This is a genomic window from Pseudorhodoplanes sinuspersici, assembly GCF_002119765.1.
GTDB classification, from domain to species: domain Bacteria; phylum Pseudomonadota; class Alphaproteobacteria; order Rhizobiales; family Xanthobacteraceae; genus Pseudorhodoplanes; species Pseudorhodoplanes sinuspersici.
In genome coordinates, this window is the sequence record NZ_CP021112.1 from 3,967,804 (window position 1) to 4,025,474 (window position 57,671).

At 59.9% G+C, this 57,671-nt stretch carries 40 protein-coding genes (2 of these 40 only partly in view); 28 read left to right on the plus strand and 12 right to left on the minus strand.

Annotated elements, in window-relative coordinates:
- A protein-coding gene (locus CAK95_RS19250) for an ImuA family protein (protein WP_147413456.1) crosses the window boundary here: on the minus strand, positions 1 to 397 show its 5' portion. Its footprint begins 329 nt before the window's first position; only the first 397 of its 726 coding nucleotides appear in the window; the start codon lies at positions 395 to 397; its stop codon lies beyond the left edge, outside the window.
- 387 nt (positions 398 to 784) lie between these two features.
- On the opposite strand from CAK95_RS19250, the gene CAK95_RS19255 reads away from it, so the two are divergent.
- The 5 genes from CAK95_RS19255 (at position 785) to CAK95_RS19275 (ending at position 7,730) form a co-directional block, all read left to right on the plus strand.
- Positions 785 to 1,924, plus strand: coding sequence for a hypothetical protein (locus CAK95_RS19255; RefSeq protein WP_245303457.1), 1,140 nt, complete (start codon positions 785 to 787; stop codon positions 1,922 to 1,924).
- A gap of 253 nt (positions 1,925 to 2,177) precedes the next feature.
- The gene (locus CAK95_RS19260; RefSeq protein WP_183044155.1) at positions 2,178 to 2,915 is read left to right on the plus strand and encodes an IclR family transcriptional regulator; all 738 of its coding nucleotides are present in this window, start codon (positions 2,178 to 2,180) and stop codon (positions 2,913 to 2,915) included.
- Between the two features lie 110 nt (positions 2,916 to 3,025).
- Positions 3,026 to 4,048: an amidohydrolase family protein gene (locus CAK95_RS19265; RefSeq protein ID WP_086089385.1), complete on the plus strand. Its 1,023-nt coding sequence runs from the start codon at positions 3,026 to 3,028 to the stop codon at positions 4,046 to 4,048.
- A 2-nt stretch (positions 4,049 to 4,050) separates the two neighbouring features.
- On the plus strand, positions 4,051 to 5,664 hold the full coding sequence (locus CAK95_RS19270) for an FAD-dependent monooxygenase (protein WP_086089386.1): 1,614 nt from the start codon (positions 4,051 to 4,053) through the stop codon (positions 5,662 to 5,664).
- Positions 5,665 to 5,789: 125 nt separating this feature from the next.
- Positions 5,790 to 7,730 carry a sensor domain-containing phosphodiesterase gene (locus CAK95_RS19275; protein WP_086089387.1) on the plus strand — a complete coding sequence of 647 codons (1,941 nt, stop codon included), beginning with the start codon at positions 5,790 to 5,792 and terminating at the stop codon, positions 7,728 to 7,730.
- Positions 7,731 to 7,877: 147 nt separating this feature from the next.
- Here CAK95_RS19275 and CAK95_RS30230 read toward each other — a convergent pair whose 3' ends face one another.
- From CAK95_RS30230 to CAK95_RS19295, 4 genes are all read right to left on the minus strand, one after another.
- Positions 7,878 to 8,003: a hypothetical protein gene (locus tag CAK95_RS30230; protein WP_280949826.1), complete on the minus strand. Its 126-nt coding sequence runs from the start codon at positions 8,001 to 8,003 to the stop codon at positions 7,878 to 7,880.
- A gap of 431 nt (positions 8,004 to 8,434) precedes the next feature.
- Entirely contained in the window at positions 8,435 to 8,884 is a 450-nt protein-coding gene (locus CAK95_RS19285; RefSeq protein WP_086089389.1) for a PaaI family thioesterase, read from the minus strand.
- Positions 8,885 to 8,900: 16 nt separating this feature from the next.
- The gene (locus CAK95_RS19290; RefSeq protein WP_086089390.1) at positions 8,901 to 10,706 is read right to left on the minus strand and encodes an AMP-binding protein; all 1,806 of its coding nucleotides are present in this window, start codon (positions 10,704 to 10,706) and stop codon (positions 8,901 to 8,903) included.
- 11 nt (positions 10,707 to 10,717) lie between these two features.
- A complete protein-coding gene (locus CAK95_RS19295; protein WP_086089391.1) occupies positions 10,718 to 11,725 on the minus strand; it encodes a quinone oxidoreductase family protein in 1,008 nt (335 codons plus the stop codon).
- A gap of 96 nt (positions 11,726 to 11,821) precedes the next feature.
- Between CAK95_RS19295 and CAK95_RS19300 the strand changes: the two genes are divergently transcribed.
- The 17 genes from CAK95_RS19300 to CAK95_RS19380 all read left to right on the plus strand — a co-directional run bounded on the left by CAK95_RS19300 (position 11,822) and on the right by CAK95_RS19380 (position 40,137).
- Positions 11,822 to 12,790, plus strand: coding sequence for an ABC transporter substrate-binding protein (locus CAK95_RS19300; RefSeq protein ID WP_157699681.1), 969 nt, complete (start codon positions 11,822 to 11,824; stop codon positions 12,788 to 12,790).
- 7 nt (positions 12,791 to 12,797) lie between these two features.
- Positions 12,798 to 13,577: an ABC transporter ATP-binding protein gene (locus tag CAK95_RS19305; RefSeq protein ID WP_086089393.1), complete on the plus strand. Its 780-nt coding sequence runs from the start codon at positions 12,798 to 12,800 to the stop codon at positions 13,575 to 13,577.
- Positions 13,574 to 14,464, plus strand: a complete 891-nt coding sequence (locus CAK95_RS19310; RefSeq protein WP_086089394.1) for an ABC transporter permease — start codon at positions 13,574 to 13,576, stop codon at positions 14,462 to 14,464. The genes CAK95_RS19305 and CAK95_RS19310 overlap by 4 nt, the downstream gene beginning before the upstream one ends.
- 8 nt (positions 14,465 to 14,472) lie before the next feature.
- Complete coding sequence (locus CAK95_RS19315; RefSeq protein WP_086089395.1) at positions 14,473 to 15,192, plus strand: aspartate/glutamate racemase family protein; 720 nt, start codon at positions 14,473 to 14,475, stop codon at positions 15,190 to 15,192.
- Positions 15,185 to 16,045, plus strand: a complete 861-nt coding sequence (locus CAK95_RS19320; protein WP_086089396.1) for a VOC family protein — start codon at positions 15,185 to 15,187, stop codon at positions 16,043 to 16,045. The genes CAK95_RS19315 and CAK95_RS19320 overlap by 8 nt, the downstream gene beginning before the upstream one ends.
- 1 nt (position 16,046) lies before the next feature.
- A complete protein-coding gene (locus CAK95_RS19325; RefSeq protein WP_086089397.1) occupies positions 16,047 to 16,886 on the plus strand; it encodes an IclR family transcriptional regulator in 840 nt (279 codons plus the stop codon).
- A 307-nt stretch (positions 16,887 to 17,193) separates the two neighbouring features.
- Positions 17,194 to 19,530 (plus strand): TonB-dependent receptor family protein, encoded by a 2,337-nt coding sequence (locus CAK95_RS19330; RefSeq protein ID WP_183044156.1) that lies wholly within the window; start codon positions 17,194 to 17,196, stop codon positions 19,528 to 19,530.
- Positions 19,531 to 19,683: 153 nt separating this feature from the next.
- Positions 19,684 to 23,589 (plus strand): cobaltochelatase subunit CobN, encoded by a 3,906-nt coding sequence (gene cobN / locus CAK95_RS19335; RefSeq protein WP_086089399.1) that lies wholly within the window; start codon positions 19,684 to 19,686, stop codon positions 23,587 to 23,589.
- Between the two features lie 4 nt (positions 23,590 to 23,593).
- Positions 23,594 to 24,070 (plus strand): MotA/TolQ/ExbB proton channel family protein, encoded by a 477-nt coding sequence (locus CAK95_RS19340; protein ID WP_086089400.1) that lies wholly within the window; start codon positions 23,594 to 23,596, stop codon positions 24,068 to 24,070.
- Positions 24,070 to 24,402, plus strand: coding sequence for a DUF2149 domain-containing protein (locus CAK95_RS19345; RefSeq protein ID WP_086089401.1), 333 nt, complete (start codon positions 24,070 to 24,072; stop codon positions 24,400 to 24,402). The genes CAK95_RS19340 and CAK95_RS19345 overlap by 1 nt, the downstream gene beginning before the upstream one ends.
- Before the next feature lie 991 nt (positions 24,403 to 25,393).
- A complete protein-coding gene (locus tag CAK95_RS19350) occupies positions 25,394 to 26,818 on the plus strand; it encodes a hypothetical protein (RefSeq protein ID WP_086089402.1) in 1,425 nt (474 codons plus the stop codon).
- 416 nt (positions 26,819 to 27,234) lie between these two features.
- A complete protein-coding gene (locus CAK95_RS19355) occupies positions 27,235 to 30,630 on the plus strand; it encodes a TM0106 family RecB-like putative nuclease (RefSeq protein WP_086089403.1) in 3,396 nt (1,131 codons plus the stop codon).
- 89 nt (positions 30,631 to 30,719) lie between these two features.
- Complete coding sequence (locus CAK95_RS19360) at positions 30,720 to 32,348, plus strand: hypothetical protein (RefSeq protein WP_086089404.1); 1,629 nt, start codon at positions 30,720 to 30,722, stop codon at positions 32,346 to 32,348.
- 247 nt (positions 32,349 to 32,595) lie between these two features.
- Positions 32,596 to 34,047, plus strand: coding sequence for a hypothetical protein (locus tag CAK95_RS19365; protein WP_086089405.1), 1,452 nt, complete (start codon positions 32,596 to 32,598; stop codon positions 34,045 to 34,047).
- The gene (locus tag CAK95_RS19370; protein ID WP_086089406.1) at positions 34,034 to 34,759 is read left to right on the plus strand and encodes a hypothetical protein; all 726 of its coding nucleotides are present in this window, start codon (positions 34,034 to 34,036) and stop codon (positions 34,757 to 34,759) included. The genes CAK95_RS19365 and CAK95_RS19370 overlap by 14 nt, the downstream gene beginning before the upstream one ends.
- Positions 34,752 to 39,098 (plus strand): coiled-coil domain-containing protein, encoded by a 4,347-nt coding sequence (locus CAK95_RS19375; protein ID WP_086089407.1) that lies wholly within the window; start codon positions 34,752 to 34,754, stop codon positions 39,096 to 39,098. Before CAK95_RS19370 ends, CAK95_RS19375 begins: the two co-directional genes overlap by 8 nt.
- 136 nt (positions 39,099 to 39,234) lie before the next feature.
- Positions 39,235 to 40,137, plus strand: coding sequence for a Wadjet anti-phage system protein JetD domain-containing protein (locus CAK95_RS19380; protein WP_245303881.1), 903 nt, complete (start codon positions 39,235 to 39,237; stop codon positions 40,135 to 40,137).
- Between the two features lie 130 nt (positions 40,138 to 40,267).
- On the opposite strand, the gene CAK95_RS19385 is transcribed toward CAK95_RS19380, so the two are convergent.
- Positions 40,268 to 42,544, minus strand: a complete 2,277-nt coding sequence (locus tag CAK95_RS19385) for an anti-phage 6A-MBL system cap2_3 protein (RefSeq protein ID WP_183044157.1) — start codon at positions 42,542 to 42,544, stop codon at positions 40,268 to 40,270.
- On the minus strand, positions 42,531 to 43,718 hold the full coding sequence (locus CAK95_RS19390) for an anti-phage 6A-MBL system MBL-fold protein (protein WP_245303458.1): 1,188 nt from the start codon (positions 43,716 to 43,718) through the stop codon (positions 42,531 to 42,533). Before CAK95_RS19390 ends, CAK95_RS19385 begins: the two co-directional genes overlap by 14 nt.
- Before the next feature lie 342 nt (positions 43,719 to 44,060).
- On the opposite strand from CAK95_RS19390, the gene CAK95_RS19395 reads away from it, so the two are divergent.
- The 3 genes from CAK95_RS19395 to CAK95_RS19405 are packed head-to-tail and all read left to right on the plus strand — an operon-like array spanning position 44,061 to position 46,237.
- The gene (locus CAK95_RS19395; RefSeq protein ID WP_086089410.1) at positions 44,061 to 44,402 is read left to right on the plus strand and encodes a helix-turn-helix domain-containing protein; all 342 of its coding nucleotides are present in this window, start codon (positions 44,061 to 44,063) and stop codon (positions 44,400 to 44,402) included.
- Entirely contained in the window at positions 44,392 to 45,684 is a 1,293-nt protein-coding gene (locus CAK95_RS19400) for a type II toxin-antitoxin system HipA family toxin (protein ID WP_086089411.1), read from the plus strand. Before CAK95_RS19395 ends, CAK95_RS19400 begins: the two co-directional genes overlap by 11 nt.
- A gap of 34 nt (positions 45,685 to 45,718) precedes the next feature.
- Entirely contained in the window at positions 45,719 to 46,237 is a 519-nt protein-coding gene (locus tag CAK95_RS19405) for a hypothetical protein (protein ID WP_086089412.1), read from the plus strand.
- A 93-nt stretch (positions 46,238 to 46,330) separates the two neighbouring features.
- Here the strand turns inward: CAK95_RS19405 and CAK95_RS19410 are convergent, their stop codons facing one another.
- The 5 genes from CAK95_RS19410 to CAK95_RS19430 all read right to left on the minus strand — a co-directional run bounded on the left by CAK95_RS19410 (position 46,331) and on the right by CAK95_RS19430 (position 50,948).
- Complete coding sequence (locus CAK95_RS19410; protein ID WP_147413460.1) at positions 46,331 to 47,131, minus strand: hypothetical protein; 801 nt, start codon at positions 47,129 to 47,131, stop codon at positions 46,331 to 46,333.
- A 20-nt stretch (positions 47,132 to 47,151) separates the two neighbouring features.
- Entirely contained in the window at positions 47,152 to 48,225 is a 1,074-nt protein-coding gene (locus CAK95_RS19415) for a ComEC/Rec2 family competence protein (protein WP_086089414.1), read from the minus strand.
- Between the two features lie 147 nt (positions 48,226 to 48,372).
- Positions 48,373 to 49,155, minus strand: a complete 783-nt coding sequence (locus tag CAK95_RS19420) for a GIY-YIG nuclease family protein (protein ID WP_147413462.1) — start codon at positions 49,153 to 49,155, stop codon at positions 48,373 to 48,375.
- A 161-nt stretch (positions 49,156 to 49,316) separates the two neighbouring features.
- On the minus strand, positions 49,317 to 49,952 hold the full coding sequence (locus CAK95_RS19425; RefSeq protein WP_245303459.1) for a hypothetical protein: 636 nt from the start codon (positions 49,950 to 49,952) through the stop codon (positions 49,317 to 49,319).
- A 222-nt stretch (positions 49,953 to 50,174) separates the two neighbouring features.
- Complete coding sequence (locus tag CAK95_RS19430; RefSeq protein ID WP_086089417.1) at positions 50,175 to 50,948, minus strand: hypothetical protein; 774 nt, start codon at positions 50,946 to 50,948, stop codon at positions 50,175 to 50,177.
- Between the two features lie 331 nt (positions 50,949 to 51,279).
- Between CAK95_RS19430 and CAK95_RS19435 the strand changes: the two genes are divergently transcribed.
- The 3 genes from CAK95_RS19435 to CAK95_RS19445 all read left to right on the plus strand — a co-directional run.
- A complete protein-coding gene (locus CAK95_RS19435) occupies positions 51,280 to 52,242 on the plus strand; it encodes an ArdC family protein (protein WP_086089418.1) in 963 nt (320 codons plus the stop codon).
- Positions 52,243 to 52,346: 104 nt separating this feature from the next.
- Entirely contained in the window at positions 52,347 to 54,458 is a 2,112-nt protein-coding gene (locus CAK95_RS19440; RefSeq protein WP_086089419.1) for a ParB/RepB/Spo0J family partition protein, read from the plus strand.
- A 231-nt stretch (positions 54,459 to 54,689) separates the two neighbouring features.
- On the plus strand, positions 54,690 to 57,671 hold the 5' portion of the coding sequence (locus tag CAK95_RS19445) for a strawberry notch-like NTP hydrolase domain-containing protein (RefSeq protein WP_086089420.1). 1,353 nt of this gene lie beyond the right edge of the window; only the first 2,982 of its 4,335 coding nucleotides appear in the window; its start codon is at positions 54,690 to 54,692; its stop codon lies off the right edge, out of view.

A 57,671-nucleotide genomic window follows, 5' to 3' on the forward strand; every position in this document is an offset into this window, starting at 1 on the left:
CGATTACGCCGGCGACGGCAGCGGGCGAGGCGGAGCGCAAGGCCTCTTCCAGCGCCCACTGCGTCTCCCTGTCGTCCTTGGTTGCGACAAGGAGCACGCGTGCCGGATCGAGCCCCAGTCGCTGGAGACCATGTCCGTACGGGCGGCCATAGGCGGCAACATCGTTTGGTCCTGTGACGATGAGCACAGGTCCGCGTGCGCGATCGGCCTGTGCGATGCGACCGAGGAGGGTGGTCGTAAAACCGAAGGCCGCCGGCATATCGGCTGCAACGATCGGTGCGATTTCGTGCAGCGCGCCGAAGGGCAGGCCCCTTTGCGGCAGATGCTCATCGAGAGCGGCAAGGCCGAAGGGAAGCGTGGTTGCTTCGACCGAAGTCCCGTTTGCCCTCGCCAGCATCCGGCGAAGGTCCCGAACGGTCTCTTCACGGGTTTGATAAGGGGTTTTGGCATCCAACAACGGCATGATGGTAAGGGGTTCTGCATCTCGTTTGGGATGCTAGAACAAAACAAGAACAATGCAAACAGGTTTCTGCTGTCGAAGGAATTTAGAGGAAACTTCGTCCAAACCGTCAGGTCGGGCTGACCTGGCTTTTCGCCCATCTTAACTGCAGCAGCCATCGGGCATAGTTTTCACATCACCCGGCAAAAACTGCCGACTGGCAGAACGCTGCTTTTCTTCTCTCGTTAAAGAGACGTCTCTCTTCGTTGAAAAGACAACGGTTTTCTCCTTGTCCCACGATGGCACACCCCTTGCTCATATTTTCGTAACGACCAGGAGGGGCTCGTGTCGACAGCCATTGGAACCAATCTGACATCGTTATTCAGCTCGGCGGGCCGAGGGTACACTATCCCGGCAGCGCCAAGTCTTGCCCAAATCCTCACCGACGAGGATAAAAAGAAAACCTCGTCATCGCCTTCGACCATCATCAGCCTGTCGGACGAGGCGAAGGCCTATCTGGCGCAAACATCGCAGCCGGCGAACAGCGATGCGATGCCGCTTGAGACGCTCGCCACGAATGCCCGCAACTGGTTCGATCAGCAATACGAGAAACTCGGAATCTCATCCGCCATCCTGGATGGCGCGGTCGCTGTCGATTTCTCCAGTCAAAGCCGCGCAACCCTGTCGGCGATCGTCTCCAACGCGCAAAAGCTGTTCTCGAAAGACGAGGTTAAGGCCGCTCAATCGGCCTTGCAGGGCCGTTTCGACGATGCCATGGCCCATCATGTTGTGATCGCGCGACATAGCGGCGACTATGCCAGTCTCTATGACGCTGCTCTTGCCTATATGGATGAAGCCGGTGCCGACGAGCGTAATACCGCCTCGTGGCAGGCTCAGCGCAAGGCGCTTGTTGATGGTGCCGCAGCGGCACGCAAGACTTTCGGCAAAGCGCCGAACACGGGCAACAGCGACGACCCGGTTCAGGTGTTGCTCGCCAAGACAAGCGAGATGAATTCTCCGTCTTCAGGTGCAAGCAGCGGCAGCATCGCCGCGCGCGCCCGCGCGTTGCTGGACGACCAGATCAACGCAGCGGCGGACAAGGGCAGCGAACTGGTTTTCAATGCCCGCCGGACATTCGGCCAGCAGGTCGACTTTTCGAAATTCGACAACCGGATGCTCGCGACTGTCTCCCTCAATCAGGATGCAACATTTTCCATTGATGAGGCCCGCGCGGCCAAGGCCGAACTGAATCAGCGCAACCGTCTGAGCCTTTTGAACGCCATCAATTCAGGGAATAGCAGCGATCCGAGCGCGGGCAGCCTGGCGATGATCAAGCAATATGCGGCGATGAGTGCGGAAGAAAAATCGGTCCTCGGCGTGACCGAGCAGGTGATGAACCGCCTAGTCCGGGGCTATAACAGCCTTCTCTCCGTGCAGAGCAGCTTCAGCAACAGCGGGACTACGGGGATCAGCGCGTACTTGTAGTGCCATTGCTACATGGTCGGATGAGCCGTGATTCCAGTGCTGCTTCGCGCTTGTCGGGCAGTCGATCAGCCCAGGCAAGCGGGTGACACAGACATCGCGCATTTGGACTTGTGCCCCGATACCCGTATAGAGCGGTGAGCCGTCTCACATTGCGGACCTTATATACGTCATGTCAGCCAAGAAGGTGCGTTCTCAACGCAAACCGTCATCGCGCAAAATTCCCGTGGCGGTGCCCAAGAGCAGTCTTGAACGAATGATTGGACTTCTCGATCTGTTTGATGGCGGCGCTCATTGCTGGACCGTCGAACAGATGCATGAGCGTTTTGGCTATACTCGTTCGACCCTCTATCGTTATCTGAAAGTTCTCTCGGATGCGGAACTTCTGACCTCCCTGCCGGAGGCGGGATATGTCCTTGGTCCCCGCATCGTCGAAATGGATTATGAAATTCGCCGGCATGATCCTTTGATTGTCGCCAGCGCGCCGGTAATGGCGGAACTGGTGTCGGAAATTCCCGGCATTGCTCTTCTATGCCGGCGTTATCGCGACAAGGTCCTTTGCGTGCATCAAGCGGCCAATCCGGAAGTCGTCATTCAAAGCACGTATGAGCGAGGCAAACCGCTTCCTCTATTTTCCGGCGCCGCCTCGCGCATCATTCTGGCTTATTTGCCGCCGCATCACCTGCAGCGTTTGTATGAAAAGCACACCAGGGAATTTGCCGCTGGTAAATTGGGCGCGACACTTTCGGAGGTGCGGGCGACGCTGAAAGACATGAGACAGCGCGGATGGCATTCGACGGCGGGGCAGGTGACACCGGGCATTACCGGCGTCGCAGCCCCGATCTTCGACGGTGCGAAGAACATTCTCGGGAGTTTGAGCCTGAGCATTCCCGACAGGAACATCGACCCATCCCGCCTGTCGATGATTTCCGACCGGGTATCCTTTTGTGCGCGGATCATCTCGCAAGCGATGACCGGCGGCCGGCCGCGCTGACACCTGCGTTCATTGACAAATCCCATATTATAGGATTTGTCTCGCTCTAGACCTTCGAGGCTTCGGCGTCTTTTCCGCGCTGAAATCCCTAAAACCAGTGCGAGAATCCCATGCGCTATATCGACGCCTTCAACCATTTTTTTCCGCAAAAACTCTGGGACGCGATGATGAGCGCCGAAGGCGCCGCACGCGACATTGGCAAGCGGATGCGCGGGGTGCCTGCCATCTATGATCTCGACGAGCGGCTGCGGCTCGTCGATCGGTTTGAGAATTACACTCAGGTTATTTCGCTCGGCATGCCGCCGCTCGAATCCTTGGGGGCACCCGAACAAAGCTGCGAGTTTGCCAAGTTGGGCAATGACGGCTCGGCTGACCTTGTCAAACGCTATCCGGATCAGTTTGTCGGCTTTCTGGCGTCTTTACCGATGAATGCGCCGGAAGAGGCGGCAAAGGAGGCTGAACGCGCCTTCCGCGATCTGAATGCCTGTGGTCTTCAGATTCACACCAACATCAATGGCAAGCCTCTGGATGCGCCCGAGTTCTTCCCGATCTTTGCCGTCGCAGAGAAGTACGGCAAGCCGGTGATGCTGCATCCGTCGCGGACATCGGACATGCCGGATTACAAGAGCGAGTCCAAGTCGCTCTACGAAATCTGGTGGACGTTCGGCTGGCCATACGAAACCAGCGCCGCGATGGCGCGGCTGGTCTTTTCGGGCATGATCGACAAACTGCCGAACCTGAAAGTGCTGGCGCATCATCTCGGCGCCATGGTGCCGTTCTTCGAAGGGCGTGTCGGTCCTGGCTGGGATCAGTTGGGCAAGCGAACGTCCGACGAGGATTACGGTCCGTTGCTCAAGACTCTGAAAAAGCGTCCGTTCGATTATTTCAAGGATTTCTACGCAGACACCGCCGTGTTTGGCTCGCGGCCGGCAACAATCTGCGGACTTGATTTTTATGGTGCCGATCGCGTGCTGTTCGCCTCGGATTGTCCGTTCGATCCGGAAAAGGGACCGGGATATATCCGCGACACGATCAAGGTGCTGGAATCCATCGAGATGCCGCTGGAACAGCGGGAGAAAATCAGCTTCCGCAATGCCGAGACGCTGTTCGGCCTGAAACCAGCAGTGGCCTGATCATGAATGCGACCGAGGTCCTGATCGTCGGTGGCGGCCCGACAGGTTTGACACTGGCGATCGACCTCGGCCAGCGTGGTATTCGTTGCACCTTGATCGAGCAGAAAGAGGAACCAGCCTTTCTGCCGAAGATGGAGCGCATCAATGCGCGCTCTATGGAAATTTTTCGGCGCATGGGCCTGTCGCAGAAGATCCGTGCTGCGGGCTTGCGTCCCGATGTGCCGATGGATGTTTACATCATCTTGGCGATGAACCAGCCGCCACTGTTGCGGCTGCCGTATCCCTCGGTTCAGCAAGCACTTGCGGAAAGCCGCGCAACGAATAATGGAAGCGCACCGCTTGAAGCCTATCAATTGATCTCGCAATACACGCTTGAACCCTTGCTCAAGCAGGTGGCCGAAGCGACCCCAGGCGTGACTGTTTCTTTCGGATGTGAGTTTCTGTCGCTGCAACAGGATGCGGAGGGCGTCACCGCGACCGTCAGGGATGTCGGGCGCGGGACAAGGACGATACGCTCGTCATACCTTGTCGGTTGCGACGGTGGCGCCAGTCCGGTTCGCAAGGAAATCGATATCAAGCTGCGGGGTGAAGGCAACCTGCTGCAACTGCGCCAGGCACTCTATCGCTGCGATGAATTGTTTGAACGCTTGCCATGCGGCGACGGGCCCGGACAAGGCCGTCACTACCATGTGGCTGATGATCAGGCGACATTCCTGATCATGCAGGATTCGACAAAGCACTGGACGCTGCATGCGGTCGTGGACAGCGACGAGGGAATGAAGGCCCAGTTCGAGAAAACGATCGGTTTTCCCGTCAAATACGAGATGCTGTCCTGCAATCCGTGGCGACAGAATCTCCTGCTGGCCGATCGCTACTATGTGAACCGCGTTTTCATCGCGGGAGACGCAGCGCATCTTGTCATCCCGACGGGCGGCCTTGGGATGAATTCGGGTGTCGGCGATGCGGTCGATCTGTCATGGAAACTTGCGGCCACATTGCGCGGATGGGGCGGCCCCAATCTGCTGGCCTCGTATGAGGTGGAGCGTCGTCAGGTCGGCGACCGCAACGTTGGCGCCTCGCGGTATGCATCGATCGGCCGGCGCAAATGGCGATCATTATGGCGTCCCGAAATCGGAGACGACACGCCCGATGGACGGAAGGCGCGTGATGTTCTCGTGCGCATGGCCGATATCGAGCAGCGCAAATCGAACGAGATGATCGGAGCTGAGCTCGGCTATCGCTACATCAATTCGCCGGTGATTTGCGACATCCCGGGAGGCCCGGAGCAGCTTTTCCGTGAGTACCAACCAACCACATGGCCGGGTGCACGCCTTCCGAATGTATGGCTTGATGACGGTCGGCCGGTGCAAGATCTGATCGGCGAAGGATTTACGATCCTGAAGCTGGGCCGCACCAGAGCCGACGCGAACGGTCTTGAAGCTGCATTCAAGGCACTCAATGCACCTGTGTCGGTGCTGAATATTCCCGACCCGGTCGCACGTGAGGTCTACGGATTCGACATTCTGCTTCTGCGCCCGGATATGCATATCGTCTGGCGCGGGCAGCAGGCCCCGAAAGATCCGGCGGCGATTGCTCGTATTGCAACAGGGCATTGACCAGTATTCGCAGCTTGGCTGCGATACCAGGCGGCCGTGACAACTAAAATTGTGCCGGTTTGGATACTCATTTATTCATTTAAATAAATTACGGAAAAGCTTTGTGTCACATTGCCGCGTGGACAATGCTGCTCCAGCTCCAAAACACCATTCTGGAAATGGTGGCGAGAGGTGATCCGCTTCAGGCGACGATCGATCGATTGTGCCGGGAAGTCGAATTGCTTGTGCCCGATATCATCTGTTCGGTATTGACCGTCGACCAGGCGGGATTGCTTCATCCGTTGTCGAGCCCAAGTCTGCCGGATCATTATTCGTCGGCGTTGGATGGTGTGGAGATCGGACCTTCTAGGGGTTCATGTGGAACGGCTGCCTATCGCCGCGAGCCGGTGGCCGTAGTCGATGTCGAGACAGATCCGCTCTGGGCTGACTACAAGAACCTGATCCTGCCTCTTGGCCTTGTGGCCTGCTGGTCAACACCGATTTGCAGCGGTCATGGACGCGTGCTCGGTACGTTCGCCTTTTACTATCGGGAAAGGCGCGGTCCCAGTCCGTTTGAGCAGGAAATCGTGACGACATGCGTGCATCTTTGCGTCATTGCACTCGATCGGCATGAGCGGGTCAGCGAGCGCCATCGCCTGGCCTATACCGATGCGCTGACGGGTCTCGGAAATCGAGCAAACTTCAATTCAACGGCTTTGCAGCTTTCCTCGGATCGTTGCAGCTCGTGGGGCCTTCTCCTGGTTGACATCGATAATCTCAAGGTCGTCAACGACAGCTTCGGACACGAAGCGGGTGACGATCTGATACGGTGTATTGGAGGGCGCATCGGTGCAATCGCTTCGACGGACAGGGCGTTTCGTTTGGGCGGTGATGAGTTTGCCGTCATCGTTCAGGCGCAGCAGGGCACTCCCGACATCGATGGCATGGCCGATGAGATATTGGCAGTTTTGAAAGAGCCCGCTGAATGCGGCGGCTATGCGATCGTTCCCAAGGCAACGATCGGAGGAGCGGTGGTTGCTGCCGACGATTGTGGTATTGAAACCGTTCGTCAGAACGCGGACTTTGCGCTTTATCACGCCAAGGAAACAAATCGCGGAAAATATATCGGTTACGCGCCGCGCTTCCGGACGGCGATGATGCGGCGGGTGCGCGCCGTCCGCGATGTCAGCGCTGCATTAAACGATCATCGTATTGAGGCTTATTATCAGCCTATTGTGCGGCTGGATACGAAAGACATCGTTGGCGTCGAAGCCTTGTGTCGAATGCGGTCCGAGAACGGCGATATTATCCCGGCGGCTGAATTCTACGAGGCAACTTCTGACATTCACGTCGCATCCGAGTTGACACAGCACATGCTCGCTACGGTATCACAGGATGTCCGTCGCTGGCTGGATATGGGGATTCCATTCCAACATGTGGGGGTCAATGTTTCATCTGCGGATTTCTATAGCGGGCACCTGGATGAACAGATTACCAGAGCCTTTCAGCATGCCGATGTTTCTCTGGAACATCTTGTTCTCGAGGTGACGGAAACCGTTTACCTCGGGAAGCGCGATCACGTCGTCGCGAGCGAAATCAAGTCGCTGAGATCGAAGGGCCTGCAGGTCGCGCTCGATGATTTCGGCACGGGATATGCGTCGCTCACGCATCTCCTCACCGTGCCGGCGGATCACATCAAGATTGACAAGTCGTTCGTCGACCAGCTTGTGCGGGGACATGCCAGTGCGGCAATTATCGAAGGCTTGGTCAGTATTACGCGGAAGCTGGGAATTAAGGTCGTCGCTGAGGGGATTGAAACACCGGAGCAGGCTGCCCTTTTGAAGGAATTAGGGTGCGATTTCGGTCAGGGCTACCTCTTCGCAAGGCCGGTTGACCATGCCGTGATGACGGATCTGTTTTTGCGCGAGGTGAGGGCCAGTGCACCGCGATCCCGTCACGATGAAAGCCCACTACAGCCTGCCGCCAATATGTCGTCTTCCGGAGAAGAGAAGCTCGATCCCCCCTATGGAAAGGCTGGGATCCGCCCGGCGCGGCCCTTGGTGGCCCGAGCCGCCAGATCGATATAGATCATCCGGTAGACGATAACGACGGTCAGGCTAAGTCGCCGCTATGGACCACCTCTAATGGGGCTGCGCAGGCCCATAAGTCGCCAAATCCCGGCGAGCGAGGAGGTTCGAATATTTTTTTAATGGCGACGTCGCCCTCTGCGGCGTTCAAATCTGATCCATGAATTCAACGAGGTAGGATTTCCACTGCGAGGCCTGAAGCGCCGTATAATGTCCACGCGATTGCGGTCCCGCCGGGATGACGACCAGCCGTCCGTTGCGAAGTCGTGCCATTGCTTCATCAAGGATGCCAAGCTCGGGCGGATTTAGCTCATCATCCTCGAAATTGATTGCAAGAATAGGAGTCTGCCAAGGCGGGGCGGTGTGATGTGTATTCTCGGAGCCGAAGGGCATCCGTCGCACCATACGATCTTTTCAGCCGCGATTGCGCGCTACAAGAAATACGGCAAGCTCAGCCAGGTCCGCACCTGCACGAAGTCTTCGTGCTCCCGGCCTAAGGGCAGCTTAGGCGCTGGCTTGATCAAGTATATTCACCCCGGCTGTGGTTTTTGGATAATGAAACGCGGCATTGCCGATGGGAAAATTCGGTCTCTCGTTGAGGGGCGGGACCGTTACGAGGGGCGGCAGATGCAGATAGCGGGTACCGGTTCGCGTGAAGAAACGCGTCCGACTCCAAGACTAGCTGGATTTTTACCGCAGCATTGTCAACGCTTTGCGCTTTCGGCGCCGCTTTTGATCGCCTTGAAGGCTGCCGTTGTGCTGAAAGTGCCGCGGCCGATGGCGTAGACCTCGCCATTGTCATCGGTGATTTCGACATCGGCGACGGACATGGTCTTGCCGGAGCGGACGAGACGGCCGGTGGCAATCAGATCAATCTTGGCGGGTGATTTCAGGAAATCGACGCGGAAATTCGCCGTCGGAGTCGGGCGGCCTAGTGGAAGGCCACAGGCAACTGCGCCGGCAACATCGATTAGGGACGCAATCACGCCGCCATGATAGACGCCGGCATCAGGGAAGATGCTGAGCTTGGGGTCATAAGGTTGCCGCAGGACGACGACCCCGGCTGCTGCATCCGCACTTTCCAGCTTCAGTCCGATCAGCCGATGAAAGGCGGCGGATTCGACGATCTTCTTGAACGCCTCGACATCGAGCATCGTAAGAGTCCTTCACTTAAAGAGAGGTGATGTTCGCGCGGAATGAAAAAGCCGAGAGCTTGTTACGGACGGCGTCGACGAACGGATCGGGGACGCGTACGGTGACTTCGAGGCCGTGCAGGGAGTGCGGCTCAACCGTGACGTCGATGATATTGCTATTGCCGACAATTCCGACGACGCAATCTTCCGCAGCGCGTTTTGTGATGTCTAGCTTCAGCGTTTGTTTGTGAACTTTACCGATCGCTGTAATCGGAAGTTTGGGAAGCAGGATAATCTCCTTCGGGATCGCTGCGCGCTCGGCAATATGCGCGCGTGCGTGCACGATCAGATCGTCAATGCTTGCGGTGGCGCCGGGGCGGAGCTGAATGTAAGCAACCGGAACTTCGCCTGCATAGGCGTCAGGCTTTCCGACCGCTGCGACCAATGCGACAGCCGGATGCACCGCCAGGGCGTCCTCGATCATGCCGGGATCGATACCGTGGCCGCCGCGCTTGATCAGTTCCTTTGCGCGGCCTGTTACCCAGACAAATCCATCGGCATCGATGCGACCGAGATCGCCGGTGTCCAGCCAGCCACCGTCGAAGAATGGCTGTTGCTCTGCGCTTCGATTGAGATAACCGCCGAACACCATTGGTCCGCGGATTGCGAGGATGCCAATTTCATCGGTGCGGCAGTCGCGCGTTGAGTACCCGCGATCATCCGTCTGCACGGCCTTGACCTCGCAATAGGGCAGGGGAAGTCCGACAGAGCCTTGAATAGTCTTGCCGTCGCGCGGGCCGCTGGTCACGGCCAGCGTCGCTTCAGTCAATCCCCATGGCTCGACGACAGGGACGCGGGTTGTTTTGCTAAGGCGCGTCCCCAGCACCCGCGGCAAAGCCGCCGCACCGTTGATGAAAAGCCGCAGCCTTTTTGCGTGCGCGCGATCCGGCGCGTTGGCCGCGAGCTGAGCCATGATCGTCGGTGGGCCAACCACAACGCTGACGTCGAGGGTTTCGATTGTCGATGGCAGCGCCGCGACGATTCCTTCGCCGCGATAGCCGAGCGGTCCAAGGATGGCGACTTCGCTGCCGCTGACGAGCGGGAAGAGCGAGCATGCGAACAATCCGCCGACATGAAACATCGGCATGGCGCAGAGCACGCTGTCTTGTTCGGTATAGCCATAAGCGAATTGGGAAATGATGGCACCGGCGGCGAGATTTTGCGCCGTGAGCGGAACGAATTTCGGCAATCCGGTCGTGCCGCCGGTATGAAACAATGTGACGACATCGGACAAGGTCCGGCTTGGGATATCGATATCCTCCGCTTCGGCCAGGTTGATGGTGTCGATGGTGAGAAAGACAGGACCATCGTCGCCGTCATTGTCCTGCAAGGCCGTCAGCATCCCGGCAATGGCAGCCGGGATATCGCGCGGGATCAGCACGACTTTCGCATCGCATTGTTTCAGCAGCGCCCGGATCTGATTGGGTTCAAGATAAATATTGATTGGGGCAAGACGTCCGATCGCCATGGCCGCAAGCGCTGCTGCGACGGTGCCAGGGCCATTGGTCAGGAGCGATGCGATCGTATCGGTCGACGATAGACCACATTCTGAAAGCTGCGTCGCGATCCAGGCCGCGCCAGCGATTACCTGACGGCGCGAATATGTGAAGGCCTCACCGCCGATCCCGTCCGGCAAATAACGAATAGCCACAGCATCGCCATCACAGCCCGTCTGATCGCGCAACATGGCTAGGATATCGCGGCCGCCCAGACGCGTCGCGAGCGGTACGCGTGCGAACGCCACGACGTCGTCGACATCAGAAAATTTCGGACTGCTCGACATGATCCTGGCTGCTACGGTTTGACGATGACTTTGCCGAACACCGCTCGGTCTTCGATCGCGCGCACCGCATCGATGCCATCCGAAAGAGGGCTGACGCGGTCGATCGGCGGATCAAGCCGGCCTTGCGCAGCAAGGTCGAGGCAAGCCTTCTGATCTTCGGCGGTCCAGCCGGTCGAGCCGATGATGGTCATCTCCGACATAAAGAGATAGGGGATATCGGTTGTCGCCGAATAGCCACCGGTTCCGCCGCAGCACAGCAGCCGCCCGAAACGCTTCACGCAACGCATGGATGGCGTCCAGGTATCACCAGCGGTGAAATTCACGACAACATCCACGCCGCCCCCTCGCAGCAGCGAGCCGGTGGTCTCGCGGATGTATTTGTCGATCTTCGTGGTGGCGTAATTGATCGTCTCGTCGGCGCCGATCTCACGCAGCCTCGCGCATTTCTCGTCGCTGCTGGCGGCGGCGATCACCTTGCATCCGGTCAGCTTCGCCAGCAGAACGCAGGCCGTGCCCACACCACCCGATGCGCCGAGAATGAGGATCGTTTCACCGGCCTTGATCTGCCCGCGTGTGTGCAACATGCGATGCGCGGTGCCGTAAGCGCAGGGAAGCGTGGCCGCCTTTTCATCCGACACATTGTCCGGAATTCGCATCAACTGGCTGGCGCGCACGGTGCAATACTCGGCCATCGCGCCATTGCGCGTTTCACCAAGCATCTCGAAATGGCCGGTGTTCCAGTCCACATGATGGGACACTGGCAGCACGCGTTCACCGACCTGCCAGCCTTCGACGCCTTCCCCAAGCTTGTCGATCACACCGGCGCAATCTCCGCCTGTGACGCCGGGCAGTTCGATTTTGATGCCCGGCATGCCGCGCCGGGAAAACACGTCGAGAAAATTGAGGCCACAGGCTTTGACTTTGAGCCGGACCCAACCCGGCGCCGGCTCGGGTAGCGGCAGGTCTCCATACTGCAAAACCGACAGATCTCCGTGTTCTGTGAAGAAAACTGCCTTCATTCCAGCCTCAAAACGCTCGTTATTTTCTCTTGCATATCCTGCATGACATTGCAGAATGTGCAAGTCCTTTATGGATGCACCTTGAGGGAGGGCAAAATGTTGAAGCGTTTCGCATTTGTCATGGCCATGTTGCTGGCTGCGGGTTCGGCGTCTTATGCGCAGCCCAAGCGTGTTGCGATTGCAGGCTGGGGTCCGCATCCGACGCTCGATGAAGCGATTGCCGGTTTTAAGAAGGGGCTTGCCGAAGGCGGCTTTCCCGAAGGCTCTGGTGTCGTATTCGACGAGACTAATGTGAATTTCGATCCGGCCCTCATTCCGCAGATGCTAACGCGACTTTCGGGTGCTCGGCCCGATCTCATGGCGACCATTGCAACGCCGGTGTCAGTCGCTTCGCGCAATCAATTGCGTACACGCGCATTCCCGATCGTGTTTCTGCCGATCGCCGATCCCGTTCACGCCGGGCTCGTATCGACCTGGGACAAGGGCGACAAGCTCATGACCGGCTCATCGGTCGCGCTCGATTATCAAGCCGTGCTGTCATTCTTCGAAACGCTGCTGCCTGAGATGAAGCGTCTTGGCGTTCTTTATGATACGGGCGACGATAGTTCGAAGGCGGCGGTCGATGGCATCGAAGCCGTTGCTGGCAAGAACGGCATGACGATTGTCCGCGTCGGCGTCGACAATCCGAACGAGTTGGCCCAGCGCGTACAATCAGCGGTCGGGCGCGTGGATGCATTGTTCACCGTTGCGTCTGGCCGCATCCAGCAGGGCATGGCGGCGGTGTCCGCGACGGCCGACCGCGCCAAGCTTCCCGTCATTACATCGGTCCCGCAAGCCGTTCAGCAGAATTATGCGCTGGCGGCCTTTGCCGTGTCGTTCGGTCAATCGGGCGAAGCGGCTGGAAAGATCGCCGCGCGCATTCTGAAGGGCGAGGATCCGGCGAGCATTCCGCCCTATCGCGCGACCGCGGCCGAACACAAGCCAATGATCAATGGTGCCAAGTTGAAGGCGCTTGGACTGACGCTTCCGCCGGCCCTTGCAAACTGTAACTGCGTGATCGACTGAGAACCGAATGATTCTCGCATCGCAATTGCGCAAGGCCTTTAACGCTGGCACGGCGTCCGAGAAGGTCGCCATTTCTGGTGTCGATCTTCAGGTCGGATCGGGTGAGTTTGTCGCCGTCATCGGCGGCAACGGCGCCGGCAAGAGCACGCTCCTCAATCTCTTGGCGGGCGCAATCCTGCCCGACGAGGGCAGTATCGAAATTGACACTGTGGCTGTAACGCGCGTTCCGGAATACGCGCGCGCAAAAATGGTCGCGCGCGTCTTTCAGGATCCGATGATCGGGACGGCGCCATCGCTGACCGTTCAGGAAAACATGACTCTCGCCTTGATGCGCGCGGAGGGCCGGGGATTGCGACGGGCGCTGACCATGTCACGCCGCGACACATTCCGGCAGTCGCTGGCGCATCTGCGGCTTGGCCTTGAAGATCGTCTGGACGCTTTGGCCGGCGAGCTTTCCGGCGGCCAGCGTCAAGCTCTTTCGCTGGCTATGGCGACGTTATGTCCTCTCAAGCTGCTGTTGCTCGACGAGCATACGGCGGCCCTTGATCCACGAACCTCCGAACTCGTGATGGAGGCGACAGTGTCGCTGATCTCGCGGAGCGAGCTGACCACGCTGATGGTGACCCACAACATGGAACACGCATTGGCGTATGCCTCGCGCATCATCATGATGAATGCGGGACAGATCGTTGCCGATATCGGTGCGGATGAGAAGAAGGGATTGACGGTTGCTGATCTTGTCGCGCGTTTCCGTATCAAAGACGACAGAATGGTGCTGAGCGCATGATTTCGGTCTTCATCAATCTCATTCCGGTCACGCTCGTCCAGAGCTTGATCTATTCCTTCGTTGCGCTGGCGATCATGATTCCGTTCCGGACCCTATCGCTGCCCGATCTGACGATGGAGGGAAGTTTTCCGCTCGGTGGTTGCCTGGTTGCGGCGGTTTTGACTGTGGGGCTTGATCCGTGGAGTAGCACGGCTTTGGCCATTGTGGCGGGATTTCTCGCCGGCGCCGCGACGGCGCTGGTGCACCTCTACTTCAAGATCCATTCATTGCTGGCCGGCATTCTGGTGGCGACCATGATCTGGAGCGTGGACTTGCGGGTGATGGGGATGCCGAACAAGTCGGTGCGGCCCGAGCTGTCGGTATTCGACGCGATCTCGCCCGAGATCCTGCTTAACATTTGGCTGCAGATCGCAATCTTTGGAGCGCTGGTTGCTCTGATCGTGCTCGTACTGATCGCGTTCTACAAATCCGAAATTGGACTGTCGCTTCGCTGTGTCGGTGCCAATGCAAGGCTGTCTCCGGCACTCGGGATCAATGCTCGCATTTACGTGGTGCTTGGTTTTGGAATCGCTAATGCCCTGGCGGCTTTGGGTGGCGCCATTGTGGTGCAGCAGCAGGGCTATGCTGATGTCACGATGGGCTTCGGCATTCTGGTGAATGGACTTGCCGCGCTGATTATCGGCGAAGCGATCATCGGTCGCGCAACGATCGACCGTCAGATCATCGCTCCGGTCGTCGGCTCGATCATCTACTACCAGCTTGTTTCGCTCGGCCTCGCTACAGGCTTACATCCGTCCGATCTGAAATTCCTCACCGGCGCCTTCGTGCTGATCACGCTTGGTCTGCCGCTCCTAACTGGACGATCGAGATCGGTTGTCGGGGCGTAGCAAATGCCATGACGAAAAAACAGCAGACCCGCCGCATCGGATTGATCGGAGGAATGAGCTGGCGCTCGACCGCTCTTTATTACGAGCGCCTGAACAAGGCGCTCGAAACCGAACTCGGGATGCATCGCAGCTTTTGCGGAGACATCTGCAATCTCGATTATGCGGCGCTGTTGTCCATGGCCGATGCATCCGACTGGAAGGGCGTTGAAGCCATGCTTTCGGATGCGGCAACGCGGCTCGCCCGGTCAGGCTGCGAGGTCATTGCCTTGACTGCTGTCACGGCGCATCGCTGGTATCAACCGGTCTGTTCTGCCACCACGGGCACCGTGCCGCATATTCTGACGGCCGCCGCGGATCGATTGGATTTCCTTGGAATACGGAAAGCGGGTGTTCTCGGCACATCGTTGACGTGTGGTTCGGATTTCGTTGCCGATTATCTTGGGCGCGGTGAACGCAAGCTCATCTTCCTCGACAACAACGAGCAGGATGAGCTGGACCATCAGATTCAAGCCGTCCTGACGGCCAGCGATAGGATCGATGCCGGCCGCGGAACGCTGCGCCGGGCTGTGGCGTCGCTGCAATTTCATGGCGCCGAAGTTGTGGTCCTTGCCTGCACCGAACTGCCGCTTCTTCTGCCGATCGATGCACCCGGCATCACGTTGCTCGACTGTGTCGCGCTGCATATCGACGACATCTGTAATCACATATTGAGTGAATCCCATGCCTAAGCCGATCGGGGCTATCGATCATCTGCTGACCTATGTCCACGAGCTTGAGGGCGCCGCCTCGTTGTTCCGGCGGATGGGCTTCACTTTGTCCCCCGTCAGCCATATCGCGCCGATGGGAATCTCAAATCACCTCGTCCTCATGACACCGGTCGCGAACGGGTTTGCCAATTTCATCGAATTGATGGCCGTGCAGGATCAGACAAAGCTGCCTGCTCCTATGGCAAAGATTCTGTCGGGTCCACAAGCGGTCAAGTCGATGGTGCTCGGCGCAGCCGACATCAACACTGCTCATGCAGCGATTTTGAAGCAGGGCTTCGAGGCATCGCCGCCGGTGCACGTGAAGCGGGAATGGATCATCGGGCCATCTGAATCCGTGTTTCCAGAATTTGATGTCATCCTGCCGTTCCCGGCGCCTCTGCCCTTCAATTGCTGTCGCTATTTCAATGTCGACCTTTACCTCAGACCGGAATGGCTGGTGCATGCCAACACCGCAAAAGGCATTCGGGCCGTTCTCGCTGTTGCAAAAGAACCAGTTGCGTTGCTGAAGACGTTTGCTGCGATGTTTGACGAACCATTGACGGAAGACGGAGATAGAGCGCACGTGGTTTCCGGTGGCATTGAGCTTGTTGTCCTCTCGTCCGATGCAGCTTGGAAGAAATTCGGCGTCGATCGCAAGTCGGCAGGGGAAGTCGGCTATCTCGGTTACGTGATCGAAGTTGAATCGCTCGATGCGCTTCAGTCTTCGCTTTCGGCAGGCGGAATCGCGTATCGTCGCGACGGTGCATCCATTTATATCGATCCGGCCGTTGGGTTGGGCAATCTCATGATTTTCCGCGAGAAATCTGGCTTCTGAAATGGCCAAAGCAAAAAAGTTCTCCGCACGCTCGCGCGGCAAAGCCGAGGATGAAGGCGGAGTGTCCAACCTTCTGGCTGCGTCCGAAAAACTGCAGGGCATTCAGTCGGTCGAAACCGGCATTGAGGTCCTTGACGCATTGGTGGACGGCGGCGGACCATTGACGCTGGGCGAGGTAGCACGAGCGACCGGTTTGTCGCTCAGCCAGGCACGACGCTATCTTGTCAGTCTGGTGCGTTGCGGACTTGCGGTCCAGGATCAGGCAACCGGCCGATATGATCTCGGCTCGCGGTCGCTGCGGCTCGGCCTTGCGGCACTGGCGCGTGTCGAGGCCATCGATCTCGCCACATCGGCGCTGAAGGAACTGGTCGCCAAGATCCGTGAGGGCGGCACGCTGGCTGTATGGGGAGAAGAAGGCCCCACAGTGGTAGGTTGGCTTCGTGGCGGCATTGGTGTGACATCGCTCGGATTGGGAACGATCTTTCCGCTCTTGTCGTCTGCTACTGGCCATGTGTTTCTTGCTTATCTCTCCAGCGATCTGACAGAAGCGAAGCTTCAGCGTGAGCTTGGCAGCGAAAAGATGTCGGCTGATGTTCGCAAGCGCATCGAGGCGATCAAGTGTGACGTCCGAAAAGCTGGCTATGGCTGGTTGAAGGGACATTTCATCGAGAACATCCGTGGCGCCGCGGCACCCATCTTCGATTCCCAAGGCGAACTGGTGGCGGTTCTCGCGATCGCAGGGGCCGATCGAAGGGATGCACATGGGAACGACCCTTCGGTCACGACGCTGGTCGAAACCGCATCGCAGGTTTCGCGGCAACTCTGTTTTCGGCCAATGTAACCCCCCGAGCCAGCGAACGAAGCCTCACTGAGCGATATGTGGCTGGCGCCGCAATTAACGGGCGTTCCGAATTTTAGCCCATAGCTTCGTCCAGCACCGTTACCCATGGGCGTCAGAAAGCCGCAACCGGTTGATCACCGTTGACATCGCCTGTGGTTGGCCATTATCTGTTATGTTATAACATAACATTTTCTGAGAATAAGTCTCAAAGGCTGACGCGGGGGCGTACGAATAAATGAGTGTGAGGTTCAGCAACGCTGCTGTTTGGTATTCGAGCCCTCGAGACTCTCAAGCAAAGAACGGATCGTTGAGGCTGGATTCGCGGGCGGGCCATGGCGGCTCGTTACGAGCGGCGTGGCTTTCCGGCGCGGCCGCGATCCTCGCCGTGACAGGCGCCTATGGACAGGATGCGCCACCCGATACTGGTCCCGACAACACCGTGCTGCTGGAGACCATCACCGTCACATCTCCACGCCAACGGGCTGCGGTGCCGGTCAGACCTGTGGCGGGTAGTGGGTCGCCCATCTCATCCGATTCAACCCCGTCGACCGTGGCCAGCAGCAATCCCCCGTCGTTCGAGGCGCAGCAGCAGCGGTTTGAACGACGGCCGGGCGCGGAGACGGTCGTGTCCGTCACTGAGCGTGAGCCCGGCAAGCTGACCAATCTAGGTGATATCTTTCAGGAAACGCCGGGCGTCTTCATCTCGGAAAGCGGTACGTTCATCTCGATGCGTGGCAGCGATATCGCCAACGAAGGGTCGCGCAACGGTCGCGGCATCCGTGCCTATCTCGATGGCTTTCCCCTTGGTCGAACAGAAGCGGGCTTCACCAACGCGCTGATTGATCCGCTCGCGACCGACTACGTTGAAGTTTATCGCGGCGGCAACAGCCTGCGCTATGGAGCGCTCGCCACGGGCGGCGCCCTCAACTTCGTTTCCAAAACCGGCCGGTCGGCGCCAGGCACCGGCCTCACTGTGTTCGGCGGCAGCTTCGGCACGCTTCAGACACAGATCGAGAATGGCGGGGTTAGAGGACCATTCGATTGGTACCTGCAGGGCAATCTCTTCGAGAAGGATGGCTATCAGATCCACACCAGCCAGCAAGACTACCGCTTCAGCGGTAATGTCGGTTGGAATATCACGCCCAACATTGAGAGCCGTACGTTTTTTGCCGTCGGCAAGACCAACCTGGACATGGGGGATTCAGTCCCGCTTGATCAATTGGAGACACAACGACGCGGCGCCGTCGGCTGGGCGACGCAATATAACGCCCGTCTCGATTTCGAATATCAGCGGCTCGCGAACCGGACGACGATCCACGACGGCAATACGACGTATGAACTCGGCAGCTATTTCCTGAATACGGGACTGGATCATCTGCCAGTGCCGATGGCTGGTATCATCGATTATGGCTGGCGCGATATGGGCCTGTCAGGCCGGGTCGAGCACAAGACTTCGCTTGCCGGCCTTCCGACTGAACTCGTCGCTGGTCTGCGCATCGGCTACACCGAAGGCGATTTCGATCGCTTTCAGCATCTCAATCAGGGCACGGCGAAGGGCCGCCAGATCTATGACTGGGCCTTCTCATCATGGCTCGTCGAAAGCTATGCCGAAAGCGCGATCGAGATTTTGCCGCGCGTTCGCCTGTTCACTGGCTTGCAGGGTGTCTTCACCACCCGCGATCTCGATGACCAATATCGAGGCGGCGCGGTCGCAACGGTGCCGCCGATTCCCGGTAGCATCCCGCAGCCTGGGCGCGTCAATGCCCTTCTGGGTTACGAACGCGATTTTCAGGCGCTGAATCCGAAATTCGGCGTCAACTTGGAACACACCCGCAATCACTTCGTGTTTGCGAATGTGACGCGCAGCTTTGAGGTGCCGAGCGGCGCCGACTTCGCCAATATTTTCGCCGTTGACCGCGGCCTGGGGCGAATCCCGCAACTGGATGCACAGTCGGCCTGGACGTGGGAAACCGGTGTGCGTGGTGGATGGGAGCGCTTCAAATACGACATTACATTCTACCACATGCGCCTGCATAACGAGATCCTTACCCGATGCGCAACGGAAATCGGCGCCGGTTGCACGTCCTCTAATACAGTCGCCTTCAATGCCGATCATACGATTCACAACGGCTTCGAGCTTGGCGTGAAAACTCTGCCGTTCGTCAATGTGTTCAAGGACGGAGATTCGGTCTTTGCCAACGTTGTCTGGAATTATACGGACTTCCGTTTCGATGATGATCCCGTGTTCGGCAACAACCGGCTTCCGGTCATCCCTGAACATCAGCTTTACAGCGAATTGGGTTATCGCCATCCGTCCGGATTTTTTGGTTCGGTCAATCTGCGGTATCTGAGCGATCGTTCCACCACATTCGATGGGTCGGGTGGAGATGCTTTCGTCGTGCCGGGCTATACGCTGCTTGGCGCCAAGGTGGGCTGGCAGGCACCCGACAAGTCCTGGTCGGTGTTTGTCGAGGGGCGAAACCTCTCCGACGTTGTGTATGCCGCGGACTTTGCTCCGAGCCCGACTGTGCCCGTTACACAGAATCCTGGCCGGCCGCCGTTCACCTTCACCCCGACGCGTTCGCCCATGGTGAAGCCTGGTGAGGGACGCGCCGTCTATGCAGGCTTGTCCGTGCGGTTCTGACATGATCGCGTGCGATCTGCGCCGCTCTGGCCGCGAGGCCGCGTCATGTCTCGCCTCGGAGCGATCGGCTTTCCTCCCACCGGTCGTTCCGAGGCCGTGCCTTCCATTGCGGCGTGAGTTTGCTTCAACACCATCAAAGGCAAATATCTGATCATGTTACGACGCGCGCTGCTGGGCTTTGTTATCGGCTTTACTGGATTGATATCGGCTGCAGCGCAGACGTCTGTGCCTCTGCCCGGCGCACATCGCATCCGCATCATCACCGTCGATTTCGTTCTGCCAGGCAAACTCGAGAAACTCGGCCGTTTCGCCGAAGATGCTCGTCTTGGTCTCGATCGATTGTATGTCGAGACAGTAAATGGAGAGCCAGACACGTGGCTTGAAGGTGCTGACCTCATCCTCCTCGATACGCCGCGACCGACGGATCTTACAAAAGTACAGGAACGGCTTGGCTCCGCTCTTGCCAATACTCGCACGCCTTGGGTCCGCATCGGTGGCGGTCCGCCAGCCTTCGGCAATATTCCGCCGCAACACGCGCGGCGTCTCATCGCCTATTATGCCGGCGGTGGTGAAAGAAATATCCGCGCGATGTTTGATTACATCCGGGCATGGCGCAATGGCACGGATACGGCAGCGGCAATGCCACCGTCGGCGCTGCCGGCGATTGGATTCTATCATTCTGCCGCACCCAGACTATTCGATCATCTGGATGGCTATCTGCAATGGGCGCGTGATCGCTGGAAGAGCGACGGCCCACGGGTTGCCTTCGCGATCCACTCCGGTCTGATCTCCGGAATGGAAACACAGGTGATCGATGCGCTAATCGCACAAAGCGAAGCGCGGGGCTTGTTGCCGCTTGTCTTCTGGTTCGACGCCGCTGATCCCGATGCACTACAGAAATTGCTCGGTCCGGCCAAGGCCGATGTCCTCGTCATCGCGACCCACCTTCAGAACGGTCCCGCGCGCAAGGCTGAATTCCTTAAGCTGAATATCCCCGTGTTGCAGACTGTCAGCTATCGCGAGGGCGACCCGGAGGCTTGGGCAAAGGCCGATAGCGGCATGTCACCGCGTCTGGTGGCGCCGTTTCTCGCGTTGCCAGAAAGCTGGGGCGTCAGCGATCCTATGGTCATCGACGCTGTACGCAACGGTGAGCCGGTCCCGATGATGGGCCAGGTCGATGCGTTGCTTGCGAAAGTCGAGCGCCTTGCAACGCTCCGGCATAAGCCGATCGCTGACAAGCGCCTGGCACTGATGTTCTGGAACTATCCGCCGGGTGAAAAGAATATCTCTGCATCGAATCTCAATGTCCCCCGGAGTCTGGAGAAGCTCACGGCAGCGCTCGCGACCGCGGGCTATGATGTTGCGCCGACCACGGAGCTGCGACTGATCGAGGCCATGCAGGCGATGCTCGAGGCTATCTATCACCCGGAACGTTTATCGGCGCTTCTCGCGGATGGACTGGCTGACACGATATCGGTGGCACGTTATCGCGCCTGGTTCGATACATTGCCGTCCGCGCGGCGTGATGAGATCCTCGCCCGTTGGGGTGCTCCGGAAGACCAACAAGGCCTCATTGAGATCGGCGGCGAAAAGCGGTTTGTGATCCCACGTCTCGCAATCGGCAAGCTTCTGATCATGCCGCAGCCACCACGCAGCGGCAGCCCCGGCAGTGATTATCACGATGCCAAGCAGCCTCCCGGACACGCTTATCTTGCGGCCTATCTTTATCTGCGTGAGATGGCGGGTGTGGATGCACTCATCCATTTCGGTACGCATGGCACGCAGGAATGGACGCCTGGTAAGGATCGCGGGCTTTCTGCTGGAGACTATCCGTATCTTGCTGTTGGCGATCTGCCGGTTTTCTATCCTTATATCCAGGACAACATCGCTGAAGCGATCCAGGCCAAGCGGCGAGGCCGTGCCGTTACTGTGAGCCACCAGACGCCACCTTTTGCGCCGGCTGGACTTTATGACGAGTTGCGCGATCTCCATGCCAGGATTCACGAATATATCCAACTCGATGACGGAGCCGTCCGCGATCGTACGGCGGCGGACATTCGTGCACTAGTGATCCGGGCCAATCTTCATCGCGACATGAAGTGGGACGAGACGCGGATGGAGACAGATTTTCCGGCCTTTCTCTCGGCGTTACATGATCATGTGCATGAACTCGCCCGGCATGCCATGCCGCTCGGACTGCATACATTCGGGGAGGCCGCATCGCCCGAGCACCGGCTTGTCACCGTGATGCAGCAACTCGGTGAGCCATTCTATCGTCGCCTCGGGACGGAGCCGGACGAGCTCTTTGCCAGCGACTTCAAGGCACTTCAGGACAGCGCGCCTTACCGCATGTTGCACCGGCATCTTCGCGACGATGTGCCGCTCTCCGATGTTTCTGATCGTGACCTTCGGTCGATGCTGGAGCGTGCAGTTGCTCTCGACCGGCATCTCGCAGAAACGAACGAGATCGAGGCATTGCTCGCAGGTCTCGCGGGTGGTTTTGTCGCGCCGGGGGCAGGCGGCGATCCGATCCGCGATCCGGATGTGCCGAGCGGGCGCAATTTGTTTCCGTTTGAGCCAGACAAAATACCAACCCGCGCGGCCTATGAAGCGGGTGGCAAGGTTTTGCAACAACTGATCGATGCCTATCGCGCTGAGCACAATGGTGAGACGCCGGACAAGCTCGCGTTCAGTCTGTGGTCCGGCGAGACCATGCGTCACCTCGGCGTCGTCGAAGGCCAGATTCTCCAGGCACTTGGCCTTCGGCCAGTCTGGAATGACGGCGGCCGCGTGACGGGCCTTGAGATCGTTCCCGCCACCGAGCTTGGACGTCCGCGAATCGATACCGTGTTGCAAGTCACGAGCGTCTATCGCGACCAATTTGACGGGTTCATGCGACTTCTTGCTGATGCCATTGCGCGGCTCGCCGCACTAGACGAGCCGGACAACACGATTGCCCGCAACGCGCGGGATGTCGCGCGCAAGCTCGTCGGGCAGGGAATAGCAACGTCGCGCGCAACTGAGCTTGCGGCCTTGCGCTTGTTCAGCAACGAGCCAGGCGACTACGGCACGAGCTTGCCAGGCAAGGTGCTGCAATCGACAACCTGGGACAAACAGGAGTCGCTTGCAGACGCGTTTCTTGCGCGTCTGCAATACGCCTATGGCAGCAAGGATTGGGGCGTCCGGATTGAGGGCGGCAACTTGTTTGCCGAGCAACTGAGGGGGACGCAAGCTGCGGTGCTGTCACGCTCTTCGAAACTTCATGGCATCCTCTCCACCGATCATCCGTTCGAATATCTCGGTGGTCTCTCGCTCGCCATTCGTCACCTCGATGGCCGGAGCCCCTCATTGTATATTGCCGACCTTCGCGAGCAGGCTTCGCGCGTCACCTCAGCTGCGCGGTTTCTCGCGGACGAGATGCGCACGCGCACCCTCAATCCACATTGGATCGGTGGCATGCAGCGGGATGGCTATGCCGGAACGCTGGAACTGCTGAACGCGGTCAACAATCTGTGGGGGTGGCAGGTGACAGATCCTGGCACAGTGCGCGCGGATCAATGGCAAGCCATCCATGACACCTTCATCCGCGACATGCGACAGCTCGGTCTCAAAGCTTGGTTTGAGCAACACAATCCGACTGCGCAGGCGCAAATCGTCGAGCGGATGGTCGAGGTGATCCGCAAGGGGTACTGGGATGCAACCGAAACAACGCGCCGTGAACTGGTCGAGCGATGGCGTGAATTGGCTGACCAGCATTCAGTAGATATCGGCGAGGCTGCCACACGCGCCTTTGTCGCGGAAATGGCCGCAGGATTCGGCTTGCAGCCGGCCGTTTCGGCGGGAGCGGCACCAACTCAAGCGACTTCCAACGCCGACGATGCGCAAACAGATGCAGGTGAACAGGTCCGCGGGCAGGTTCTTCAGACAGTTTCATCGTCAAGCAGCGGCAATTCGTCGTTGTGGCGGACATGGATCGGGGTCGCGCTGGTTTTGGTCTGTGTCTTTGCAGGCGCCGCGGTGCAGGTGCGATCCAACGCGCGGCTCAGAGTGACAGGATAATGATATGAATATTTTCGAATCCGGGCTTTTCGAACTATCCAAGCTCTTCCTGATGCCGGTACTCGTCCTAATCGTGTTCGCTCTCGCCTATGCCTTTATTACGGCGGGAGCTTTTGCCATGGAGGCGTGGCAACGCTTTCGGGGAACATATCAGTCTCCACTCGTTGCCTATCAGGCTACGCACACTGTCGGCAGCGAGGATCTCGAACTTTGGATCATGAAGCGGCTGGAAAGGTTGCGGATCGTATCGCGGACCGCGCCAATGCTCGGGCTCGTTGCCACCATGATCCCGATGGGGCCGGCGCTACTCGCGCTCGCCAACAATGATGCCAAGGCGATCGGCGAAAGTCTGGTGGTTGCCTTTTCGGCTGTCATTCTTGCGCTCGTTAGCGCATCGATCACCTTCGTTTTGTTGACGGTGCGTCGCCGCTGGCTGTTGCAGGAGCTGCGTGCCATCGAACGCCAGACGGAGCCAGCGTGATGCGCTTCCTTGCAGAGAACGATTCCGATGACCCGATCCTGTCCGTCGTCAACCTGATCGATATCTTTCTGGTCGTTATTGCGATCCTGATGATCATCATCGTCAAGAATCCGCTCAATCCATTCAGCAGTAAGAATGTCGTCGTAGTCGAGAATCCAGGCGAAGCGGACATGCGCATCATGGTCAAGGAAGGCCAAGAACTGACGCGATACGAAACGAACGGTGATATCGGTGAAGGGAAGGGAGCCCGCGCCGGGGTGACCTATCGGCTTTCGGATGGGCGTTTGGTTTATGTGCCGGAAAAGCAGACGGAAACTCGTCCTGGAAAATGACGTGTGGCGGTTAGTGGAAGCCGGAAGACGATCTGCCATTTGGTTCATAAATCTATTGGGCTACCTGTGCTTCGATTGTTTGTGGTTCAGCAGGCCAGCGCAGAGGCCGCCTTTCGCGATCAGCTCGACATGATGACCGTGCAATGTTGCGAGCTGAGGGCACTTCTATAAGCGACGAAGAATGATTGTGAGCCCCATTTCAATGGCGACCTGCTCAACGAATGGTTCAGGATGAAGTTTCGATGACGAGATCTCCGATCTCGTGAGCAACGAATATGAAATGGAACGATACTTCCGCGATTCTCGAAGCTCCACCGTCGCGGCTGGTACATCCGAGTGATGTCCACTTGCGGACCGACATCAGTCCGATAGTGCTCCTGGCTTGAAACCGTCCTTCCCAGCTGAATTTTATTGACCGGCTCTCCGGCAGTCGTCGGAGTCAATCTTCGCGCCAGCACATTGCCCATGCCTTGGTGATACGCGCAGCCAGTCGCGATACTTTCGATTTCGGCAGGGGCCAATATCTGGGCCCCGCGTGTGCATTCCAATCTTGCCTCGTGTGCATTATGTGTGCACTCAGGGCTCGGGGCGGTCGTTTTCGGCAAGTTTGAGCAACAAATCGGGCGAATGCGGAAGCTACGGCATGTTCAATTTCTCTGGCGGTCCAATACATAGCGGACTTATTGGAGACAAAATTAGCAAATGATATGAATGGCTTAGATCGAAAATTCGCCATTGCGCCGATGATGGATTGGACAGAGAGTTTATTGAAATCAAATAGTTAGACGTGGGTCGTGTGCAATTTCTGTGCACGCATGTTCTACGATTTTTTACTATTCGTTCTCGCAAAGTTGCCCTCTGCTGCTTTCGCTTTTGCGCCCCAGCACACTAAGCAACGTCAGCCATTTCAGATCTTACCGCGAACGCTCGCACGCGCGATGATCTCTTAGGTCGCGTTGAAGGACACTTGGCCACAATGGAGTAGCGGACGATGCTCTTCAAACGTTCCGAGGGGCTGACACCATCCGAGCGGCTTCTGGCCGAGCTTTGTGATCGTTCATTCCTGAAACTCTGGACCTATCCCAATCTTTTCAAGAAGCCGAGCAAGGAGCTCACGGACCTCTTGGTCGTCTTTGGCAACGACGTGCTTGTGTTCTCGGACAAATCCTGTGCCTTTCCCTTGACCGGCGACTCGATGCTTGATTGGTCTCGTTGGTTTCGGCGGTCCGTCGCCCACTCGGCTCATCAGGTCGACCAGGCGGAACGCTGGCTTCGCACCTATCCTGATCAGGTCTTCCTCGACACCAGATGCGCGGAGCCTCTTCCGATCCGTTTGCCGCCACTTACGGAGATGCGTGTTCACCGCATTTGCGTGGCACTGGGCGCGTTGGATCGAGCCAAGGCGGAAACCGGAGTGCGTGCGCTCAGGATCAATCCAAGAATTGTCGACGATGCCGAACCGTTCACGGTCGGCACAATAAGCCAAGCCCGCGGCTGGGTTCATGTATTCGACGAAGACAGTATCAAGGTCGTGCTGACGGAGCTCTCAACGACGTCCGACCTAATCCATTACCTGAACAGCAAGATGGCGCTCTTTGAAAACGGGAAATTTGTATACGCGGAATCTGAACTGGACATCTTGGCCTACTACCTGTGGAACGGCCGCAAGTTTCCGCAACATGACAAGGAATATCGGCTCGAACCGGATTTGTGGGCGAAAGCGCAGGCGTCTCCCGAATTCCAGGCTGGGCGAGAGCGGAACAAGATAGGGCAGTTCTGGGACGGTTTGATCGAATACGTCACCGGCCATTATTTGGCGCAGACGCTTGAGTTCGGGAACGAAATACAGATGTCCGATCACGAGCGACTGGTTAGAGCAATGGCCGGTGAGACACGTTTCTCAAGGCGCATCCTGTCAAAACTCATTCTGGAGCGCGCCGAGATTGCCCGCAATAACGCGGTAAGCACATTGCTTCCCTCCGACCAGGCAGACATCAACTACGTCCTGTTCATCGGTCGCGGCGATCAAGGGAAGGATTACGCGGCGTACCGCGCCGATCGCATGCTTCACCTGAGGTCGCGATGCATCGCTGCAAAAGCGGTAAGACCGGAAAGGCGCTTCATCGTCGGGATTGCACTCGATGCACGTGGGATACGCGGCTCGTCTGAGGATTTCATTTTCTGGGACACAGCGGATTGGACGGAGGAGTCCATCTTAAGAGCGCAAAAGCTGCGTGAGGAACTTGGATACTTCCAGCCCGGCCAGGTCATTGAAAGCCAGATGATTGAGGATGAATATCCGGCCGTGCGGACAACCAAGAATCTCGCGGCACTTGCGGACGAACTCTCCAGTCTTACGCTTGCTGAATCAGCGCAGCTTGCCGAGATGCTGCGGGACAGGTGGGCGCTGGTTTGAATTCCCTGACGTTTGACCTCGATTGAAGGCAATGGTCAGGTAGACACTGCGTGCCAGACACCTTCGTTGACTCGTCCTGCGTCAGAATAAGTAAGGCACGTAAGATTCGGCTTGAGATCCGAACAAAAATTGCTCGATCCGGTGGCCCAGCCTCGGCCAGCGAGCGTGCCATTGCAACTCCGCCCGTGTGCGATGGTAGTCGTCAAGCGTGATCGGTGTCGGACTTCCGCCGGATCGACGCGCAGGACGTCGTCTTTTCCACGAGCAAATAGGCTGACCGAGCGCGTCCAAAGATTATACGGGCATGGCGGTGGCCGCAGTGAATACGTCGCGTATTGCGACGCAGGAACATGAATTAGCCGAAAAGTTCAATGCCGTGTTGCGGAGCACGCCCCGGTTGCACTAGCGTGGCGTTCATGCGCAAGGACGGGGAAACGGTCCATCTTACGGCGAGCGACCTGGTGGGGCATCTCAACTGCCGCTACCTGACAGCGCTCGATCTCTCTACCGCGCGCGGCGAGATCGCGAAGCCGTCCGTTTGGGATCCTGTCCTGGAAGTCCTGGCAGAACGCGGTGCGCAGCATGAAAAGGCTTACATCGATCATCTCAAAGGGAAGGGAGATGAGATACGCCTGATCGGCGGAATCGGCGTCGAAAAGGATGCCGTCAATAAGACCGTCGCCGCCATGAAGGGCGGTGCATCCATCGTTGTCCAGGCCGCCCTTCAGGATGGCGTATGGAGCGGGCGGGCTGACGTGCTTCGCCGCGTCGAGAAGCCAAGCGTCTTTGGCGCCTGGTCTTATGAAGTCGTTGACACCAAGCTTGCCAAGGAGACGAAGGGCGGCACAGTCTTGCAGCTTTCATTGTATTCGGAGCTGCTCGCATCGATGCAGAAGAAACTGCCCGAATTCAGCTACGTCGTTACCCCGGAGACAGGCTTCGAGCCGGAAATCTATCGGACGACAGATTATTCGGCTTATTACCGGCGCGTGCGCCGCAGTCTTGAACAGTCGGTCGACAATGGCACGGCCGACGATCTCTATCCCGAACCGAACCCGCACTGCGACATCTGCCGATGGCGGCGACATTGCGATGAGAAGCGACGAAAGGACGATCACCTCTCGCTCGTCGCCGGAATCTCGAAAAGCCAGATTGGCGAATTGAGACGCCATGATGTCGGCACGACCGCGACGCTGGCGGAAGTTGTTCTGCCCTGGCCGTGGAAGCCGGATCGTGGCGCCGCTCAGAGCTACGAGAAAATTCGCGAGCAGGCGCGACTGCAGGTCAAGGGACGGACGGAAGGCAAGGTCATCCATGAGGCCTTGCCGATTCAGCCCGGGTTCGGGCTTTGTTGTCTGCCCGAACCGTCGCCGGGAGACATCTTCTTCGACCTCGAAGGCGATCCCTTCGTGCGGGGCGGCGGGCTCGAATTCTTGTTCGGCTATGCCTATCAGGACGAAAGCGGACAAGCGCAGCATCGCGCGGAATGGTCGTTCACCCGGGCCGATGAAAAAGCTGCTTTTGAACGCTTCGTCGATTTCGTCTTTGAGAGCCTCAAAACATATCCGGGCCTGCACATCTATCACTTCGCGCCGTACGAACCGGCCGCCTTGAAGCGCCTTATGGGCCGATACGCAGCGCGGGAAGAGGAAATCGATCGCTTGCTGCGCGGCGGCGTGCTTGTCGATCTGTTCGCCGTGATCCGCCACAGCATTCGCGCCAGCGTCGAGAGCTATTCCATCAAGAAGCTGGAGCCGCTTTACGAATACAAGCGCGCGCAAGATTTGTCCGACGCCGGAAAGATACTTGCCAAGGTCCAGGCCTGCCTTGAGCTCGGCGATGTGCAGGGCATAGAAGATGCCGATCGCAAGGTCGTCGACGCTTACAACAAGGATGATTGTTTATCGGCATGGGCATTGCGTGATTGGCTCGAAGGATTGCGCGCCGAGCTCCTCACGGGAGGCGCGACAATAGACCGTCCCGAGCCCAAGAGCGGAGACGCAAGCGAAAAGCTCACCGCATGGCAGCAGCGTATTGCTCCGCTCGTCCAAAGCCTGACGCAAGTGGCTCCGGTCGATGTGACGGACCGGACACCGGATGAACATGCACGCTGGCTTCTGGGCAATGTTCTGGATTTCCACGGCCGCGAGATAAAGGCGACCTGGTGGGAGTATTTCCGCTTGTCGGCTCTGTCCGCAGAGGAGTTGCTCGACGAGCGTGCTGCGATCTCCGGCCTGACGTTCGCCGGCAATGTTGGAGGAACAGCAAAAGCGCCTATTCACCGCTACAGCTTCCCGGCGCAGGAAACGGAGCTGCGCGGCGATGAAGATCTGCGTGCGGTCGGAGGGAAGCCGTTTGGCAAAGTTAACGCGATCTCTCTTGACGACCGTACGGTGGACATCAAGAAGCGGCAGGATTCGGCTTCACTGCACCCGGAGGCAATTTTCTCGCATAAGGTGATTGGAACAGAGGAGCAGGCAGAAGCCCTCGTGCGTATCGCCGAATATGTCATCGCAAATGGAATGAAGGGGCCGGGACGCTATCAGGCGGCGCGCGATCTCCTTCTATTCGATGCGCCGAAGATCGGTGGGCAGCCGATCAGAAACGTGGATGAGACGACGCTCAGTGCAGCGGTTCGCATCTCGCCGGCATTCGAGCCTTGTGTGTTTCCCATTCAAGGACCTCCGGGCGCGGGTAAGACGCACACCGGCGCTCGCATGATTTGCGCCCTTGTTGCAACGGGAAAGAAGGTCGGTATCACCGCGAACAGCCATAAAGTCATCCGCAATCTGCTGGATGAGATTCAGCGCGCGTGCAAGCAGAGCGGCAAGCCAATTCAGAGCATCCAGAAGCTATCGGAAAAGGCGGACGACGTTCCCGGCATCCGGTTTACGACCGACAACGCCAAAATCTTCTCTTCGCTCGGGCCCGATTGTCCGGTGGCCGGTGGAACGTCGTGGCTATGGGCTCGCCCGGAAGCTTTCGAAGCCCTTGATGTATTGTTCGTTGATGAGGCGGCGCAGATGTCGCTCGCGAACGTCCTGGCGGTGTCGCACGCGGCAAAGACGGTCGTTCTGCTCGGCGACCCGCGCCAACTCGAACAGCCATTGCAAGGCAGTCACCCGGAAGGAACGGACGTATCGGCGCTCAAGCACATCCTGGGCGAACATGCCACCGTCACTGCCGACCGCGGGCTGTTCCTGGAAGAAACATGGCGGCTGCATCCGGAGATATGTTCGTTCACTTCTGAGCTGTTCTACGAAGACAGGCTGCGGTCGAAACCCGGCCTGCAGCAACAGGCGATCAAATCACAAAGCGGCGTGAATGGCTCTGGCTTGCGCTACCTAGCGGTCGAACATGAAGGCAATCAAAGCGCTAGCCCTGAGGAAGCGGACGTTATCAAGGCCTTGGTCGAAGAGATCCTTGCATCGAAGGCGACATGGATAGGACCGGACGGAGAAGAGGCTCCTGTTGCACTCGACAACATCCTGATTATTGCGCCGTACAACGCGCAAGTGTTCGAATTGCAAGATCGCTTGCCGGGTGCGCGGATCGGCACCGTCGACAAGTTTCAGGGGCAGGAAGCACCGATCGTCATCTATTCAATGACCACATCAAGCCACGCGGACGCGCCGCGCGGTATGGAGTTTCTTTACAGCGCCAACCGCTTGAACGTCGCCACGTCGCGGGCGCGCTGCGTTTGCATCCTTGTCGGCTCGCCGTCGCTGTTCGAAGCGGAATGCCGTACGCCGCAGCAGATGCAGCTTGCGAATGCCTTCTGCCGTTACTTGGAGATGGCGCAGGCAATATGACGCGCGGGCTAAGAATATCGGCCGTTGCTGCCTGACCATGGTACAATCGGCTATGCGACGTGATTCAATGACCAGGCGGATGTTGACCCATGCGCTTCAAGAATTTGGAGAGTTACAGGATCGGCGGGGTCGGCAGCGACATGCAGCTTGGAATTCCCCTGCCGAAAACGCCGGACGGCCGTGTCTATCGGTACTCACCGAACGAAAATGCGCATCCGCGACTTTTTCTGCTTGGCGACCGGGTGGAAGGCTTCGCTCTCCCGGAAACCATGAGCGCGCGTATGTCCCATATGCCGGGAACGCCCGGCACAATCTGTCCGTATAGCGGCACATTGGATGAAGACGATGCCTTCACACATCCGGACGACGTAGCGGCAGCGCAGGAAGTGGTCGCGCACGCCGCTGCGGCCGACGTCGCTGAGGCCTTTCATGGCATGTTCGCCGATCTTGGGCGCAAATTCGCCGGGAATAAGTTCGTCAAGATCAAGCCGGGTCCGCAGCCGCATCCGAAACCTCGACCCCGTTTCGCGCGCCGCGATTTGCTGCGCGAGTTGGTATGTGACGAATGCGGCCGCGATTACGGGGTCTTTGCGATCTCGCTGTTCTGCCCGGATTGCGGAGCGCCGAACATCCATCTGCATTTCGCCCGCGAGGCGATGCTCGTGCGGGAGCAAGTGGAGATGGCCGGCAAGCTGGGTGCAGAGCAGGGGGAACTGGCTTACCGGCTGCTCGGCAATGCGCATGAGGATGTCCTGACCGCATTCGAGGCAACTCTCAAAACCGTCTATCTCTACAAGCTCACGACGCGGCCCGCAGACGCGCCCGAGGTGAAGCCAGTCGGAAATGCTTTCCAGAACATCGAGCGGGGCCGGAAGCGTTTCGCCGAATTCGGCTTCGATCCATTCGGAAGCCTGAGTGTTGATGCGCTTGCTGTGCTCACGCTGAATATCCAGAAGCGTCATGTCATTGGGCATAATCTCGGGATTGCCGATGCGATGTTCACCGAGCACGCGGCTGATGCGCGCCTTGGCGAAACGGTGCCCTTGGTTGGCGAGGACATTCTTCAGTTCGCGGACATCTGCAAAATGACCGTCGACCACATCGATGCGTGGCTTGCGAGCGGCGCGCTGCCTCCAAGCCGCGATGTGCCGCCTGTAAAGCCGATTATCGCGCCTCCAGCGAAGGAGCCGGCGACATTGAGGGTCGGAAAATTAGGCAAGCTGGCCGTACGCATTGCACTATGGGTTGCGGAACGATCAGAAAAAGGCCTCGGTGATTTCATCGCCGAAGAGGAACTGACGAAGGCCTTTCCGGATTCCAGCATGGACGAGTTGGCGTTCGCCGTGGCCGAGCTTGCGAAGGACGGTTATCTGCGGACGAGCGCCGTAATCTCCAAACGCATTCTACGGATACGCGTCGCCGCCGAGCTGTTCATCACTTTCGATCCGCATGCGATAAAGACTGACCCGGCGTCGGATGTGGTTACGCTCGTGGACTTGGCGCTTGCCAGGAGCAACACGGTAGGCGTCGAAGAATTGCATGCAGCGACGGGATGGCCGCTTAGACGCTTCAATCCGGCCTTTGCTTATATGGTCTCGCAGATCGACGGACGGCGCGTTCTCGCCGGCGGGACCAATGATTATCCGGCTCGCGGCTTTTTTTTGATGGATGAGGATCGGGTTGATCTCAAGCGTTTTGCCGATCGCCTGAGGGGCTGAGACCCGTCCAGAGGAGGGGCGCATTGCGTCGTCCGGAGGGGAACGGCCGCCACGGCTGGCGGCCGTTGGGTTTGCATTTGTTCTCTAATTGTTCCATACTTTGGGTTCCGGGACAAGCCAGAGCTCCTGATTTGGTGCGGGTAGACCCCGCCTCAATCTTGGTGTGTGCTCACCAGGGGAAAAGCGCATCAAAAGTTGCACTCCGTAATGCCTGCAGGGGCGATCCACAGACAAATCGAATGCGTCCATGTCCGACCAGCGTTTCATTTCCGCCGATGCTGCGCCGCGCCTGACCAGCCATCTGCGAGCTCTGTCCTTGATTGCGCCCCTGCAGCGGGCCGAAGACAACAAAGGAATGCTGCACGTCTCCGCCAAGACGGCGGAGCGCGTGGACATGCGCTATCTGGCTCTTGCCGCCATCGAATTGCTGATCGACCGAATGGGCGCCGGCGGAACGGCGGGCCGCGCAGAGCTGATTGAATATCTTGCGGATTTGGCACGGCTTCAGTCGCGAAATCTCTCTGACCCGGATGCGACCGCGCTGGCAGAGCATGTGTTCGACGGCTTGACCAACGCTCGCGACCGCCGCGCGCGCTTCAAGGTCCGTCTGTTCGATCCAGATCAGCCTGAGGGGGTCTTTTTCGAATTCGCATTGCTGCGAGCGGAGCCGCTCCCGGACGGGACGGTGGGTTACCGGCTGACCCAGGAAGCGATTGAAATCCATCTCAGCTTGCTGGCGCACGATCCACTCACAGCGACGCAGGTCAGCGAGATCATCGTTGGAGAGTTTCTCAAGCGGGGACTCTACGATCATGCGGCGTCTGCGGCCGAACGGACGAGAACCAACAGTATTCGTCTTGCCGAAGCGATCCGGCTGCTTATGGCGGAAGCGCGCCGCGCCATCCTCAAGGTCATGTGGCATGAGGAGCTTGGCCCGAAGATGGAGGAGGCGCGCAGTCTGCTGGATGCGTCCATCATGCGCGAGGGCGCCATGCTGGCCCAATTGAGCGATACGGCGGCTGATGTAACGGATGAGACGGACCGCCGCCATCTCTCGCGCATCCGCACGCTGCTGCTCGATGTGCAAACGCGTCACCGCAAGCTCATCGTCGTGGTGCAGAAGACGGCAGATGAATATTTGCACCTCCAGGCTGACACCCTCAAGCTGCGGCCCTTGGCGCGATTGCCCGATCTCGAAAATGAGATTCTCGATCCTTTGTTGCGGGCTCCGGCGAACTTCTTGATTGAGAATGCATCCGGTGTTTTTGGCGCGATTTCCGGAACGCTGCCGCCGCTTGTCCTCGACATCGCAGCCGCGGTTGCCGCATTCGAGCCGGATGTTGAAGAGGCGGGCGTCTTCGATCCGATCATTGAATTCGATGATCCTACCGTGGGGCTGGAATTGCCTTTCGACGAGGCAACCATCACGCGGGCTGAACAATTTGCACGCGCGACCATCCTCGCGACGGGAGCCATCACCCTCGGTGAGCTTTTATCGCGGGCGGCCTCGGATCGACCTGATGACGCAGCCTTTCAACGCTGTCTTTTTCTTATCCTGGAACAGGCGATCGATCCGCGCACGACAGACGTTGCCGGCGGCGCGTCGATTTTGAGCACGCGTTTCGATGCGGGGTTCGTTGAGGGCACCGATGTGAGATTCTCGCGCGCCACGGGCGGAGGAGTTCATGCTTCCCAATGACGTGAAAGACGCCTCGAGACTTGTCGAATGGGGCTTGCATCCGCGTGCGCTGCCCGAAGCACATCCAGAATACCGCGATCTGGTCCGTCGTTGGATGGATGACGGAGGTTTCAAGGCCATTGTCGCTTCCGTCGCCGAAGGTCTGAAGCTGCGGGTGGTTGGTGTGAACGCGCGCACGGGCATTGTGCTGGGTACGGAAATGGAGTCCGTCTTCGCCTATACGATCTCGCGCTTCCGCCGGAACTTTTCAAATGACGACGCTGCGGTTGTGGCGCTCGTGTTGGTGGCTGCGTGCGCGACCTTTTATCCGGTACAAGATGCGCTCGACAGCGATGAGATCATGTCGCCTAGCGCGACATTGTCCGAGATCAGAGATCGTCTGACCAAGCTATGTCAGGCGTTGGAATCGCAGGATCGTACGGGCGATGCGGCAGCTGCACGCTGGCGAAAGGGCTGGCAATATATCCGGGCATTACCCGAGATCGTCGAGGATGCGCGACGGACGGCACGTAGCCACCTGCATGGCCTTGTCGGGCTGGTCCTCAATCATCTTTTTGAAACGGGTTTCGTGGCGGTCGATGAGCGTCAAGACGGAAACCATCTTTACGTTGCCACGCCGCGTTTTCGGATGATGCTCGCAGAGCATGCCTCCGTGCCGCTTCTCGATCTGGCCCGCGGCGCCAGTGAGGCGAGGGAGAATGCTCATGCTTAAGATCAGTCGCGCATATCTGGACGCCTGCGGTTATGTCGATGGCGTGTTTGAGGAGCTTCTGATCAAGCCGACAGACGCGACCGGTTCGGCACTGCATCACGTTATTCACGCGCCCAACGGCGTTGGAAAAACCACGATCCTCGCGCTCCTGTTCAGCATCTTCGAGCCGGATCGTCGCAAGTTTCTGCGCACGGAAATCAACCGCCAGCACAGGATCGAGCATTATTTCATGCCGGGACGCCTTGGCGTGGTCGCGCTTGAGCTGATCAAACCCGGCGTGAACAATAAACCGGTGCGTCATGTCATCGGCCAGGTATTTTGGCTCACGCCTGCTTCGAAGGGAGATGATGGAGAACCGGGACACCGGCGGTTCTTTGCATTCCAGGCCGACGCTGACGCCTCATTGGATACGTTGCCCTTTCGCGGGCTGTCGGGTGACACGCCATTGCGCTCGCTCGATGACTTCACGCGTTGGGCGCGCGATATGCGCAGCAAGCCGACATTCTTTTCCACCGACTCGCTCACTGCATGGCGCAAGCATTTGACCTCCGAACTCGGGGTGGAGCTGAAAGTCATCGAAGTGCAACGCCGGTTCTGCGGCACAGAGGGCGGCATCGGTGCGGCATTTCTCGATTTCAAGTCCGAGCAACAATTTCTCGAAAAGATATTCGCTTTTATGATTCCGCCGGATGCCGCCGACAGTGTCGTGCAGGCGTTGGAGACGGGACTTACGAAAATCCGCGGCCTGCCGCAGCGAAAGGACCAGCTTAAGGTTCTTACGCAGCTTGCAGATGGCTTCACGCCGTTCATTTCCGCCGCCGGAGCTCTGGAAGCCGCCGAAGCCGAGCGTGCCGACGACTTCAAGCGGCTCGGCCGTCTGTTTTCCCGCTTCAAGATCGATCAGACCAAGCTGGAAGTGGAATGGGAGATCGTCGGCGGAGAATTGGCTATCAAGGGGCAGGGTGTCGAAGACGCTCGCGCCCGCGAGCGCAAGCTCCAAGGAGAGGTTCTCTTTCTGGAGAAGGCTGCTGCCGACCGGCGATTTAGCGATGCCAAGGCGGCAGTAGAACGGGCAAAAGACAGCTCAGCAGCCGCAAGTCGCAGACTCCAAGCGGCGCGCGCCACTGATATCGGTCGCAAACTATCGTCGGCGCAAGGACAGCGAGAAGCCTTCGAGGCGGAGTTGGATCGCATCGATCGGGATCTTGCTCCTGACCGTGCACTCCTTGCGCGCGCCGGAGCGAATCTTCATGCCTTATTGGATCAGCTGGCTGCCGAGGCCGAGCGTGATGCCCATATCTACGAACAGCGGGCCCAAGAGGCAAATCAGCTGGCTGAAGCGCACGCCGAGGAGGATCGTGCGGCGAGCATTCGCGCACAGGAGTTGAAGGCCGAAGTCGAACGTCTCGCCGCACGGGTGGCGGAGCATGACCGCGAGCGCAAGGAGCTCGAGCGTCAGGGTGCCCTTCGCGCGGCAGAAAGTCCTGCTGCGGCGTTGGCGCGCATCGATAGCGAATTGAAGGTTCAAGGCGATGCCGTCGCCGATACCGAATTGCAAGACGAGCAGCGAGAAAAGGAAGCGCGCGATCTTGAAGGCCTCCGCACTGCGGCACTTGCGGATTCGCGCCGCTGCGCAGAGGAGGCTGCGCGTCTCGCAAAGCTCGGCGAGGCTGGCCGGACTTTGGAGCAGGCCATTCTTGCCAGCGAGGTACTTGCCGCAATACTGGCTGGCGAATCCAAAGACCCATATCGACCGGATTTGCCGGAGCGCGCGCGCGCCGCGCGGACGTTATCCGAAGAAGTGCACCGCAAGCTTGCGACCGAGCGCGAGGCGATCGCAGGCGAGCTTAGTTTTCTCGACGCTGAAGGCGTATCGTCCGTGCCGGCCGATGTCGCTGTGGTCGCCCAAGCCCTTAAGGAGGCCGGTATTGTCGATGCGCAGCCGGCAGAACACTATCTGGCGCAGTTCAAGCCGGATGCCGACGAAGCATTGGCGCTGTTGCGCGATGATCCGGCACGCTTTGGCGGCGTGTTCGTTGCGCGCCTTGACCGCAAGCGCCTGTCGACGCTCGCAAGTGATGGCCGTCTGAAACTCAAGGGCCCGGTGGTCGTCTCTGAAGCGACGCTGCAGACCACGGCCACGTCTGCCACGGATACGGGAATCGTCTTTGGCCCCTTCAGCGCGGCGCGCGTTAACAAACAGGCGGCTGCGGAAGAAAAGTCCCGGCTTGCGGATGCTTTGTCAGCCAAGGAAGCGGAGCTTGCGTCCTGTGTGGCACAGATCGAGGCGATTGGCACGCTCGTCGATCAACTCCGCGAGCTTCACAAGAACTATCGCGATGACCGCCCTGACGACATATTGCGCCGTTGCGAGCAGTTTAAGTCCGATAAGGAGCGCGCGGATCAGCAGGTCAAGGATGCCATTGCCCGGCAAAAGGCGATTGCGCAAGAGCGCGCGCAATTCCGCGACCGTCTGCATGAGCTTACCGATGGAATCAGCCGGCTGAAAATGGCGACACAGGCTGTCGATCAGTTCTTACGTCGGTATGTTGATATCTCCGAAATGTCCGCGCGCATTCCGGTGGCAACTGCTGAACAGCAGCAACAGCAGGATGCCGCGCTGAAATCTCGCGGCGCTGCCGTGAAAGCGCGCGCGGCGGCGACCGATTCCGGGGGCCGTGCGGTGGCGCTTCGCGCCGATGCAAACGCACGCCGATCCGACAAGGCGCACTATCCGGAGACGGACGGTGCGGCCGCCGATCGAACGGGCACGTTTGACGATCTGCGCAGCCAATACAAAACGGCTGAACATGCCCTCGCCAGCAAGCGGGACGCGCAACAGGCGACAGTTTCGCTCCAGCTCTCGGCAGTGAAAGAGAGCATTTTTAAATTTGAACAGGAATACGCGCAGGCCAGCGACGGATTAGGGCCGGCCGATTTTGGGCCGTTTAGCGCTGTCGCCGATCTTGCGCGTGCAATCAAGGAAGCGGATCAGAATGACTTGGAATGCCGCGCGGCCGTCGTCCAGGCAGACGCGACGCTAACGTCGGCTCAATCGGCGCTTGGTCCCGTCAGTGGGAAGATCGAGCGGGCTGAAAAGAAAAGCGGTCTAAAACCCATTCCGGTTCCGGAATTCGCGCAAGCGCCAGCCGAACTGTGCGCCAATGAAGCTGCGCTGCGTGAGCAACAGGGAGAGGCGCTTGAAATTGAAATTCGCAACATGGAACGCGAGCATTCGGGTTTGCGCACGCGCCATGCTGACATCAAAGGCAAGCTGACCGGCGTCCAAGCGCTTGCCAAGCGGGCTGAAGGGCACCTCCCCGAAGCGAGCCGGGACGAATTGCCAGACCTAAGCCTGAATCATGATGAGCTCGAGCCTGCGCTCGATCAGGTTATCAGCCGGATCGGAGAAACGCGTGCCACAATCAGCCGGCTAGACGACGAGGCCGAAGCATGTTTCGAGCAAATTCGCCAACTGATTGAAAGCGAAAGCTTCCGCCGTCTTGAACCTCAAGTCGCCGATCACCTGCGCCGTTACTCGCACCGCTCGGCGGGAGCGGAGCGCGAGACGCTTCAAGCACGTATCACCGAGCGCATCGGAATTGTCCGCAGCGAGATCGAAAATCAGATGCGGGACCAAAATGCGTGTCTGGAACAGCTTCGGCTCCATGTCATACACGCCGATGATCTCCTGCTGCGCGCTGCTCGCTGTTCGAAGATTCCGGACCACATTGCCTTCTACGGCGGCGAGCGCATTTTGAAGATCAAGCGGCGCCTGCGTGACGTGCCAGTCGAAATGGTACGCAACCAACTCTCGATCTGGTTGGACGAGCAGGTACAGACCGGACGTGTTCCCTCAGATGGTGCCGTCCTGGCTGCCGAATTGCTGAATCGTGTACACGCCGGTCGTGCGCTTGAGATCGAAATTCTCAAGCCCAAGCGAGATGCAATCCAGCCGTATATGCGCGTGGACCGTATGGGTCTGTCAGGCGGTGAGGGCGTAACCGTTGCGATGATGCTCTATACGGTGATCCAGAAGCTGGCGATGGACGAGCGTACAGACGGAAAGAACGCAGCGTCGGGCGGCTTCTTGATGCTCGACAATACGTACGGCATGTCCAACATGATGGAGCACATTGTGTTGCAGAAAACGATGGCGGACCTACTGGACATTCAGCTGTTCGTGACGACGTGTAGCGAGGACAAGCACGTTCTCAACATGTTCCCCGCAATTACGCGTTTGGTGCAGGGCGAGCGCGTGCTGTTGGATGGCCAGCCGAAATACATCCGGGTGCGCTCCGGCGACTATCTCCTGAAGGGGGACGAGCGTGCCGCCTGAGGCCGCGCGTCGCTTTGTACGCGCTCTCAAGAAAACGGGGCGAAGGCGTATCCCGTTAGACATGCTCCGCCGGGAATTCGCCTCGGCATGCCCCGAGCTTGCCGAGCAGCCGGATCGGCGCACCCGCTTGGCTGAGGTGCTCCTCAATGCCGCGGATACGGGAGAGATACTTCTTCCCAAGCAAAGACGAAGCTGGGACCGCGCCGGCGGCGCGGCCCTGCCGGGATTTGTTATGCTCGCCGGGCAACGACAACCACGCCCACCCGTCGTTATCGCCGGCTATGCTTGGCATCCATTGCTTAGTTTTGCAGCAGGGGAGCGCAACCGGTTGCGGTTGGAATCGGCGAAGCGCATCAACGAGTGGCTCAAAAGTGATCCCGATTTGAGCCTCATCGTGCCGATCAAAGAACGCTCACTAGAAATTTTCGGCGACGAGAAGCGGCTCGATCACCTACGCGGCGGCACAACCAATCTCTTCGGGCAAGTCAGTCTCACTTCACTTGGTTGTCGTCTATGCCCCATTCCTTTGCCGTTCGAAGCGGGACCCGCAACTGCGCGCGGCCAGCCGATCCTCATTGTTGAGAACAACGACACATGGGCCTCGTTCTCCGCCTGGAACCGCGGTGCGGGACGCTACGCCGCCGTCGCCTATGCCGGCGGCGGTCACGGCAAGAGTCTGGCCTACGATGAGATGTTTATCGATGAGTTGATTAATCGTTTCCGGGCCGAAGGGCTTTTCTACTTTGGCGATCTCGACCCCGCGGGGCTGCGCATTGCGAGCCGAGCAGCGGAGCGCCGTGCTCAGCGCGGTGGGTTGCCGCTTGAGCCTGCTGCGTCTCTCTATGCGTGGCTTCTAAACCGAGGTGCGCGAACGGCCCTTCGCCCGAATGAAAGGGCTACGCTAGCCGATCTCGCCTGGCTTCCGGAAGATCTGCGGGGCGCGGTCGAATCTCTATTCGCCGACGGACATCGAATCCCGCAAGAATCTCTAGGTACGCGTGTGCTCACCGCTGGCGAGAGTCCATTTCATCCACGTTGAACGCGTCTGCTTGCTTGACCTGCACATGACTTGAGACGGATACCGCCACAATCAGCCGCCTGATCAGACCGATAACAATCAGATCAACGGCAGGAAAGCGTACCGGTTTAGGCTACGCAGCCGTCTCCGCTCATTTTATCGCTCCATCATGCATAAGAGCGTAGAGGCGTGTGGGAGCCTGGATCAGCAACACAGAGGGAGGTGGTCGTTCCGCCGCGAGCTGCCGAGCCGTGGCGCGGTCGAGCGCGGAAGGGCCTTGATCCGCCAGATGCGAGTGCCATGTACCGACGTCGAAAAGCGTCCCGCCGCTGGCTCGATGCCGCACTTTGATGGCAGCTTTCAAGCCGGCGGTCCCCAGCACGAAGCGGGTCGCTGAGCGCTCGCTGTCCGGCGGGGCCTCGATCAAGTCGACCACGATGATCGTTCTCAGGCGTGCGCTGCATGTGCCGATCAGGACTCCCCCGGTCTCCACGGTAGGATAGCGCGCCACCTCTTCTGCGATCTTGGTCATGACACGTGAGGAGGCCCGAACGGTCCATCCCTGCGGACCCTCAATGGTCACGACCTCGAAGGGAGCGACGCGTTCGTGCGTCCAGGTAGTGTTGGACGATCCTTCAGCTCTTGTTCCGACAACGATGCATCCCGGATCCTCATCGGCCTGCATCAGGCCGACAAGCTCTTCAGTGAGTGCCGCCGTCATCGCGGACAGACGCATGTCGGTCATCGGCATGGTGAGCGATCCGCATCCTTGACCGATTTGAATTTCCGTCAGGCCGAATTCAGGGTCAAACAACAGCTTGCGGACCCGGTCGTCCGTCACCGTGGCGTTGAGCTCGTCGGTCAGGTCGCAAAGCGTTGGATTGCGGGCAGCACCCTCAAACAGCAGGAAACCGCCATCGCCGCGCCCGAAGAGTGCCGCTTCAGCAAACCGGGCTTTGGCCTGCTTCGATCCGATCGTTGAGAGAGCTTCACGGACGGCGAGCGATGCCGTGGTATTGACAGCATAGCGCGCGTCCTTCGGCAGAAACATTTTGCGCTGCTCGTTCTTGGGAAGGTCGGCGACCAGATCGCCGTCGTGCACCGCGGGCGATTGTCCGAGCAGCCCGAGCTCACTGGCGAGCTCTTTTGCCTTTGAACCGGCGAACGATGCACGGGCCAGCGCGTGTCGCGCCATGTTGTGCGGTCGAAGCATTCCATTGTCGCTGACCGCGCTAATAGTTACGCCCGACCGCGCGAGATGCATCGCCATCTTTGAACCGACGCTGCCGCAGCCCAGCATCGACACGGGAGCAAGTTCGGGAGCGCCGGAGACGTCGCGCAACAGCGTGGGATTCGTCGCATCGATCTGCATGGCCGGCACAACGGGCTCCGCATCACCTGCCGCGAAGAGTGCGGCGCGTCCCTTCATGGCCTTGATGTCCACCAGATAAGGCAGCAACTCGATATTGGATACCGATCCCACCAGATGCTCGGGCCTCCGCGCGCAGAGGATGATTCCGATTGGAACAGGCGCCTCGAGCACATAGCCCTGCCAACAGCGGTCGAGATTTTCGAGAAAGACGTCCAACCCTCGACCGCATCCAAGTTCGTTGGCGCGCTCTTTCAGACGGGCCAGGGTGTCGACGGTCTCAGGCATGTAGGCCGCAGCGACGAACTCGTCTCCACTCGGCTTCTTATCGGGCCAGACGAGGCAACTCACCGTGTCGCCGAACCAGTATCCATCCCGCGTATTTCGCCCGAATAGCTTCTTGTCATCCCGCTTGAGTGCAGCTTGAGTCTGGCTGACGTCCAGCCACGTGGTGCCTTGCTTGTCGACGAGCGAACCGTCCCCGCCGCTACGGAAGAAGGTGGACTTGAAAACCCGATATTCTCCGTTGCGATCAACGACCGCGCGGCAAGCTTCCGCATTGAGCGCGATCACGTCGTTAAGGTCACGACGTAAGGTCGGCTCCCATCCTCGTCCGTGATGGATCAGCGTGCCTTCGGCTGCGCGCTGGAGCCAGAGAATAAGCTGATGCACGAGGTTGAAGATGCCGAGCTCAACCAGGCCAAACTGGAAGAAATACTCTCGCTGGTTGCCATCGATCAGGCAGGGGCGCGGCGGCTCGGTCACCGGACCTGGCTGAACGTGGGGAAGATCCCTCGGGAAGTCCATCCGCAAGGAGAACGAGGGCGATGACCATGGGTAGCTGGGCCAGAGCCTCACGTTGACCGTCTCGACAACGCGAACGCCGTTCGGGCTCGCGCCGTCGACCTTGAACTGGAGCGGCATCTCGACGTTCAAATCGAGCTCAATACGCGAGCCGCCAGCATCGACAGATACTAGGCGGCCGCCCCGGCACTCCGGATGACGAAGCGCTGCCGCAAGAAAACGTTCGGCGTGGCCGCGAAAGTCATTTCCCGCCATGCCCGGTTCCATGCGGGCGGGCCTGCGAGGCGGTCGCGCTGATGCCGAGAGCCGGTGCGGCGAGAGCCGATGCCTTGCCGATTTTCCGCACGATGCCGTTCGACTTCACCTCGAACTCCAAGGCGACCTTCTTGTCGTTCCAGTATTCGTCGGTGCAGAAGAACCGGTCGGCATCGTCGTCGAGAATGTCGACGTACTCGCGCTTCGCCCGCTCGTGCGGCGGATTGTCGTCGTCCGCCTTGATGGGCTTGCAGCTCGCCACGATGATCGCGCCTTTGCGCGTCTGCGAGAGCGCGCTTCGCGCGTCAGGATCGACCTTGACCGCTTCGCCCATCTCGCTCCAGCGATCAAAGCTCAGACTGCGCCAGGAACAATGATGCGGTGTCTCCATGATGTCGTAGGTGAACCAGTCCGCGCGCTCTGCCTTGTGCAAATTCCACAGCCGATTCCAGATCGCGACTTCGGCGTCGCCGCCGGTCAGGAAGCGGCAACGATCGCTGATGCCGCCACCGCGCAGCGAGAAGCGGATGATGACCGACGATTGATTGTGCCGCAGCGTCTCCTCGTCGTCGTCGTCAATGGGAGGAAGGGGGGCCAGCAACCGCCCCTGGAACGAGCCGTCCTCCACCCGGTTGCAGGCGTCGATCGTCTCATCGCGCTTGATGACGATGTCGAGAATATCGTCGGTCTTCCCGTCGATGTCCTCGCCCATGATCAGAATGCGATCGCCTTCCCCCGTCGAAAACCCGTTCTCGCGGAAGAGCGCGACGCGTCGCCGTGCTTCCTTTTGCCAGGCTTTGGCATCCTCGCAGAGCGACTCGCCGTTGGCGCCGGCGCGGCGGAACACGACAGGTGACGACCACATCTCGCGGATCAGGATCTTGTCGTCGTCTTCGTCCCAGGAGTCTGGTGGCCCAAGATGAAAATGATTGCGCAGGCCCGCGACGTGGTCGCTATGGGGATGGCTGACCAGGAAGGCGTCGACGTAGAGGCGGCCCTGGTTGTCCCGCTCAAGCCTACTTCGCAGATCTTCGGCGACGTCCGGCGTGTCGTCATCGTCGTCGTCCGCCTTGCCGCGGATATTGATGTCGATGAGGATGCGCTGACCGTTGTCGAGGCACATCAGAACCATGTCTCCGTTGGAAACAGGGAAAAAGGTGAGAGAGGCGGTCATGGTCGTTCCCGTACTGGATTTGTTCTATAAACGTGGTGCGTCCCAAAAATGATGGGTCGCCGGCGCTTTGGAACCTGAGATAGGAACTCATCGGAGTTCCGCAATATTTGGTTCAATGTGATTCTTTTTCCACAAGATATTGACTCTGGGAGTGTTTGGAGTCCGCACAATTCCGCGATTCGGTAGGCTTGGTCGCTGCTCGCCTATTCGAGGTGAGTGCTCTTAAGAGCACTGAATGACCTTTTTGGTGCTCTTAAGGGCATAAGATACTTGCCGTTAAGGAGTTGCCTCCTATATGCTCTTAAGAGCACGAAAACCGGGATTTGGAGCCCTTAAGAGCCCATGACTGCCAAGAACAATCTCGTCCAGGCGCCCCCCTTCGAGGTCGATCGAACCTTGAAGAAGCTAGGGGCCGATCTGCGGACCGCCCGCCTGCGCCGCAACCTGACCGTCGACGCCACCGCCGCCAAGATCGGGACCGGCCGTCGTGCCATCCTGGACGCCGAGAAAGGCAAGGTCTCGACGCAGATCGGTGTGTATGCGGGCTTGCTGTGGGCCTACGGCCTGATCGATCGCCTTGGTGATGCAGCCGATCCGCGCTTCGATGAGGAGGGTCAGCGTCTCGCCTTGATTCAGGATCGTGTCCACGCCCGTAGCCCGAAGGGATTGGACAATGACTTCTAAGGTCACGCCGACGGAATGCTTCGTCTACATCACCTTGCCCGGTCAGACCGCGCCGGTCACCGCGGCGCGGTTTGAACTCACCAAGGACAGGCGCGACATTGCGATCGGCAGACTGGTCTACGGCCGTAGCTATCTCGCCCGCGCCGACGCGGTGCCGATCGATCCGATCGAACTCAGGCTTGCCGGCCAGACCTACGAAACTGTCGGCATGAAAGGCCTGTTCGGCGCGCTGCGCGACGCGGGACCGGACTATTGGGGGCGCCGCGTGATCGAGCGACATGTCGGTGCAGCCCAGCTCAACGAGATGGACTACCTGCTGCACTCACCCGACGACCGCGCAGGCGCGCTCGGCTTCGGACTGAATCAGCAGCCTCCAGCGCCCAAGCGCGATTTCAACAAGACGCTGAGCCTCGCTCGGCTGCAGAAGATCGCCGATGCCATCATCGATGAAGAAGATCGCCCAGACGATGCCGAAGCCGCTCAGGTCGAGGAGTTGCTGCTGGTCGGCACGTCGATGGGCGGCGCGCGGCCGAAGGCCGTCGTCGAGGACACCGACGGCCTATGGATCGCCAAGTTCAACAGGAAGGACGACAAATGGAACAGCGCGCGCGCTGAGCATGCGATGCTCGTGCTCGCACGGGCGTGCGGTGTCACAACGGCGGAGAGCAAGGTGATCGTCGTCGGCGGCCGTGACGTCCTCATGGTCAAGCGATTTGATCGCGAGCGGGCAGAAGGCGGCTATCTCCGCGCCCGCATGCTCAGCGGCCTGACACTCCTGCGCGCCGAAGAGGGGCACGACACACGCGACCGGTGGTCCTACGTTCTGCTGGTTGAAGAGCTGCGGCGAATTTCGGCCAACCCGCGTGCCGATGCTGCCGAATTGTTCCGCAGGATGTGCTTCAACGCATTGATCTCCAACACCGATGATCACCCGCGCAATCATGCGGTTATGGCGATGACGCCGGATTGGAAGCTCTCGCCTGCCTACGATCTCACGCCCACGCCGTTGATCAGCGAGGAGCGACGCGACCTCGCCATGGTCTGCGGCGACGCTGGCCGCTATGCCAACGCCGAAAATATCGTCTCGCAAAGCATGCGCTTCCTGCTTGAAAAAGACGAAGCCGAAAAAATCGTGTTGGAGATGGAAGAGCAGGTTCGAAACAAGTGGTACGAGGTCGCGCGGCGAGAGGGACTCTCGGAAGCGGACTGCAACACGATCAGCCGATCGTTTGTTTATCCTGGCTTTCGCCTCCCGATGTCGCCAGCCGCACCACCGGCCTGACCCTTCAATTCCGACTGCCTGACGGAGAACCAAGATGGCGCGCCATCCGCAACGCGATCTTTATGAATCGACGCTCGTCGAGATCGGCCGGATCACCACCACCTGGGCGAAGTTCGAGCACTGGGTCGATGTTGCAATCTGGTACTTGGCCGACGTCGAGGACCGGCGCGGCGCCTGTATCACGACGCAGCTCGGATCGATTCATGCGAAATTCCGCGCGCTCGAAGCGCTGATGGTCGAGGCCGGCCGGCCGGAGCCGATCCTCAAGATCATCCGCGGGATCGCCGGCGAAGCGGCCGAGGTGGTGAAGACGCGAAACAAGTTCGCCCATGGCCCGCTCGACATGGATGTGAACAAGGAGACCCGAGAGTTCGAAGTCTACCTCAAGCACATCAGCGTCAGGGGCAAAGGGGTGCTGACGTTGGAAAGTGAGGTGCTGACCAAGTCAGAGCTTGAGAGCGCGCAAGCGAAAGTGGCCGGCGTCTATCAGAAGCTGATCAAGCATTGGCACGAGATCATCGATATTCCGAGCGCCGAGGAACTTGCGCAGTAAGCGCCCGACACAGCGTCGAGCGTGCGACCGCGCTTTGCAAGAGAGCGCAAGGCAGCGACATACACATAGACCGCCGCTGATCTCTTGATGTGTTCAGGGTGACGGCTGTTGCGGTGCCTTCGAGCGAGATGCTGCCGCCTTCTTTGCTGGCTTTGTTGCGGCTTTTTTCGGCGTGATGAGCGTTTCGCAAGACAAGATCAGCTCTCGCGCATAAGTCCGCGCTGCGGCAATCACGCTCTTCCGGTTCACGGCCAGAAGAAAATACAGGGCATGGGCGGCAGCCACGATCAGGACGACAAGAACGCGTTTCGCGTCAGCGCTCCCGATGTCGAGCGTCCCGTGATAGACGAGCACAGCCGCACAAATAGCAACGACGATTCCGTTCAATGCGAGCGCCGTCCACTTCGCGCCCAGCAAATTCCGGCGGAAGCCATACGCGCAGTTCTCGTTGAACAAGATCGGGAATTTCTTGGCATCCCGGGTGTGCGTGCGAAGCCACGTCCCGGCAAGTTCATAAAATGCATTCGCTGCGGCGGGGTTCTGTTGCTCGTCGTTCGCGCTCGGCTCCGGCTTCTCGATCTTGGCCGCAAGAAAGGCGCGGTATCGATCCTTTGAGGCCTGGTCGATCGTGTTGTCAGAGCGATGCATCATCGTGACCGACGGCTTGCCGCCGATCTCGCTGTACAGGCCCGGCTCGAGCGCCTGTCCCTGTTTCCGTGCCCAGTCGGACAACGCATACAGCAGCGCCAGCATCGCCACCGTGGTCACCGCCACGTAGAGGTCCAGCTCCTTCCACGGCACGAGCAAGAACAGGGCGGCCAGAGCCGGTGCGACCGCGAGGATGGCGGGGATGAACCGAGCCCTCACGGTGTAGGCATCGAAGAAACGAAGCATCGAAGACCCCATTTGCTCGATCATGCCGCAACACCCGGCGCCGCCTTGTCGTCGACCTCGGCCTGGAACGGAACGGGCGTGCTCGACGGCCAACCACGGCTGCTGCCGGAATGGTGCATGATCGTGCTGCCCCGCGTCACATACACGGGATAGCCGCGGCGCAAGAAGGCGTTGCTGATCTGGCCGCGCGGATATTCGGGCTGGCCATCGCCGACCGAGCAGATCGCGCTTCCGCAGGTGACGCCACTGGCGACCTTTCCTCCCAGCCAGCGGTCGAGCACATTCGGCGTGACGTTTCGCCGGCTGCCATGATGAGGCACCTGAACCATGTTGGGGATCTTCAGCTTGCCCAGCAGCGCTGCGTAGTCGGCGGCTTCGTTGAGGCCTTCCGGTCCGACGTCGGCTGTCAGCAAGATGCGCTGCCCGTCGAGTTCGCCCAGTTGCACGACGCTGGTCTCGTTCGACGCCGATGTCGGGTCGGGGGAGTTTGAAAGCGTTTCGATGTCCCATGTCTCCAGCAACTTGTTCCGTGCCTTGCGCAGCGCTTCGAGGAGGAAGTTGCCGGCCGAATCCGCGGTGGTCATGCGCTGCGGCGTCTTCTCAAGATCCGGGACCAACCGCACATAGCGGGCGCGCGACGGCGCAAGCACCGTGAAGTTGCCAATCGTGGCGCCCTGGAACACTTCGTGCACGATGGTGCCTTGTTTGGCCGCAAGATCTTCGAGCTCCACAAGATAGGGATGCAGCTCGCGCATCTTGTTGATCAGACCCTGAAGCGTATAGCGCCCGTGGAAGTGCTGAAGCGTCTCCGCGGCGTACAGCCACGGCCGGTTCATCCAGAGATTCTGAACCTTCATCTTCTTCATCACCTCGACCAGACCGGTCGCGTGATCATCGTCGGCGTGCGAAAGCACCATGTGGTTGATGAAGTAGGAGCTGCCGTAATGTGTCTGAATGTGCGCGACGATCTTGTCGCCAACGTCCTTGTAGGCGCCGTCCACCACATGAACGAGGACGCCGCCCGGCACGCTGTACTGGACGCAAATGGCGTCGCCGTTGCTGTTGCCGACCGGCAGGAAATCAATTTCGAACATGAACTCCCCCGCTTGGGCGCAATTGCCCTAGTTTGTTCATGTAGTGTTCTGACTCCGGCGCCGCAAGGCAATGGTTCACAAGTTCTTAAGGCTGCACGAACGTTCAGAATTATCAATTAGATTCAATGGTTTGCCTGGAAGGCGGTATTAAATCGACCGAACTTCGTCGCCGGATCCGGGACTCGAACCCTGTACAGGCCGAGCCGGAACCTCGGTCTGGAGCTGCCGGGTCTGTTTCGTCGCCTGCAGACAGCGAATCCACGCCGCCAAGAGCTTATCCTCCCCAACCGCGGAGACGACCTCCCGGTTTTGCGGATGGCGCGCCGAGTCGAAGTGGCGCAGCAGGGCCTGCTCCATGCGAAAGGCATCGAACGCCGTCTCCCATATCTCGTGATAGACCGTGCGGTATCGCAACCCGCCAGCCGCAGGCATGGCCGCCTGATTGAATTGCCGCTCGCGCTGCTTCCAGTCAAAGGCCCAGCCGATCTTGAATGCGGACGTCGTCGCACCTTCTAGCCTCATGGCATAAGTAAAGGCCGGTGCGCGCCGGAGGTGCATGATGCCGGTGCGTGTCGTTGATGGGCGAGGCGCGGCTCTCCGCCGGGCGGCGTCAAGCCCTTCCACGCGGACTCTCGCGCGCAGCGGGCTGAGCAGCGGCACAGACTCGCGCGGTAAATTAAGGATCGCGTCCGCTTCGTTCGGCAGCAGCGGGACAATGCCTTGCGCGGAATCCATATGAAATTGCCGTGCCGAGATGTCGCCTAGCGCGGTTCGGGGTTCGGTGAAACGCCAGGCGGCGCGGAGTTCAAGGCCGAAGGGCCAACGATAGTTGCCGTGTTCGTCGCGATCGACCTCGCGCACCGCGTCGAGGTCGAAATAATCGAGCGAACTGACGACCACCGTCGACGGCTCCATCAGGCCGAGGATCATGCCGCGTTCCTGTTCGGGCGTATTGGCGCCGAATGTGCCGACAATGGCCACAAGATCGCCAGGTTGGAGCAAGCCACGAGCGCGGTCCCGAAATCCGCTCAGACTGAATTGCAACGGACCGCAGGGCACGCTGAAACCCCAGGTCTTGGTCATGTACATTGTCATGAGGAGCGCCCGCTCAGGCGTTCGTGTTCTCCGATAAGAAAGGTGATGTAGCTGCGGATCAGGTTGCAGTAGAGGCGGGCTTCGTTGATGTGAAGCGCGAGCCCATCGCGCAGATCGACGCCGTGGCGAACGCCGCCACCGGTCGGCGAGGACAGATAGCCATGCAGCGTCATCATCCATTGCAGGATCTGATCCTGATGGCCGCCACGACCACGTGATTTCAGTTCGCCTATGATCTTGTTGAAATACCGGCCCTGGATGGAGCCGTCGAAAATCTCGTCGCTTCGGAAAGCGGTCGAGACCGTCTCGAGAAGCCATAGAACTTCTTGCACCGCCTGCCGGCCGTTGCCTTCGGCGAGAGCTCTCTCCGTCGCTTGAAGGGCCGTGTCGATCAGGGCGCGAGCTTGAGCATCGAGGGAAGGGGCCTGCTCAGGAACCGTGATCGGAATGTGAGTCCGCGTTGCGATGAGATTCGGAAGATCGATCTGATAGCCGGCCCCATGCTCGGTCAGGATGCGGTTGATGCGCGTTGCGTCGGGCAGCGCCATTTCGGGATTGCGCTGCTGCAACTGCTCACATCCGGAGTAAAAGGCGTCGATAAACAAGGGTGCGTTAGCAGCGGCCTCGTCCATCGCCCGATCGAGATCGCTGGCGGCCCAACTCGCGTCGCTGCTCGAATGATAGGGGATGCCGGCTGCGGCGGCGAAAGCCGATTTGAAGTGTTCGAGGATAGCCTTTCGCGACCCTTGACCGCTGATGCGGTTGATCAGATTGAGAAAATCGCTGACGACGCCGGGCTCGATCGGACCGGGACTGTCAAACCGCCATTGGTTGTTGAATCTCAGCATCGGTGGTCAGCCTTGGTTGTTCAGCGGCTCGGGATCGTCAGATTCCACGAGGCCCTCCGCGATCATGAGCTTCACGGCGTGATTGAGCGCTGCGCGCTCGCGGTCGGTGAAGGCATGATTGGGATGGCGCTCGTCGTAGTCGAGGCTCAATTCCTCGATCAAATGGATCATCAGGGTGATGTGCAGCGCAAAGGATCGACGGGCCAGGCCTGTATCGGTCTCGGGAAAGTAACGGGTCATGGCCGTGGGCCCAGGAAGATCTTCCATAGGACCATCCCAGGCAGTCACGCTTTCAACGACGTCGTGCTTCGACACATGCGCCGCAGCGGTGAGATCGCCATAGAGCCGGCGCAGGGATTTCTCGAGCGCCGTCACATTGGGGGAGCCATTCGGTTTGCGCCGACCTTCGCGGACCGCCTTTAGCTGCGCCAGGATTTCCATCTCCTGTCGCAGCAGCGCGTGCGCTTGCAGATAGCGCGCTTCTTCAATGGCGCTCTCGCAGGCGTTCAGCCCAATGACAAATCCAGCGAAGAGTGCGTTGCGCTCTTCCGACGTGGCAGTGATCGGTGTCACCACGCCATTGGTGCGCAGCAATCCGGCGCCCAGCACGCCGGCGACGAGAAGGTGGGCGTCGATGAGGCGTCCATAAGCCTGCTTGGCCTTCACTCTGGCCTGATCGCCAAACATCTTCTGAACACCGTAAAGCATCGCCGCCGGATGAATCAGCGCCTGCTTATGCTCTTCAATTGACTCATTATCGTCGCCAGACGCCGCCGCCATGTTTCCCGCCCGTGGTCACTGTCCTGGTCGAACCGACAATAGATGCTTTTGGGGGCATTCGGCGGAAAGTGGCAGTCAAAGGCGCTATCCGAGATGGATCGGGCGTCTCCCTGCGGGACCGCGCCGTCGGCTGTCGCTGAAGCCCCGGCTATGCCGGGTCTTCACCCTCCGGGCTTCCGTCCCTGACGCGGCGCTTGCGGATTCGTTCGGTGAAACCGACGCCCGCGTGCGCTGCTGGTGCGCAGGAGGAGAGTGAGAGTGCCGGCCGGGTGGGCCGTGACGGGTTGGAAGCCGCGGGAGAGGCTCGCGGCGCCCGTCGCGGAGACCCGCGATGTCGAGAAATGCTTATCGTGCGCGCGCCGGCGAGGACCGGGCGAGCCTCTATGACGAAATCACCGACAAGATCATCGCCGAATTGGAGGCCGGTCGCGTACCCTGGGTCCAGCCTTGGGGTACGGCTGCCGCAAAGGCGCCCCTCGCAATGCCGCAAAACGCTTCCACTCGGCGGCAATACAGCGGCGTGAACGTCCTGATCCTCTGGGGGTCTATGATCGAGCACGGCTTCACCGGCCAGAGCTGGCTCACGTTCCGCCAGGCACTCTCGCTCGGCGGCCATGTCCGCAAGGGTGAGCGCGGCACGACTGTCGTCTATGCCGACCGCTTCATTCCCAATGATGAGAAGAAGCGCGCGGCAGAATCCGGGGAAGAACCGCAGGCGATTCCGTTCCTAAAGCGCTTTACGGTGTTTAACACCGACCAGTGTGATGCGCTGCCGGACGAGATCGTAACCATCGCGCCGCCGCCACCTCCCGGTGTGATCGAGCCGGAGGTAGAAGCGCTCATCAAGTCGACCGGCATCGACTTTCGTATCGGAGGCAACCGCGCCTTCTACATTCCATCGGAGGACTACGTGCAGGTGCCGCCGCCTGCCGCGTATTTCGAACCCATCAACTGGCACCGCACAGCCCTGCATGAATTGGGCCACGCCAGCGGCCATCGCTCACGCCTCAACCGCGACCTGTCCGGCGCGCACGGCTCGAAGAAATACGCCTTCGAAGAACTGATCGCTGAGCTGTGCGCGGCGTTCTCCTGCGCGTCGCTCGGCATCGTGCCGACCGTGCGCCATGCCGACTATATCGGCTCGTGGCTCGACGTGTTGCGCGAGGACAATCGCGCGATCGTCCGCGCCGCGTCGCAGGCAAGCAAAGCGGCTGATTGGCTGCTCGGCTTCCGTTCAGAGCCGCTTGCCAGCGCCTTCGCTGAGATCGCCGTCGGAGATCAGGAGGCCGCGTGACAGGCGTGGGTTGGGTCGCCAGAGAGGGAGAGGGGAGCGGGTTTTCCCGCGACGGGTTGGAGGTCGAGAGAGAGGCTTTCGGCCGCCCGTCGTGGAGAACTCACATGGCAAAGGCCGTGCAGAAGATCACTCTGTCGCGCTCGCGTGACATCCCATTCAACAAGCTGGTGCTCAGCCAGTCGAACGTACGCCGCGTCAAGGCCGGCGTGTCGGTCGAGCAACTGGCCGAGAGTATCGCGCAGCGCACTTTGCTGCAGAGCCTCAACGTCCGCGCCGTCCTTGATGGTGAGGGCAACGAGACCGGCATGTTCGAGGTGCCGGCCGGCGGTCGCCGCTACCGCGCCCTCGAACTGCTGGTGAAGCAGAAGCGTTTGGCGAAGACGCAGCTCGTTCCCTGCGTCGTCCGCGAAGGGGGTATCGCCGAGGACGACTCGATCGCCGAGAACGATGAGCGCGTCGGCCTGCATCCGCTCGACCAGTTTCGCGCCTTCCAGACCCTGCGCACTCTCGGCATGAGCGAGGAAGACATCGCCGCGCGGCATTTCGTGACCGCGGCGATCGTCAAGCAGCGCCTGCGCCTGGCATCCGTGTCGCCGAAACTGCACGAGGTCTATGCAGAGGACGGCATGACGCTCGAACAACTCATGGCCTTTTCCGTGACCGGCGATCACGCGCGACAGGAGCTGGTCTGGGAAAACGTCAGCAAATCTGGCTATGACGAGCCGTACCAGATCCGGCGCATGCTCACCGAGGATACGGTGCGTGCGTCGGACAAGCGGGCGCAGTTCGTCGGCGTCGCGGCATATGAAGCCGCCGGCGGAGGTGTTTTGCGCGACCTGTTCGAGCGCGACGATGGCGGCTGGTGGCAGGACGTGCCGCTGCTCGAGCGTCTCGTCACCGAAAAGCTGAAGGCGGATGCGGAGACCATTGCCGCCGAGGGTTGGAAATGGATCGAGGTCGCAATCAGCTTTCCCTATGGCCATGACAACGGTTTCCGTCAGCTCGAGGGAACGCCTGCAGACATCACGGCCGAGGAGCAGGCGATGGTGGAAGCGCTGCAAGCCGAGCACGCGAAGCTCGAGGCCGAGTATCAGGACGCCGACGAGATTCCCGACGAGGTCGACGCCCGCCTCGGCGAGATCGAGAAGGCGCTGTCCGCCTTCGACAATCGGCCGCATATCTTCGATGCGGCCGACATCACCCGCGCCGGGGTTTTCGTTAGCATCGACAGCGATGGCAGCCTGCTGATCGATCGCGGTTTCGTGCGTCCGGACGACGAAGCGCCGGTTGAGGGCGCAGACGCAAATGCCGACCCTTCTGACACGGACGCTGTCGATCCCGACGCGTCATCCGTACGGCGGACCGTCATCACGGTTAGCGGCCAGCCTGAGGCCAAGGACGAAGAAGACGACGGCATCAAGCCGTTGCCTGAGCGCCTCGTGATGGAGTTGACGGCCCATCGCTCGCTCGCGCTGCGTGACGCCGTAGCGACCAATCCCCAGGTCGCGATGACGGCGCTGCTACACAAGCTCTGCCTCGATACCTTCCAGCGTGAGATGCCGAACGGCTGTCTGCAGGTAACAGTTCGGCAGGTCCACTTCTCTGCGCAGGCATCCGACCTGAAGGACTCCCCGCCGGCGAAAGCCATCGACGAAAGGAATAAGGCCTGGGCGGCGGAGATGCCGAACGACGAAGTTGCACTGTGGGATTGGCTCGCCGCGCTCGACGACGCCAGCCGTTCGGCGCTGCTGGCGCATTGCGTGTCGTTCGGCGTGAATGCCTTGTTCGAGAAGATTGATCGATACGGCGGCACCGGCGTGTCGGCGCACGGCCTGCGCCATCGGATCGATCAGGCCGATCGCCTGGCACGTGCCGTCAATCTCGACATGGCGGAAGCAGGCTGGCGCCCGACAGTCGACAACTATCTTGGTCGCGTCACCAAGAGCCGCATCCTCGAAGCCGTGCGCGAGGCAAAGGGTGAGGCGTCGGTGCAACTCATCGACCATCTCAAGAAGAACGAGATGGCGAAGGAGGCAGAGCGGCTGCTCGATGGCATGGGCTGGCTTCCCGAGCCGTTGCGCCTTGCCGAGGTGGCTGCGGCATCAGGCGAACCCAACACCACAGGCGAACCGCTTCCCGAATTCCTCGCCGATGACGAGGACGAGGCGGGTGAAACCGGCGAGGACGAACAGCCCCACGCCGTTGCGGCTGAATGACTCCACGAGCGGGGCGGCTCCGGCCGTCCCGCTTCCTTTCAACAGCGACATTTGTTCGTCAGACCGGCCTGCGCGAACCGATGCCCACGATCAACTCGCTGTTTCTTGGAGTTGGCCCGTTCATGCGTTGGCGCAGGAGAGGGAGAGGCGGGCCGGGACGGATTTGAGCCGCCGTGGATCGAGAGAGCGTCCGGGCGGCTGATCCGTCCCCGCTCTCGCGAGGCTCCCTCCATGTCCCGCCGTTCAGTGTCCACGGCCGTCCCCGCGGCCAGCCCTGTCCCTGCCGCCGATCCGGCGTCCGCAGTCTTCGTCGCCGCGCGCCTTCTCCTTCCCCACCTCGAACACGGCCGCCGCATCGACGCGCCGATGTTGAGGACCGCGCTGGAAACCGCATTCGGCGCTTCCGACGCCGATGGCGCATGGGATTGGAAGACGGCTTACGACGCCTGCGAGGCGGCGAGCGTCCTGTTCGTGCGCAGGTTCGGGCCCGCGATGCGGGCGAGGTCCGGCTCGGACGCGGCTATGCTGCCGATGCTTGCCAAGCTCGCAAGACTTCTTCCTACCCACACGCGCCGCTCCGAAGAGAGCGAGGCATTTCAGCAGTTCTCGACACCGATCGCCTTGGGCTTCGCCGCCAGCGTCGCTGCCGCGATCACGCCAGCCGACATTGTGCTGGAGCCGTCGGCCGGCACCGGCCTGCTTGCCATCTTGGCCGAGCTGTCGGGCGCAGCGCTCGTTCTCAACGAGCTCGCAGATACCCGCGCTGGCATTCTCGAGCGGTTGTTCGCCGGCGTCTCCACGACGCGCTTCGACGCTGCGCAGATCGACGATCACCTCGATGCCGGGATCGTGCCGAGCGTCGTGCTGATGAATCCGCCGTTCTCGGCGGTCGCGCATGTCGATCGGCGCATGGCCGATGCGGCCTTGCGGCACATCGCATCCGCGCTTGCGCGACTGCCCGAAGGCGGACGCCTGGTCGCGATCACCGGCGCGAGCTTCGCGTCCGACAACCCCGCGTGGACCGACGCCTTCGTGCACCTGCAGGAGCGCGGCCGCGTCGTGTTCTCCGCCGCCATCGACGGTGCCGTCTATGCGAAGCACGGCACCACAATCGACACGCGCCTGACCGTGATCGACCGTCTGCCGGCTGACGATACGACGGTGTTTCCGCCGTATCGCGATGTCGCGCCCGACGTGACGACGCTGCTCGGCTGGGTCACGGAGCGCGTCCCGCCGCGACTACCGATCGCGGGCAACGTCATCGCTCCGACGGTTCAGCGCGCGGCCATTCCGCGGACCGTTCGCGCGTATGTCTCACGGCCGTCCGCGTCCACGACATCGACGGCCGATCCGGAGGCCGTCGAACTCGCTTATGAGCAGGTCGCGTGGGCACCCACGGAAAGCCGTAAACTCACGGATGCGATTTACGAAGAATACGGATTGCAGTCGATCCGTATTCCCGGATCGACGGCGCATCCGACGAAGCTCGTGCAGTCGGCCGCGATGGCGTCGGTCGCGCCGCCGATTCCGACCTATCGGCCGCATCTGCCGGCGAACCTCGTCCGAGGCGGGTTGCTCTCGGATGCCCAGCTCGAATCCGTCGTCTATGCCGGCGAGGCCCATTCCGACTTCCTCGCCGGGTCCTGGAGCGTCGACGAGACCTTCGATCTCGTCACGGCCGCATCGGATGATGCCGAAGATGCGGTGCGCTTCCGGCGCGGCTGGTTCCTGGGCGACGGCACCGGCGCCGGCAAGGGCCGCCAGGTCGCGGGCGTTCTCATCGACAACTGGCTGAAGGGCCGACGCCGCGCGGTTTGGATCAGCAAGTCTGACAAGCTGATTGAGGATGCCCAGCGCGACTGGTCGGCGCTCGGCATGGAGCGGCTGCTGGTAACACCGCTGTCGCGCTTCCGGCAGGGCACATCGATCCGGCTCGCCGAAGGCATCCTGTTCACGACCTATGCGACGCTGCGGTCCGATGCGCGCGACGAAAAGGCTTCGCGCGTCCGCCAGATCGTCGACTGGCTCGGCGCGGACTTCGACGGCCTGATTGTGTTTGATGAATCACACGCGATGCAGAACGCCGCCGGCGGTAGGGGCGAGCGCGGCGATGTCGCAGCCTCGCAGCAGGGCCGGGCCGGACTGCGCCTGCAACATGCCTTGCCGAACGCGCGCGTTCTCTACGTCTCGGCGACGGGCGCGACCACGGTCCATAATCTCGCCTATGCGCAGCGCCTCGGCCTCTGGGGCGGAGAAGACTTCCCGTTCGCGACGCGCGCGGAGTTCGTCGAGGCGATCGAGGCGGGCGGCGTCGCCGCGATGGAAGTGCTGGCCCGCGATCTCAAGGCGCTCGGCCTCTATGCGGCGCGGTCGCTTTCCTACGAGGGCGTCGAGTACGAACTGGTCGAGCACCGTCTGAGCGATGAGCAGATCCGCATCTACGATGAATATGCGGGTGCCTTCTCGATCATTCATAACAACCTCGATGCCGCGATGCGCGCGGCGAACGTCACCGGCGAGACCGGCACGCTGAACGCGCAGGCCAAGTCCGCCGCGCGCTCCGCTTTCGAGAGCGCCAAGCAGCGCTTCTTCAACCATCTCATCACGGCGATGAAGACGCCGACGCTGATCGCGTCCGTCGAGCGTGACCTGAAGGCGGGTCATGCCGCGGTGATCCAGATCGTCTCGACCGGCGAGGCGCTGATGGAACGCCGGCTTGCCGAAATCCCGACCGAGGAATGGGGCGACGTGCAGGTCGACATCACCCCGCGGGAATACGTGCTCGATTATCTGGCGCACAGTTTCCCGACCCAGCTCTACGAGCCGTTCACGGACAGCGAAGGAAACTTGTCGTCACGGCCAGTCTATCGCGACGGCCAGCCGGTGCAGAGCCGGGACGCAGTCGCACGCCGGGATCGCTTGATCGAGAAGCTCGCGTCATTGTCCCCCGTGCATGGCGCGCTCGACCAGATCGTGCAGCGCTTCGGCACGGACATGGTGGCGGAGGTCACGGGCCGCTCGCGCCGCATTATCCGCAAGACTGGATCGGACCGGATCGACCGCCTCGTCGTCGAGAACCGTGCCGGCTCCGCGAACCTCGCCGAGACGCAGGCGTTCATGGATGACGTCAAGCGTATTCTGGCGTTCTCGGAAGCTGGCGGCACGGGACGCAGCTATCACGCCGAACTGTCGGTCCGGAACCGGCGGCTGCGC

Coding starts and splice junctions, on each gene's coding strand:
- CAK95_RS19395 (WP_086089410.1), top strand. CDS start 44,061: ATGACTGCCAAGAACAATCTCGTCCAGGCGCCCCCCTTCGAGGTCGAT.
- CAK95_RS19360 (WP_086089404.1), top strand. CDS start 30,720: ATGCGCTTCAAGAATTTGGAGAGTTACAGGATCGGCGGGGTCGGCAGC.
- CAK95_RS19430 (WP_086089417.1), bottom strand. CDS start 50,948: ATGGCGGCGGCGTCTGGCGACGATAATGAGTCAATTGAAGAGCATAAG.
- CAK95_RS19275 (WP_086089387.1), top strand. CDS start 5,790: ATGCTGCTCCAGCTCCAAAACACCATTCTGGAAATGGTGGCGAGAGGT.
- CAK95_RS19400 (WP_086089411.1), top strand. CDS start 44,392: ATGACTTCTAAGGTCACGCCGACGGAATGCTTCGTCTACATCACCTTG.
- CAK95_RS19440 (WP_086089419.1), top strand. CDS start 52,347: ATGGCAAAGGCCGTGCAGAAGATCACTCTGTCGCGCTCGCGTGACATC.
- CAK95_RS19385 (WP_183044157.1), bottom strand. CDS start 42,544: ATGGCGGGAAATGACTTTCGCGGCCACGCCGAACGTTTTCTTGCGGCA.
- CAK95_RS19295 (WP_086089391.1), bottom strand. CDS start 11,725: ATGAAGGCAGTTTTCTTCACAGAACACGGAGATCTGTCGGTTTTGCAG.
- CAK95_RS19410 (WP_147413460.1), bottom strand. CDS start 47,131: ATGCTTCGTTTCTTCGATGCCTACACCGTGAGGGCTCGGTTCATCCCC.
- CAK95_RS19305 (WP_086089393.1), top strand. CDS start 12,798: ATGATTCTCGCATCGCAATTGCGCAAGGCCTTTAACGCTGGCACGGCG.
- CAK95_RS19415 (WP_086089414.1), bottom strand. CDS start 48,225: ATGTTCGAAATTGATTTCCTGCCGGTCGGCAACAGCAACGGCGACGCC.
- CAK95_RS19310 (WP_086089394.1), top strand. CDS start 13,574: ATGATTTCGGTCTTCATCAATCTCATTCCGGTCACGCTCGTCCAGAGC.
- cobN (WP_086089399.1), top strand. CDS start 19,684: ATGTTACGACGCGCGCTGCTGGGCTTTGTTATCGGCTTTACTGGATTG.
- CAK95_RS19260 (WP_183044155.1), top strand. CDS start 2,178: ATGATTGGACTTCTCGATCTGTTTGATGGCGGCGCTCATTGCTGGACC.
- CAK95_RS19355 (WP_086089403.1), top strand. CDS start 27,235: ATGCGCAAGGACGGGGAAACGGTCCATCTTACGGCGAGCGACCTGGTG.
- CAK95_RS19350 (WP_086089402.1), top strand. CDS start 25,394: ATGCTCTTCAAACGTTCCGAGGGGCTGACACCATCCGAGCGGCTTCTG.
- CAK95_RS19285 (WP_086089389.1), bottom strand. CDS start 8,884: ATGCTCGATGTCGAGGCGTTCAAGAAGATCGTCGAATCCGCCGCCTTT.
- CAK95_RS19325 (WP_086089397.1), top strand. CDS start 16,047: ATGGCCAAAGCAAAAAAGTTCTCCGCACGCTCGCGCGGCAAAGCCGAG.
- CAK95_RS19320 (WP_086089396.1), top strand. CDS start 15,185: ATGCCTAAGCCGATCGGGGCTATCGATCATCTGCTGACCTATGTCCAC.
- CAK95_RS19435 (WP_086089418.1), top strand. CDS start 51,280: ATGTCGAGAAATGCTTATCGTGCGCGCGCCGGCGAGGACCGGGCGAGC.
- CAK95_RS19290 (WP_086089390.1), bottom strand. CDS start 10,706: ATGTCGAGCAGTCCGAAATTTTCTGATGTCGACGACGTCGTGGCGTTC.
- CAK95_RS19315 (WP_086089395.1), top strand. CDS start 14,473: ATGACGAAAAAACAGCAGACCCGCCGCATCGGATTGATCGGAGGAATG.
- CAK95_RS19390 (WP_245303458.1), bottom strand. CDS start 43,718: ATGACCGCCTCTCTCACCTTTTTCCCTGTTTCCAACGGAGACATGGTT.
- CAK95_RS19370 (WP_086089406.1), top strand. CDS start 34,034: ATGCTTCCCAATGACGTGAAAGACGCCTCGAGACTTGTCGAATGGGGC.
- CAK95_RS19420 (WP_147413462.1), bottom strand. CDS start 49,155: ATGATCCTCGGCCTGATGGAGCCGTCGACGGTGGTCGTCAGTTCGCTC.
- CAK95_RS19265 (WP_086089385.1), top strand. CDS start 3,026: ATGCGCTATATCGACGCCTTCAACCATTTTTTTCCGCAAAAACTCTGG.
- CAK95_RS19340 (WP_086089400.1), top strand. CDS start 23,594: ATGAATATTTTCGAATCCGGGCTTTTCGAACTATCCAAGCTCTTCCTG.
- CAK95_RS19345 (WP_086089401.1), top strand. CDS start 24,070: ATGCGCTTCCTTGCAGAGAACGATTCCGATGACCCGATCCTGTCCGTC.
- CAK95_RS19375 (WP_086089407.1), top strand. CDS start 34,752: ATGCTTAAGATCAGTCGCGCATATCTGGACGCCTGCGGTTATGTCGAT.
- CAK95_RS19270 (WP_086089386.1), top strand. CDS start 4,051: ATGAATGCGACCGAGGTCCTGATCGTCGGTGGCGGCCCGACAGGTTTG.
- CAK95_RS19425 (WP_245303459.1), bottom strand. CDS start 49,952: ATGGACGAGGCCGCTGCTAACGCACCCTTGTTTATCGACGCCTTTTAC.
- CAK95_RS19300 (WP_157699681.1), top strand. CDS start 11,822: ATGTTGAAGCGTTTCGCATTTGTCATGGCCATGTTGCTGGCTGCGGGT.
- CAK95_RS19365 (WP_086089405.1), top strand. CDS start 32,596: ATGTCCGACCAGCGTTTCATTTCCGCCGATGCTGCGCCGCGCCTGACC.
- CAK95_RS19405 (WP_086089412.1), top strand. CDS start 45,719: ATGGCGCGCCATCCGCAACGCGATCTTTATGAATCGACGCTCGTCGAG.
- CAK95_RS30230 (WP_280949826.1), bottom strand. CDS start 8,003: ATGGCACGACTTCGCAACGGACGGCTGGTCGTCATCCCGGCGGGACCG.